The organism is Mesorhizobium sp. M0030, from assembly GCF_040323695.1.
Lineage (GTDB): Bacteria > Pseudomonadota > Alphaproteobacteria > Rhizobiales > Rhizobiaceae > Mesorhizobium.
Genome location: NZ_JAMYVE010000008.1, coordinates 169483 through 227153, shown reverse-complemented (window position 1 = coordinate 227153; position 57671 = coordinate 169483). Strand labels below are relative to the sequence as shown.

The following is a 57671-nucleotide window of genomic DNA, read 5'->3' as shown; positions in this document are numbered from 1 at the left end:
ACCGGGGCCTGGGGGTGGATCGGCGCCAATAACCAAATGCCCTTGTTGCGGGACAAGCCCTGCGCATGCCAACCAACTCAAAGCCAGTGGAGAAATGTGCGAACAGACCACCGAAAACGAATATTACAACGACCGCATCGGAAAGGCTGACAACAAGATTCAGCAGATTGAAGAAGATTTTGCCGCCGGCACAATCCCAAAGGAAACGCACGCCGCGGCCTGGGGTCAGTACGCCAAAAGAAAAAAAGCGAGAAAGACCATAGCGGACGCAAGGGCCTCCGGCTCGAAATGCAAGAACCTTCACGATCCGCCTGATAAGGATTGCGGAGTACACTTCAAAGGTACACGAAGCTATTCAGAGATCTTAAAGGCCGAAGATCCCGCCGAATTGGCAGGCATCGAAGCAAAGGCAAACGCCAAATATACGGACCCGAAGGACATAAAAACGGCTATCCATAAGGACGTAAAGAAGCACGTTCGTGAGACAATTCTCGGATTCAAGGGCGCCAAGAAAAACGACATCAAAAGGCGAGATGGCCCGGGTCAGGTCAATCATAAGACCCCGCTGGACGCAGGCGGATGTCCAACCTCACCAGACAACTTGATTTCGGACGGTGCATTGGCGCCGGAGTGCAAAGAGATCGACACCGCGCAGACCACACTGCAAGACATATCGGATTGATGTTATGGTTTTTTCATCACTTGGAAGGCTCTTCCACTTTGCAGTAAGTGACTTTCGTGGCGCTCGCACAGAGAGTTGGCGTCTGTTGCTGGATATTTTTGAAGAATGCAAAGCGGGTGCTTTTTCTGATACCGCGATGTTCACCCGGATATTTGAAAGCTCTCCTTCCGTCGACACGGCGATTTCCGCATTCACCTTGATGCCCTACGTCACTCCGGGAAGCATCCTGATCGACATTGCGGACCCAATCCGTCAATCGCTCCGGCACGACGGTCAGATGCTCGAGTGGTTCTGTATAGCTTTGACAAGAAGTGGACTTCTGAGGCCGATGGAGTTGGCCGCCGCAATTTACCAGCAAGGCCCCTCGGATTTTGCCGAATCTGATCTTCCGTATCAACTTTCCATCGCCTTGGAGGCCAAGGTAAGCGATATCTTCTATGGACCACGGATGGTTCCGGGCACCATTGACGAATTCGACGCAGATCGCATTCAGTATGAGGTCGCGGAATATACGAAGTTAGTTATGTCACGGATCGACGAAGTCAGAAAAAGCCACCCCAACGATGCTAATGCTTCGTTTCTTTATGGTCGGCCGATCAACCTAGCCGAAACCGCGCATAAATCATTGAATGCCATTGCCAAAGCACACGACAATGAAGACGTCGTCGTCGCGCGTGACACCATTGAAGCATTTACGGGATTCGACCTCTCGGACTTTTATCGGAAAGGCCAACTGGACCGAGTAGGCGCCGCAGCGGCGCTGGAGCGCCTGTTCGACGAAGTTGACCTTTATCAGTTCAAACCGGGTGTGCGCTATTTCTTCGGCAGGCCGATCCCGGACTGATTGCAAGTCGGCATCGAGCTATTTGCCAGCGCTGGCGAGGTATTTCCTCACCTTGTCGAGATCGAGGTCGAAGATACGAAGCTCGGCTTTGCTCGACAGCATGCGCAAGACAAAGAGTTCCCCCGCCTCGGGGAATTCGTCATGACGCTCCTGCGCAATCTCCTGACCCGCCTTTCCGGCAACCCGCAATCCATCAAGATAGGCTTCCAGCCGCTCCACCAGCCTGGCCATCCGCTCTTCGTCCATCTCGGGATTCTTGCCGGGGTTCAACAGATTGTAGTTGTAGACCGTCCACAGAAAGGCGGCCATTTCGGCATGCTGGCGAACGATTTCCCGCAGGATAGGCGCAGACATCAGTTCAGGTTCACGGAACCGCCCCGGATGCGGTTCGCGGCACTTGCATGACTCGTCACATAGGTGCCGCGGATCGTGATCCGGCCGTCCTTTTCCATGATGATCACGGCCTTGCCACAGCGCAGTTCGATGCGTTCCTCGCCTGTGATTCTCACCTGCTCGCCATCGCGGACAACATGAGGATTGGTCGACTTTCCTTTCGGGTCAACGATTCGTCCAACAATGAGCGGCTGGCGCAGATCCCCGCCCTGAAACAACAGGGCAACCTCAGAGCCAATCATATCGGAGCTCAACTCTGCAAGGCTACGTGCCGGAAGGGCCGTGTCCTGCGGATTGCCCGGAAAAACAACGAGCGGTTCATCCTCGCCAAAGCCGAGAAAAATCCCGATTACCACGCCTTCGATTCGTTCGACGATCTTTGCCATCTGACCGTTTCCTCAGTTCTGTTTGATTTCCGAGCCCTTCATGACGATGTCGCCCGACGCGTTGGCGAATATCTTGCCACTGGCGGTTACCGTTATATCCTTGCCCTTGATGCCAATCGTCCCATCCTTCTTCATGATGATGGAGGCATCTCCGCATTTGATGGTGATCTCGTCACCGGCATCAATGACAAGCTTCTTTCCAACGCCAATCGAACCGTCGTCGGCAATGGTGATCCCGCTGCCTTTGCCTATTTTGAGCGCATGGGCGCCGCCGATATCAGTGATGTCGTCGGCCGCTATCTTGGCTGTTCGAGCCTTGCCTATCTCTGTCGCCTGCCCGCCGCCAATGTTGACGCTCTGGTTGCTTGCTATTTCGACGCCCTGATTGGCCCCAATGCTCCAACTGTCCGTGGCGCCAATCGTGTGGCTTTGACCCGCGCCCACCGTCACAGAGCGCGAGGCCCCGATCGTGTTGTTCTGTATGGCACCCACAGTCCTCGTCTCGGAGGCGCCGACGCTGTCGATGCGCGCCGCACCCACTGTGATGGTCTGCACGATCGCCACGGTCTGGGTGTGGTTGGCGCCGATCGTCTCGGTGGAGTTCGAACCGATGCCGATCGTCTCGTCGATGCCCACCGTCAGCGAGCGGTTCTTGCCGACCGTCTCGGTGTCGTTCGACCCGATATTCGTCGTCTGGTCGACGCCGACCTTGACCGTCTTGTTGTTGCCGACGTCCTCGTCGAGGTTGTGGCCGACGGAGTGCTTGGCGTCGTGGTCGATGCGGTCGGACTGGTCGTGCTGGACCAGCTTCTGGCGATCATTCTTGATCAGAAGGTGGTGGTCCTTCTGCGCCTGGAAGTTGACCAGCTCCGAGCCGGCCTTGTCCTCGAACATCAGCTCGTTGTAGCCGCCACCGCCCTTCGACGAGTTGGACTTCCAGCCCGACTGCGTGGCGTTGCCGGGCAGTCCGTAGGGCGGCATCTGCGAGGCGTTGTAGACCCTGCCGGTGATGATCGGCAGGTCGGGATTGCCTTCGATGAAATCGACGATGACTTCCTGCCCGATGCGCGGGATCTGGATGAAGCCCCAGCCGCTGCCGGCCCAGGTCTGCGACACCCGCACGAAGCAGGAGCTCTTCTGGTCCTTCTTGCCGAGGCGGTCCCAGTGGAACTGCACCTTCACCCTGGCATATTTGTCGGTGAAGATCTCCTCGCCGGACGGACCGACCACGGTCGCCGTCTGCGGGCCGCGCATGATCGGCCTTGGCGTGATGCGCGGCGGCCGATAAGCAACTGAGGTCGGCGCCACACCGAGCACCACCTTGAAATTCTCGCCATCGGTGTCGACGCCGGCGCGATAGCCCGGATCGAACAGCCGGTACTCGGCGCTGATCACCAGATACTCCTTGTTCTGGTCGTCGCGCGGAAAGCCGTCGAGCTTGAAGGTGCAGCCGGAGAACAGGCCGCGCACCGTGCCGACGGCGGCAATGCGCAGGTGTGGCGCCTGGATTTCTTCGCGCCTGATCGCCGCCAGGCTGTCGCCGCGCCCGACTTCCAGATGCGCGCCGGGGTGGCGATAGTTCTCGCCCGCGGCCTGCTTGTGGCCGAAGGGCTGCGCCGACTTCGCCATCAAATCGGCGGCGGGTTTTTCGAAGTCATAATCGGTGTGGGCATAGGCGCCGGGGCGCACCGCGCTGCCTGGAATCCAGTCGGTGATGTATTCGACGTCGCGGCGCGAGCCCTGCCCTTCGAACTGATATAGCACCGTCTCATAGCCCGGCGCCGGCTTGAGCTTGCTCATGGCGTCGGCCAGGATCAGTGTGTGCTCACCCTCGGCATGCTCGAAGAAGTACATTATGCCTTCATGCTCGAGCAACCGCTGCACGAAATCGAGGTCGCTCTCGTCGTACTGCACGCAATATTCGCGCGGCGGATAGGAGCCTTGCAAGCGCTTCTCGAACTTGGCGATGCCGCCATATTTGGAGAAAATCTCCTCCACGATCTCGACGGCGGTCTTGTCCTGGAAAATGCGGCAGTCGGTGGTATTGCCGAGGAACCACAGCCACGGCCTGACGACCGCCTCATAGTGAGCCAGCCGATCTTCGATGCGGGTAAGGCGAAACTCGGCGATGAGGCCGCTGAACCAGCGCTTGGGGTCGGCCTCGCCTTCGATCGAAACGGCGCCGCCCAGCATCTTCAGCGGGTCGATATCGGCATTGGTCGAAACAAATCCAACGGTGTAGGCAAGGCAGCGGCTGATCTCGTCGCGGCCGACGAGATGCGTGAAAGTCAACAGTTCGGCGCCGACCGGCGTCTGCACAAGCGCGGCGCGTTGTTCACTCGGCATGGGTCGTGCCCCTCCTGAGCGCTAGTGTGGCAGGTTCGAAGCCCTTCTTGTGTTAACGACCTCACGTTCAGGGATATTTCGCAACTTGCCACCCAAGCCATGTTGAGCCTACCACATGTTCTATGGCAGACCAAAGAGGACAAGCGGCAGGCCGTTGCTGTTTGCGCCGCTTTCGCCAGTGTGAAACGCCGCTCTCCCGCTGTGCCCGCAAGCTGCTAGACTGTGGCACATCGGATCAATGGAAACGGCAGCGGTCGACGGTCCATAGCGCATGTTCATCAGTCTGCAGATCAGCAATGTCGATGTCCTGCCTGCCGGGCTGCCGCCCGGCTACGCATCGCGCGACCGCGGCTTCGAGATCGGGCGGGAGAACTGCGCCTGGACCTTGCCCGATCCGGACAAGTTCATCTCCGGCCGACATTGCGAAATCCGCTACGAAGGCGGCGCCTTTTTTCTCCACGACGTCTCGCGCAACGGCACATTCGTCAACGGGTCGAGCCAGCGCCTGACCGGCCCGCATCGGTTGGCGCAAGGTGACCGGCTCCGGATCGGCCGCTATATCGTCTCGGTGTCGATCGATGACGGGAACCCAGCCTTCGGTGGCCATGGTTCGACGCAACGGCAGATGCCCGTTGCCGGATCCTTTCCAGACCATGTCGCATCGCCACGGTCACCGACCGCGCCACCCGCTTCGGTCTCCAGCCGGCCGCAGCAAGCCGACGAGATCCTGCGCGCGATTGCCGCCGGCGCCGGCATTCCGCCAGAGGTGCTTTTGCTGCGCCAACCGCAGGAGGTAGCCGGCGAGATCGGCGCGGTGCTGCGCATCCTCGTCGACGAGCTGGTGTTGCTGTTGAAGGCGCGCGCCGCTGCAAAAGTCCTGGCCAAGACCAGCGACCGGACCATGATCAATTCCGCCGACAACAATCCGCTAAAGTTCGTGCCCGGGACAGACGAAATCCTCGACATCATGTTCGCGCGGCGCAGGGCCGGCTATCTCGATGCCAGGCACAGCATCGAAGACGCTTTCCACGACCTCAAAACACATGAATTCGCCACCTTCGCCGCCATGCAGGCAGCGCTGTCGCGGTTGCTTGACGATCTGTCGCCCGAGGCGATTGCGAAAAAACTGCCGCCATCCTCCTTTGCCTCGAAGAAAACGCGCGCCTGGGACGCGCTGGTCGCGACCTGGCGGGCCAAGGAGGAAGCGCACGAGAACGGCATGCTGGACATATTCCTCACCTATTTCAGTGAAGCCTATGCCAAGGCCGCCAAACAGAAGACCGGCAAGGGCTAAGCCCGCGCACCGCTGAAGACACCGTGAAGGCGACCCGAGCACGGGCCGGCCACCAAAATTGCGCCGGGTTTCCATCGCAACCTTCTGAGACTACGATCACATACGACGATTGAGCACGCGGGTACGGTTGGTCGACCTCGGGGGTCTGCGGCACATGTCATGTCACGGCGAGATAGCGTCCTGCGGTCCGCGTTTGCGCGGACATGGCGCTGTGCGTCGCGGCGCGCGGGCGTAGAGGCAGGGATCGGCGATGAGCTCGAAGGATGATCCTTTCGATCCGACCGGCAAAACCGTCATCCGCCCCAGCCGCCCCAATCCCGGCCGCAAGCAAAAGACGGTTCTCGCCCGCGATGCGCCGGCCCCCGGCAGTACGGTGATCGCCCCTGCCAGCGTCCCGGAACCCACGGTTTTCGACCCCAACGCCGGCCGCCAGCCGCCACCCGACGTCACGGGGACGGTGATCTATCAGGGTACGCCCTTCACTGAGGCGCCGGCCGATCCGCCCGTTCACGGCTCAGCCGGGACGGCGGGGAAAACGCCATGGGATGCGCTGCTCGGCGCCAGCGACGGCGTCGACTATGGCGCGGCCAACCCGATCGTCGCTGCCGCGGCGCCCTTGCTGATGCTGCTTGGGCATCTGCGGCTGATGGCTGTCGAAAGACCGGCCGAGAAGCTGGCGCAGCATGTCGCCGGCCTGATCGAGGATTTCGACCGCAAGATCGCCAGGACCGATACCTCGGAAGAGGATGCGCGCATCGCCAGCTATGTGCTTTGCGAAACCGCCGACGATATCGTCGCCAATCTGCCCGGTTCCAGCCGGGATGCTTGGGCGCAGCAGGCCATGCTGCAGCGCTTCTTCCAGGTCAAACCCACCGGCGCCGGTTTTTTCCAGGCGCTGAACACGGTGCTGGCGACGCCGGAACCTCATCGCAATCTCATCGAGCTGATGCATGTCTGCCTGTCGCTTGGCTTCGAAGGCCAGTATCGCGGCCAGCCGCGCGAGAGCCTCGAACGGGTCCGCCGCGACGTCTACGAGACATCAGCCTATTTCCGCGTCCCCGGTGACGACGACATCTCGCCGCGCTGGCAAGGCTTGTCGGTCACATCGGCGCAAGGCTCCAGGCGGGTTCCGCTCTGGGCCATAGCCGCTGCAACCGCGGCAGTTTTGACCGCAGCCTTTTTCACGCTGCGCGTGCTCATCACCAATGATGGCGAGGCTGTTGCCGGCGAGTTGCTGGCGCTCAATCCGGCGACGCCGGTCACCATCGAGCGCACCGGTTTCGTGCCGCTGACCGAGGAGGTGAAAGTCGTCGCAGCGCCAACGACGATTGCGCAGGTCGATCGCATCCGCACTGCCTTGGCCAAGGAGATCGAAGGCGGCGGCGTCAGCGTCGGCACTAAGGGTGATTTCATCATCGTGGAAATCAGCAACGCCCTGCTGTTCCAGTCGGGACGAGCCGAGGTCAAGCCGGAGTTCGAGCCGGTGGCCGCCAGCATCGCGGCGGCTCTCGACGCGGAGCGCGGGCCGATCCGGATCGTCGGCCACACCGACAACGTCAAACCGAAGAAGACCAGCGCCTTCAAATCGAATTTCGACCTCTCCGTCGCACGTGCCCGGTCGGTGGAAAAGATGATCGCAGCGCATTTCAGCGATCCGTCGCGGACAAAGGTCGAGGGCAAGGGCGAGGACGAGCCCATCGCCGACAATGCAACGCCGGACGGCCGCGCCAAAAACCGCCGTGTCGATGTAATGATCCCGCGGGAGGAGATGCTGTGACCGGCTGGCTGCTGCGCATCTTCAGCGCGCTCGCGCTCGCCGGCTTTGCCGCCGCGGTCTGGTACGCCGGCCCGTTAATCCGCTTTGCCGGCGCCCGGCCGTTGGACCCCATCTGGCTGCGGGCAGCGATCATCGGCATCGTCGTCGGAACGGTGGCGATCATCTATGCAATCCGGTTCTGGCGCAGGCGCAAGGCGCAGAAGGCGCTGGAGGCCGCCATGGCCAGCGCCGAGGATGACGGCAGCGATGCAAAGGTGCTGGAAGCTCGCATGAACGAAGCAGTCGCGACGCTCAGGCAGTCGAGCGGCAAGCGCAACTTCCTCTACGACGTCCCCTGGTACATCGTCATCGGCCCGCCGGGCGCCGGCAAGACCACCGCGCTGGTCAATTCCGGCCTGAACTTTCCGCTTGCCGGGTCGGGCCAGGCGCAGCCGGTGGCGGGTGTCGGCGGTACGCGCAATTGCGACTGGTGGTTCACCGACGAGGCGGTGCTGATCGACACGGCCGGGCGCTACACGAGGCAGGATTCCCATGCATGGACCGACAGCAAAAGCTGGCTGGCGTTCCTGTCGCTGCTCAAGCGGCACCGGACGCGTCAGCCGATCAATGGCGTCATCCTGGCGATCAGCCTTGCCGATCTGATGGCGGACGGAGAGCAGGCGGCCCGTGTCGCCGAGATCCGCAGCCGCCTGCAGGAAATCCACGAGGTCCTGAAGGTCCGCTTTCCCGTCTACGTGCTGTTCACCAAGGCCGACCTGGTCTCCGGATTCATGGAATATTTCGGCGGTTTCGACGAAGCACGCCGGCGCAAGGTGTGGGGCGCGACCTTCCAGACCGCCGAGCGCGGCCTGAACATGGTCGCGGAAGCGCCAGCCGAATTCGACGCGCTGGTGAAGCGCCTGACCGAAGAGATGAGCGAGCGGCTGCAGGCGGAGACCGATCCGGTCGCGCGCATCGCCATTTTCGGCTTCGCCGCGCAGCTCGGTGCGCTGAAAGGCCGGATCGTGAATTTCCTCGAGGGCGTTTTCGAGCCGACGCGCAAGCAGCTGAACGCCCCCCTGCGCGGCCTGTATTTTTCTTCCGGCACGCAGGAAGGCACGCCGATCGACCAGTTGCTGGGCAGCATAGGCCGCAGTTTCGGCAGGAATGCCCAGGCGCATCTTTCCGGCACCGGCAAAAGCTTCTTCCTGCACGATCTGTTGAGCCGCGTCATTTTCGCCGAGTCCGGCTGGGTGTCCTATGACAGGGCGGCCGACAGGCGCGTTGCGATCGCCCGCTACGCCGGCCTGACAGCGATCGCGGCCATAGCGATCGCCGCGCTTGGCGTTCTCGGCCTGAGCTTTACGACCAACAAATCGCTGGTCGCCGCGACCGGCCAGGCGGCAGGCCAATACCGCGCGACAGCCGCGCCGCTGCTGGCCAGCACGACGGTGTTGGATGCCGACCTCGAAACCGTCATCGGCGCGCTCGATGCGCTGCGCGGCCTGCCGGCCGGCTACGATACGAGAGACCAGCCCACCCCGGCCACGGCGACGTTCGGCCTCAGCCAGCGTGAGCGTATCCTTTCGGCCTCCGAGACCGCCTACCGGCAGGGGCTGGAGCGGATGTTCCGCTCGCGCCTGCTGTTCCAGCTCGAACGCACGATCGAGGCCAGGATGGCCGATCCGATGGCGCTGTACGAGCCGTTGAAGATTTACCTGATGCTGGGCGGCAAGGCGCCGAAAGTGGATGACGAGCTGGTCGTCACCTGGCTGAAGCGGGACTGGGAACAGAACCGCTATCCCGGCGCCCACAATCGCGACGGCCGCGCGCAACTGGAGAAGCATTTGCGCGCCATGCTGGCCCTCGACGATGACCAGGATCCCTCGTTCGAACTCAACCGCGCGCTGGTCGAATCCGCCCAGCGCTCGCTCGGCCGCATGAGCCTTGCCGATCGCGCCACCGCGCTCATCCAGTCGGCCACCTATGCGGCGGCGCTGGACGATTTTTCGGTGTCATCGCAAGCCGGCGCGGAGGCGCCGATGCTGTTCGAGCGCAATGACGGAAACGATCTCGCCGGCCTTCGCGTCCCCGGTCTCTACACCCATGCCGGCTTCGACTTCTATCTGGCGCAACTTGCCAGGAGCGCGCAGGCGCTGGTCGACGATCAATGGGTGATCGGCTCGAGCGGCGAGCAAGGCGGCTTCGACCAGGAATTGCTCAAGCTCGGCTCGGAACTTCTCGACCGCTATGGCAAGAGTTTTGCGGCGGCGTGGAACGAGGTGCTCGACAGGTTGAAGTTCAAGGCAATGGCCGCCGACAAACCGCAATATCTGGCGCTGTCCGCAGCGGGATCACCGAGTTCGCCGCTGATGCAGCTGTTCGAGGCGATCGCGCGCGAAACAGCTTTGACTCAAGAGCGCAATCCGGCTGCGCCGTCTCAAGACAGCGACCAGGAAATCGCCGCGCGCGCCAAGGGCCTCGCCCGCATCGGCATCGAGATTGCGGCGCGCAAATCGCAGAGCAGGGCCGGGACCGCCTTTGTCAGTACGCAGAACCAGGATCCCGGCGCCAACATCGAAGCCCAGTTCCGGTCTTTCCAGGCTTTGGTGGCCGGGGCGCCGGGGCAGCGGCCGCTCGACGCCCTGACCCAGAATTTCCGCGAAATCTATCAGAGCGTGCGGCTGGCCGCCGATGTCCCCGCCCAGACGGACCAGGCCAACGCCAATCTGCAGCTGCAGATATCGACTCTACGCGCCAACGCCTCGCGGCTGCCGAAGGCGCTGGCCAGGATGGTGAGCGCGGCGGCGGACGATTTCGAGGGCACCGTCGCCGAAACATCGACCACGCATCTCAACGAGATGCTGGAGGAGACCGTCGGCCGTCCGTGCGAAGAGATGATTGCCGGGCGCTTTCCATTCGCCCCCGCCGGTACCGACGATGTCGCCATGGCGGATTTTGCCAGATTGTTTTCTCCAGGCGGGGTTCTCGACCGGTTCTTCGCGCAGAACCTGGCGTCGCTGGTCGACATGAGCGGCCAGGACTGGGACTGGAAGCAGGACACCAGGTTCGGCCGCAATCTGGCGAAATCGACGCTGAAGAACTTTCAGCTCGCGGCACAAATCCGCGCGGCTTTCTTTCCGCTCGGCGGGCCGGTGCCGTCGATCAACATCACCTTCACGCCGCTGTCGCTGCATGGCGATGCCGACATGGCGCTGCTCAATATCGACGGCCAGGTGCTGCAGGCCACCCAGGCCGGCAACACGCCGGGACTGATTCCGTGGCCGGGCAAGACCGGTTCGGCCAGTCTCAGCCTGACGCCGGAGCTGCCCGGCCGTGAGTCCGCAATCAAGTTCGACGGTCCCTGGGCGTTGAAACGATTGCTGGACAAGGGACAGGTCACCGCCAATGGCGACAGTCTCGAAGCGCATTTCGTCATCGGCGGACGGGATGTCGCCTACACGATCAAGACCGGGGAGGACGGCAACCCATTCACGCTGCCGGCGCTTTCCGCGTTCAGCTGTCCGAAGGCTTTCTGATGGGGAATTGCATGGCAGGACCAGCGATTGCAGGACGCAGAGACAGCGGCGGCACCACACGGTCCGTCATCAGCGGCTTAGATTTCGATACTCTAATGAATGGGGCTGTGGCAGACTGGCCAGGCACGTCAGCCAAGGCGTTGCGGAGCGTAGGCAAGTGAACGATGCCGCCTTTGAGAGCTACGGCGTGAGCCACAAGGGCTGCGTGCGCAACCACAATGAGGACAGCTTCCTGGTCGAGCCGCAGATCGGCCTCTGGGTGGTGGCCGACGGCATGGGCGGGCACGAGGCGGGAGAAGTCGCTTCGGCAAGCATTGTCGAGCATCTGGCGACGATCGGCATCGCCAGTTCGGCGCCGGATCTGCGCGCCCGCTTTGAGGATCGGCTGAACCGGGCGCATGCCGAGATCCGCCGGATTTCGCGCTCACGCGGCGTGACCATCGGCTCCACCGTTGCCGCACTGCTGGCCATGGACGGCAGGTTCGCCTGCCTGTGGTCGGGCGACAGCCGCGTCTATCTCGTGCGCAACGCCGCGATCTCGCAGATTTCGCGCGACCACACCGAGGTCCAGGAACTGCTCGACAGCGGCGCAATCAGCGCGGCCGAAGCGGAGAACTGGCCGCGCCGCAACGTCATCACCCGCGCCATCGGCGTCAACGACGAAATCGCCATCGACTTCCAGCAGGGAGAGACCCTTGCCGGCGACATTTTCATCCTCAGCACGGACGGGCTGACGGCGCATGTCAGCGACGCGGAAATTGCGGCAGCAGTGCTCTCGGCAGCGCCGCAGGCTGCCTGCGAAAAGCTGCTTACCATGGTGCTCGAGCGCGGCGGCACCGACAACGTCACCATCGTGCTGGTCAAGATCAGAGACAAAGGCAATGGCCTGTCCCGTGCAGGAGGCCAAGACCGATGAGCTCCGACGACAAGACCCGGCTATTGCCCAACATGGCGGATACCAGCGTCGGCACGCAGCTCAGCGGCATCTACGAGCTCGACGAACGCATCGCGTCGGGCGGCATGGGCGAAGTCTATCGCGGCCACAACATCCAGACCGGCGATCATGTCGCGATCAAGATCGTGCTGCCGGAATTCGCCCGCGATCAGACGATCCTGTCGCTGTTTCGCAAGGAAGCCTCGATCCTCAACCATCTGTCGCATGACGCGGTCGTGCGCTACCACGTCTTCACCATAGATCCCGGCATCGGGCGGCCCTATCTGGCGATGGAATTCGTCGACGGCCAGTCGCTGTACGACGTCATGCGCGGCGGGGCGATGGCGACTCCGGATGTGCGCAAACTGTGCCACCGGCTGGCCTCGGGCCTGAGCGCCGTGCACCAGGCCGGCGCCATCCACCGCGATCTGTCGCCCGACAACATCATCCTGCCGGGCGGCCGGGTCGAGCGGGCAAAGATCATCGATTTCGGCATTGCGCGATCGGCCGCGGTCGGTGGCGAGACGCTGATCGGCGGCAAGTTTGCCGGAAAATACAATTACGTCTCCCCCGAGCAGCTCGGGCTCTATGGCGGCGAGGTCAGCGAACAGTCCGACATCTACAGCCTGGGGCTGGTGCTGGCGGCGGCGCTGCGCGGCAAGCCGATCGACATGGGCGGCTCGCAATACGAGATCGTCGAAAAACGGCGGACCGTGCCTGATCTCTCCGGCATCGATGCCGATTTCAGGGACATTGTCGAAGCGATGCTGCAGCCTGACCCGGATGATCGACCGGCCAGCATGGCCGAAATCGCCCGGTTGACGCGCGACGACAGCGACGCGACCTTGCCGCCGGCCTCGCTTGCGCCCCGGCCCGGCCTGCCGCGAACCGGGCAAACCGCCGGGCCTGTTTCGAAGATCGGGGACTCGCCGGCCCAAGGCTTCGGTTCGGCCCCGCCAAGCGGCACGGCGGAGCCGTCTTTCGTGCCGCACGTGCGCCCAGCGCACCTGTCGCAGCCGAAACCGGCTGCTGAAACTCCCAGACGAGAAAGCACACCGCCGAAGCGTGCTACTACAGGCAGAAATCTGACGATCGCGGTGCTGTCGGCGGTGGCCGTGGTATCGCTTGGAGGGCTCTATGCATCGGGTATCGTGGGATTCGGAGACCGGCCTCGCGTCACCGACACCGGCAAGCCGCTCCAACCCGAACTGACAAAGCCGATCGTCGCTGACAAGCCCGTTCCGGACACTGCGCCGGTCGAGAAGACGGTGCCAAAGACGCAACCAGCGGAGACTGCGGCTGAAGATCAGGCCAAAGCGCCGGTCGAGCCGCAGCCGACGCCACCAGTCGCGTCGAGCGCTACGGCCCCGCTGCCGGCCGCACCAACCGACAAGACCGTCGCGCTGCAACCGCCATCCGGCCCGTCACAGTCCGATGCCGCGAAGAACCCCGAGCCTGTCAGTCCGCCGGTAGAGCCCAAGGCGACAGCGCCAGCCACGCAAACACCTGAACCGACGGCCGAGGCCCCCAAACCCACAGCACCGACGCCGGAACCCACCGCTCAAGCGCCCGAGCCCAAGGCGCAGGCGCCTGAACCGACCGCGCAGGCGCCCAAGCCGGACACGCAGGCGCCTGAACCGACCGCGGAGCCTAAGCCGAGCCAGCCCGATATCGCCAGCGGTGAGCAGGCCGACAAGCCGGCAGAGCCCGACATTGCCATGAACGTGCCCAAGCCGGAGGTGCCGCCACCGGCCGATGCGGCCGCGGAGCGGGTCACCTGGGTACGCGCCTTCAATGGTGGTGATTGTTTTTTTGCGACGGTGACGTCGGCCGCCGACAAGGGTGTCGCGATCGAGGGCTTCGGCACGTCGGTGCCACCCTTCGAACAGTTGCTTGGGGAATTCCAGGCGAAGTTCCATGTCGAGCCGGATATCAGCGTCCGCCTTATCCAGCCCCCGCAATGCGGGATCACCGGCTTCCTGCGTTTCATGGGCGCGAGCACGGCCGACAGGCCGCAGCTTGTCCTCGACCAGACATCGGTGCCGGACGGCTCGCCGATCGACGGCACGCTGGTGACGCATGGCGGGCTGGTGTCGAGCGTGTTCCTGATCGACCACAGGGGCATCGCCTTCAACCTCGACGACCATGTTGTCGTACAAGCCGACAAGGCGACCTTCTCGATCCCGATCGGGCTCGGCGCCGCCGACAAGGCGGCAGGCAAGGCGTTGCCGCAGATCATCATGGTGATCACCGGGCCGCAGGACATTAAGGTGGCGGACTTCACAACGCCGACGCCGGCCTCGGTGCTGTTGCCCAGGATACTCGACGAGATCGGCGCCAGGAGTTCGGCATTTTCGGCGACCGCCAAATATTTCCGCCTCGGCGGCTAGCACCGACGCCGATGCAACGCCGTCGCCGAGATCCCGTCCTGCTTGCCCGGAACCTGCGCGTGAAGCTCGCCGCGAGCGCGGTCGCGACGCTGTTGCTGGCGCTTCTTTCCACCGGGCAGGCGCGCGCCGAATTCACCGTCTGCAACCAGACGCTCGACGTCGTCAATCTTGCCGTCGGTCAGAAGGTCGACGATGCCGACCAGACCGATGGCTGGTGGACCATCGGCGCCAATCAATGCGTCAACGTCATCCGCGAGGAGCTGACCAACCGCTACATCTACATCTACGCGACGGATGTCTTCGGCCACGCCATTCTGGCAGGCTCCACCGACATGTGCATCGAGCGGCGGCGGTTTTCGATCCGCGGCATCGATGAATGCTGGCAGCGCGGCCATATCGCCGCGAAGTTTCTCGAAGTCGACACGCAGGAACAGGTGCGCTGGACCTTCTTCCTGACCGGAAGCGCACCGTGACGCACAGCATCGACACCAGCTTCAAGGCAAAGAAGCAGGCGCGCGCCGCGCTGCGCAGGCGCAGGATCTGGATCGGGCTGGCGGCTGGCCTGGCGACAATCGTCCTCGCCGCGATTGCCACCGGCTTTTATCTTACCGCCGACTACTGGTCGTTCGGCGACGAAGACGAGGAACTGCACGCCGTCGAAGGCTCGGACGACGTGCCGGCCGACGCATCGGTCTACGTGCCGGCCATCATCGACCTTGCCGGCGACCCGATGTGGATCACACTGGCGCCGGAGGCGGGCGCCGCCAAGAGCCGCGGGATGCCGCGCCCGACGGAGCTCGACCAGGCCGGCATCTCCCCTCAGATCATGGTTCTCTCCGACGTGATGCTGAGCGCCAGCGAAAAATTCATGACGACGATCCCCTCGACGCAGGAGGATTTCGCCTTCTTCCAGGCGCAGCGGAAGACCGCGGTCGCGCCACCCGCCGAAACCGGCGATCCGCAGAATGACCTGCAGAACGATCTGAAGCCATCGCCCGGCGCGGACGGGGCTCCGGCGGCCTCCGGCCCAGCTCCTGACCCGCAGACCTCTCCGGGTGCATCGACGGCGGCCGATGACCCCGAGGCCGGCTGGGGCGAGACCATCGATGAGGGCGAAGCAGCACTCCCCGCCTTTCAGAAGACAGCGGTCGAAAACAACACCAGCGTTGCCACCGTCAGCTCGGAATACCAGCGCTTCGAGGCGACCCAGGACATTTTCGTGAAAATCCTCAACGACCGCAGCCTGGACAGCGTGGCGCTCGATGCGCATTTTTCCGCCGACGACGCAAAGCTTGCCGGCGAGGCGCTGAAGGCGCTGTTCGACAAGAACGGCCTGCAGCCTGGCTATGTCGTGGCGATGCGCGGCTTTAGGCCGACGCGCGAGACCACGACGATGTCGCTGATGCAGGTCTCGATCTACGCCAGGAACGTCTTTGTCGGCACGCTGACACGCAACGCGGCCGGTGCCTTCGTGTCGGGCGTCGACCCGTGGGTGCGCGAGGACCTGTTCAATTATTCGGGCGCCGAGACCGAAGGCACGCAGAAACGGCAATACCGCCTGCTCGACGCGATCTATTCGACGGCGGCCCGCAACAATGTGCCGAGCGGCATCATCGGCGAAGCCATTATGTATCTGTCGCGCGGACAGGATCTGGATGCTTTCGCCAGCGAGGACCAGCGCCTTGTGCTGATCTATTCGCAGACGCCGCGCGGCAAGAACGAGACCGACGGACGGGTGCTCTATGTCGGTATACAAGGCACGCAAAAGAGCTTGGATTGTTTCGTTTTCCAGCAGGGCGACGGCCAGTTTTCCTGCGTCTCGGGCGATGACCAGGTGCGCTCGCTGACGGTGGCCAACGGCATGGTGACGCCGGTCAACGGTGTCATGACGTCGACCTTCGGGCCGCGCAAGCATCCGATCCTGGGCGTTGTTCGCATCCACAAAGGCGTCGACTGGGCAGCACCCGTGGGGACCCCGATCGCCGCAGCCTTCGACGGCGAGATCATCTTCCAGGGCGACGGCGGCGGCTACGGCAATGTGGTCAAGATCGCCCATGGCGGCGGCCGCGAGACGCGCTACGCGCATATGTCGAAATTCGCCATTGCCAGCGGTGTCGGCACCAAGGTGAAGGCCGGCGACATCATCGGCTATATCGGCACCACCGGCCTGTCGACCGGGCCACATTTGCATTTCGAACTCTATCAAAGCGGTCAGGCGATCGATCCGCTCGGAACAGTGACCGCTGCAATCGCCGTCACTTCCAGCGATCCCGCCGTCGAAACGCTGACCGACCGTATCGTCCACGTCGAATCGGGCGGTAGCGCGCGGGCCAAGAACCCGCTGTCTTCGGCGACAGGCGCCGGCCAGTTCATATCCAAGACCTGGATCCGGATGATGAACACCTATCGTCCCGAACTCGCGCGATCGCTGTCGACCGCAGACCTGCTCGCTTTGCGCTACGACGCCACCATCTCGCGTGAGATGGTGCGCAATCTGGCGCGCGAGGGCGAAGCCTATCTCAAGGCGCGCGGCCATCAGATTACCGCCGGCCGGCTCTATCTCTGCCATTTCCTCGGCATGGAAGGCGCACATCAGGTGCTGGCGTCGCCGGGATCGGCGCAGTTGAGCGCCGTGCTCGGATCGTCCGTTATCCAGGCCAACCCATTTCTTACCGGCAAGACCGCCAGCTACGTCGTCGACTGGGCGGAACGGAAGATGGGCCGCAAATTGCCGACGCCCGCCACCACCGATGCGGGCCAGCCGACGACGACGGAAGTCCGCCAGACATCGCCGGAGTTCGAAAAATACAAGCAGGCGATAACGGCACTGGTCGGCTCGATCCAAAATGCGCTCGAGCCGGGCTAGAGCTGGCAGTTCGCCCCGGCTTTCGCCAAGCCGATTGGTTCTGAGGCCGGCGAATGGTATGTTTGCGGATATTTGGGAAGGTTTTTGGGTCCTTGTGAACCAAAACTGTGGCTGGGATCACATACGCCCAAGAGCCATTTTGGCAGAAGCGATACAGTCGCTGGTGAAATCTAGCATGCGCAGCCATCAATAGCGCGCCCCATTGGGGCGGAGGGCCGATCCCATGAAAGCGTTTGCCGTCCTTTTGAGCGGATTTTTTCTGTTAATGCTGACCGCGCTTGGCACCGTCCAGGCGGCGGCGCCGGATGCCGGTGGCGTCAAACGCGTCGCGCTGGTCATCGGCAACAGCAAATACGTCCATGCCGTCGAATTGCCCAATCCGGCCAATGACGCGCATCTCATCGCATCGACGCTGCGCAATGCGGGCTTCGAGGTGATCGAGGGCGTCGACCAGGACAATGCCGGCATGCACAGCCTGATCAGCAAATTCACCGAGCAGTCCTACGATGCCGACCTCGCCGTCATCTTCTATGCCGGCCACGGCATGCAAGTCGACGGCAAGAACTTTTTGATCCCGGTCGACGCCGAACTGACGTCACCTGCCTATCTCAAGACCCGCACCGTCCAGATCGACGACTTCATGGCCGCACTGCCGCCCGACCCGGCGGTCGGCGTCATCATCCTCGATGCCTGCCGCGACAATCCGCTGGCACGGACGCTGGCGGCCGCGATGCCGAAGACCCGCTCCACCGCGCTGGGCACCGGCCTGGCGCCGATCGACCCTAAATCAGAGGGCGTCGGCACCGGCGGCATCCTGATTGCCTATGCCACCGACCCGGGCGCCATCGCCTTTGACGGCAACGGCGTCGACAGCCCCTACTCGACCGCGCTCGCCAGGCACCTGACCGAACCCGGCGTCGAGATCCAGAGCGCGCTGACGCGGGTGCGCGGCGAAGTGGCCGAGACCACGCAAGGCCGCCAGCGGCCATGGCACAACGCATCGCTGGGCCGCGAGGTTTTCCTTGGCAAACCGGCCGCCGAAGCCGTGCCGGTGGCAAAACCGGCCGCCGATGACGCGAACGCCGCGACAGCGCCCGCCCCTGCCCCCGTCACCAGCGAACCGCCTTCGTGGGAAGTCGAGCAGCGGCTTTGGGACGAGGCCTCGAAGCGCAACACCGCGCCATTCTACGAAGCCTATCTCGAACAGTTCCCGAATGGCCGCTTCGCCACGGTGGCGCGGCTCAACATCGATGCGCTGAACGATCCGAAAGCCCAGGAACGGGAAGTCGCCGCGCTTGCTGCCGAAGAAGCGAACTCGGGTTCTGCCGTGCGCACCTCGGTAGGCATTTCGGACGACATGAAGAAGGTGCTGGGCACCGAGGCGACGGAGAACGCGATCGGTCTCGATCGCCAGGGCCGCATCGACCTGCAATTGCGCGTCGAGGCGCTGGGCAACGAGCTTGGCCGCGTCGACGGCAATATCGGCGCCAAGACCCGGCAAGCGATCGGCGACTGGCAAGAGGGGAACGGGCTGCCTCCGACCACTTTCCTGACGCGCGAGCAACTGGCGTTCCTGGTTATCCAGACGGATCCGATGATGGAGGCCGTGCGTGCCAAGCATGAGGCCGACCAGGCCGGCGTGGACAAGCCGAAAAAACAGGTGGTGCAGAAGGCCCGCACGCTGAAGCCGGTGGCGGAAAAGCCACGCAAGAAGCAGTACGCCCAGAAGCCGCGCCGACAACAGCAGTTCGTGCAGAAAAGGCGCAACCGGGAGGTCGTGCGCGAGGATGAGCCGCCGCCGCGGGACAACAATGATTTCCTGACCAAGGCGCTGATCTTCGGCACCGGCGTAGCGGTCGGCGGCGTGCTCAAGAACTGATCGATCATGTCAAACAATAAAAACGCCGCGTGTCCGTTGGACGCGCGGCGTTGTGTTTGACGACGGCCGGAAGACGCAGCCGGCGAAGCTACTGCGCCTTGATCCGCATCTCGACCCGCCGGTTGACGGGATCGTAGGGATCGGGATTGCGTGGATTGGCCTCGCCGAGACCGACCGCCTTGATGCGGGTGGATTCGATGCCGTTGGATTCGAGGAAGGCGGTGACCGATTGCGCCCTGCGCTGCGACAGCCCCTCATTGTAGGTCGCCGAGCCGGATGCGTCGGTATAGCCTTCGACGACGAAGGACAGCTTGCTCAGCCGATCGTCCTTCAGCGCCTTGGCGAATTCGTCGAGTTCGCTGCGCGCCTTGGCGTCGAGCTCGGACGAATCCAGGCTGAAATTGATCAGCATATCGAGGCCGGTCTTCTCCGGAGGCTTTTCTTTCTGGCCGGTCTTGCTCTTGCACTCGTCCTCGGTGCCGACACAAATCCCGCGTGCCGCGCCGTGATCGATCGTGCCGGCAAAGAACTTCACAATGTCTTCCGATTTCTGAAGTGGGTCGGCATAGACGTGAGTCGAGAAAAGCACGGTCGCCAATGCCAAGACTGAAATGTGCCGCTGCATAACGGTTACTCCCGTTTCGAGCATCCGATTTTCACTCAGGCCCGATCCATGGATCCGGGCCAACTCTTCCTGTTCGACAATGATCTGTCGAGATCACGGTCGGCTGTGGAATATACCAAACCGTGAGGCGTTTGTCTGTGAACAACGTCATGGACATGTGGTGGTCGACAGACTTGACCCGCGCCTCGCAGGCGGGTTGAGTGAGGGCTGGGGGAGGATAACAGCAGCGATGGTCAACGGGCTTCGATTCCAGACCGCACGCGATCTCTTCGCCGCGAACACGGCTGTTGCCCGGGACATGACGGCTGTTCCGACCGACCAACCCTCGCTCGAGTTCTGCCGGCGGCTGTTGGCCGGGCGCATCCCCGAGGAAGCGATTACCTTTTGCGCCTATCTGCTGCCTGACCGGGCCGCAATCTGGTGGGGCCATGAGTGCCTGGGGCATCTGACCGAACTGCTCGAAGAGCAGGACCTCGAAACGCTGGCACTGATCCAGGACTGGGTCGGCGAACCCAACAATGCAAGCCGCCGGGAGGCTGTCGCCGGGGCGGCGATGACGCAGCAGCACACGCCTGCCGGCTGGATCGCGCTCGCGGCGCAACGGCATATCAATGGCCTGGCGGCGCAGGCCAACGGGTCGAGGCTGCGGCCGCTGCCGGCTGCGCATGCCGTCAATGCCGGCATACTGGCCGGACTGGCGCGGGTTGCGGTGGCGGACCGTTTCTCCGTGCTCACCGCCTTTGTCGAGATGGGCATCCATCTGGCCGAAACCGAGGCGCTGCGCCGAGCCTGATTGCTCTGGATCGTGATGAGATTTCATTGAAATCTGATCCAACCCATTGTTGGCGGTCTCATTTGCAGCCGTTTTGCGCCCATTTGCCGAGTGCCACCTTGAAGCGCGTGCCCAGCGGGTGTTGCAGGCGCAACACCGAGACATCATTGGTGACGTAGGTCTTGGCCTGGTCGCACAGCCGCTCCTCGGTCCATTGATGACAGTTGCTGCACTGGTTGTCCCAGACGGACTTTTCCAGGCCCTCGACCGGACTGAAGTGCGGCTTGCCCTGGATGAGTTGGGCGATGCTCTTGCCGTCGATCGCCGGGTCGCCGAAATTGACCGGAACGTCGAAAAGGACTGGCGCGTCCGAGCCCAGCTTCGGAATTTCCTCACGCAGCTGTTCCAGCGCCTGCTCGCCGGCGTCCGTACCCGGCGGATTGGCGGCCGCGCCGGTGCGCGCCTGCGTATCGCCTTCGGGCGCAGCCGCGCCGGAATCGCCGACGATCAGCGGCGCCTTGAGATCGACCTTGTGAAGCACGACATCGGTGGTCAGCGAAACGTTGACCCAGGGCTGCTGGCGTCCGGCTGTGGCCTTGAACACATCCGACGTAACCCGGTTCATCGCTTCGGTGATCGAGACGTTGACCTCGCCGATATGGGCAAGCAGCGCCGCCGAAAATGGCGAGTGCTCGCCCGGTCCGTCATAGGCGAGCTGGTTGGGACTGGCAGCGAAGGCGACCAGCGTGCCGGCGCCGCCATTCTCGATCGGTATTTCGGCAAGGCCGCTGCTTGCCGTGCTGTCGCCGCCAGTCTCCTTGGCAAGCACATCGGCGAGCGGGTTGTCGCGGCAGGCGTCGAGGAACACCAGCCTGATGCTGGTCTCGCGCGACATCTGCCGCAGGATGAAGTCCACCTGCACGGCTTCGAAGTCGAGCGAGGTCTCGTCTTCCAGCGCCGCATCGACAGGCAGCAGGTAATTCGTGCCCGAGACCTGCAGGCCATGACCGGCATAGAAGAACAGCGCGATATCGGCGCCACGCACCTCCCGCGCGAATTGCGCGATCTTTTCCTGCGTCTGCGCCTTGGTGAGATCGAGGCCGGAGACGATTTCGAAGCCCAGCCCCTTCAGGCGATCGGACATTGCCTGCGCATCGTTCACCGGATTGGGCAGCACCGGCGCGTTCCGGTAATGGGAATTGCCGAGCACCAGGGCGATGCGGCGTTCGGCACTGGCCGCGGTCATGGTAATGGTCATGGTCAACGCAAGCGCCAGCACGGCGAGGCCGATGCCGCGCATGAAGTTGCCGCAACTTGCAATCATGTCCAAACGCACCGGATTCCTTTTCGGTTGACGGGCCTTCTCAGTTAAGGACCGGCTCAGTTGGAGAGCGGCGTGGCGGAGAACTCGATCCGCCGGTTCAGCGCCTTGTTCTTCGGCGTATCGTTCGGCGCCACCGGCTTTTCCTCGCCATAGCCGGAAGCCGTGATCTGCGCCGATGGAATGCCCGCAGCGATGATCGCGTCGGCGACCGCTTTGGCGCGTCGTTCCGACAGGTTCTTGTTGGCCGTCGGCGAGCCGTCGGAATCGGTATGGCCCGAAACCTCGACCTTCAGTTTCGGACATTTGCCGACGACGCCGACCACCTCGGCCAGCAGCGGGCGGCTCTTTTCATCGAGCCGAGCGCTGGCTGGGCGAAAATAGACGGCGCCGGTGCGCGACAGCACCTCGAACCTGTTCAGGCATTCATCGTCGCTGAAGGACGTCTTGCCTGCATCTGTGGCGACCGGCCCGGCATCGGCTGGGGCTGCGGCCGCGACGGCAGGCGTGGCCGCAGGCTTGGCGCCGTCAGCGGTGAAGACGAAGTCGAACGACACCGAAGCCGTCGGGACGATGCTGCTGACATTGGCCGCCTGCTGGAGCTTTTCGATGTTGGGCAACAGGCCGAAATCCTCGGCATGCACGGCGACCGGCGCCTCCGAGGCGATCGACACCATGCTGTCGGTGATCATGGTGACCACGACATTGGCCTCAAGGTCCTTGTCGACGCCGTGCAGGCTCAGGCGAAACGGGATATGCGCGCTCATGCGCCGTTTGGTGGCGAGATCGGCAAAAGCGGCGGGATCGACTTTCGCCGTCACTTCCGCCGTCGGGAATTTAAAGGTTTCGAAGAACAGGAAGCGCATGCGGACATTGCGAAGGTCGATGCCGGTGTCGACCGAGTTGAGGTCGAACGTGACCTTGGCGGCGCCATCCGATGTCAGCGTGCCCGAGAGGTTCCTGATCTTGTTGGTTTCGACAATGGTGTTCTTCTTCACCGATTGATAGGTGAGTGTCGAATTCGCCGGATCGAGCGTCCAGTTCGGCTGCGCATTCGCCACTTCCGGTGCGAGCAGCAACAGCCCGAATACAGCGGCGACGAGAGCAAGGGCGCCGACAATGCGCCGGCCCTTTGAGAACGGCATTCGTTGCCGAAAAAATCCGCCGACCTCGAACATTGATGCCCCGCCTCACGACAACAGACCTCAGTTCCGATCACGGCTGTCGAACGCAGTGATGCCAGCGAGCATAGAACATATGATTTGACTTTGCGAGTAGCTCCGCCTGTCTGCCCAAGGGGAGAAGACAGCTCAAAAATCCGTCATCACTGGCAGCTTAACAGGCGTCAAATCCAGAGGCGCCTTGCGCGATCACGAGCGCTTCGGCGGGCCTGTCGAACGCAGAAAAAATGCCATTCATAGCCTTGAATATACTACAATATTAGCAACTCCTTGACAATCGACCGAAGCTCTGGTTTCTTGACATATTAAACAAAGTTCGTTGCGTTTTTTACGGACGTGTTCCCATGTCGAGCTTGGTAGTCGCGGACCCGCGGGGGGTGTATCTCGCCGGTCTGGAGTGGGTTTTGCGGAAGGCGGGACACAGCGTTGTCGCAGAATGCCACCACACGATTGAGGTTCTCCCCTTGGTGGAGCGCCACCGGCCCGATCTTGTCATCATAGGGTTGGATGGTGTGGACCGGCAGACGGCCGGCCTTTCCGCAAGGCTGAGAGCCACCTGCAGCCCTTTGGGCATCATCTACATCCTGCAGCCAAACGGCGGATTCGACTTCAACGAAATCCCCAAGCTCGATGCCGACGGCCTGCTGATGGACGGCATCAGCCACAGCTACCTTGTCGAATGCGCCAATGCAGTGGCAGGCGGCCGAAAGTGGGTCGACGACCATATCCTCCAGCATCTGCTGACGCCGAGATCGCTGCCTCAGCGCGCGCCAAAGCTTACTGGACGCGAGACGGAAGTCGCCGGCCTTGTTTCACGCGGCCTGCGCAACAAGATCATTGCGCAGCGACTGCATGTATCCGAAGGCACGGTGAAGATGCACCTGCATCACGTCTACGAGAAGCTCCGCCTCGGCAGCAGGGCGGAACTCGCCTGGGCGACTTTTGGCGAAGCTTCCGACCATCTGGGACCAAGTCACAAAAGCGGGCTTTGATCCTACCTTCGGCGAGCTGGCAAGGCAGGCTGCGTCGACAAGATGCCGACAAAAGGCCGGAAACCCACGGCATATCGATCGATCCATACCAACGCGGTTGCCCGCGAGCGCCTGTCGCGGCTCGATCTTTCGAAGGATGTATATCGTTCGATCAGGTAGGGGCATTCACCATAACACTATCGAACCGCGAATGGACGCGTCCTCTGCGTCGGCGGCACAATGGAGGATAAACGGCCGCAATTCTGTGCGCCGGCGGATGCCCTGGGGTAGGTGCATCCGACATCGGGTGGGGGTGAACCCCTTTTCTTGATGTTGTTCAAAAAGGGGAGAATCTCCATGGCAATCGACATCACAGCTCATGACATCATCATCGATGAGAGCGCTGGCCTCACGGACAATGATATTGACCCATCCGATCCGCTGTACAGCACCAACACCACGCTGCAATATCTGCTGAATCTTGGCACCGCGCTGGAGGTCGCCTTCAAGGAGGACTTCGTGGTGGCCTCTGCGGACCCAGGGGAGACCATCACCTCGGTCGTTCTCGCCCAGGACTCTTCGGGAACTGCGTTTTCACCCACCGACGGCGCGGTCACCGGCATCCGGACGGTCGATGGCAATTATGTCTGGCTGTTCCAGGACCCGAACAATGCAGACGTCGTGATCGGCGTCATTGGGACCTCTGACCCGACCTCAGTTGGCGAGCCCGATCCATTACTCGATCCCCTCGCCTTCTCGTTTGCGCTGGACGGCGACGCGGACCTGTACCTGGTCCAGTACGTGGCATTGATGAATCCGGACCCTGACAACGCGGACGTCGATCTAATCGATCTGGATCAGCTAGTCTACGCCTCGGTCACCGGGACCAGCATCCTGAATTTTAGCTCGCTTGGTGACGCCCCTCCCGGACACAACAAGTGGTATATCCTCGACGCTGACACGGCGAGCACGCAGAAGATCCTGGTCACGGCTCATGACAATGGCGTACAGGCTGAAGTCAATGTCAGCACGCAAGGCCTGGGCGTCTCATCACAAGACGTGCGCTTTGGCCGTGAGCTTCAGATCGACCTGATCAACGGCGGCACTCAGAGCGCCGGCAAGAACTTTACCAATACGCCGACCGCGCCGAACTACACAGATCACATCGAGACCGTCTCCACCGCGGGTTTCTCGATTTCGCAGTCTACTCCGACCCATACCGTGGCTGACATAGAGGTCCACGCCTACAACAATGATGACAACGCGAAAGGCGCCACGTTACCGGGTGATGACAACGATGCGGAAGTCAACATCGCCTCAGTGACTTTCAAGCTGAACGGCGTGGTAACGGATGCCGCCACCCTGGGCATCACGGTTGATTACACCAACCTGGGAGTAATCCTTCACAATGTCGGCGAGGGTGTGACGGTCGATTTCACCGCAGACGCAACCTTTGACCGCTTCACTATCAAGAACATTGACGAGCAAAAAGACTATTTCGATGTCAAGGAAGTGCATTTCGGCACAGATCAGACCAACGTCGCCAGCGCAGAGGTCGGCTCCTTGATCAACTTCGACGATGACGGCCCATCGATCGTGCCGTCCGGCAATGACGTACCGACCCTGGTGGTCGGCGATTCGGACTTCGTTACCGACGACTCGACCAGCTTCGCGGCGCTGTTCACGCCGAACTTTGGCGTCGATGGACCAGCGGCCACCGACGATGTGACCTACACGCTGGATGTACTCGGCGGCGGCAGTAACGTCGCCAGCGGCGTGTTCGATACGCTCAGCGGCCTTGAGGTGCTTCTCAATGTTGTCGGCGGCGACATCGTCGGCACTGCCGGCACGGATGAGGTGTTCCGCATCTCGGTCGATGCCGACGGCAACGTGACCCTCGACCAGTCGCGTGCGGTTGTCCATGGCGATCCAACCGATCCCGTAGAGGCGGACACTCCGGTCATCCTTGCCGCCAACCTGGTGAGCCTGACCGCAACCGCAACCGACGGCGACGGCGACAGCGCGCACACCTCGGTCGACATAGGCGGTGCCTTCACCTTCGAAGACACCGGGCCGGCAATTGCTGTGGAGAACGCAACCGGTGACTACGACAGTGGCGCCCATGGCACCTGGACGCACGACCCAGGCGCCGACGGGTTCAACCTGCTGGGCGTAACGCTGGACGATTATACAATCGACTCCAACCCGACGGTAACGTCGGGCCTATCCCTGACACCGGACGCGGCAGACCCTTACACCTTCACAGGCTCGATCCACGATGACTTCAACGGCGACGGCACGGCTGAAGACGTGGACTTCACACTGACCTTCGATCCGGTCAACGGCACTTACGACCTTGACGTCGACACCCCTCCCGGAACGATCACGACCTTCGACACCACACAGGGTTCGCTGAAGGCGGGCGGTCCGGACGCGGTGCAGACGCTGCAATTCCCGCCGACCGGTCACGACGGTGACGTCATCTTCTTCAGCAATCTGGTGACCGCTCCCCTGGAGAATGGGGCGGGCAGTTTCCCGAACGACATCGAAGACCTGGTCAACAATGACCCTACCGAGGCAACGCTGGAGGGGTATGGTGCCACCAGCCTGATCAACAGCTCATCGAAGATGAACGTGTCGACTTCGGGCATCGGCGTCAACAACAACAACCTCGACGGCAAGAGCGGGGGTACCCCGCTGTTCGCCGGCACCTCAATCACCTCGGGCGACGAGAGCTTCGTGGTCAATCCCCAGCAAGACGTGGATAAGGTCACGGTCTATATCGACAACTCCGTCGGCGGCTACAACCCGGCTACGGAAGACCTCTATTACATCGTCTACTATACGGACGGTACCGTCAGCGGTCCTACCGACGTGACGGCGGGCATGCTCAGCAATGCCCCGCGCCACGACCCGCTCATTCCTGACGTCGCGGAGGGCGGGAAGTACTTCGAGATCGACGGCGGCGCGAAGCAGATCGAGGCGGTCCAGCTCATCATGGGCGTGGGCACCGTCAAGATCCCCGTGATTCAGTTCTCGCTCGAGCAGGAGTCCAACCCGGCGCCGCTCGACCTGGATTTCACGGCCAATCTCGTCGACGGCGACAATGACAGCTTTACCGACACGTTCTCGGTCCATGTCGACGCCCCGGACGGCATCATCTGACCCGACACCGGGCGGGCGCCTTTCCTGGCGCCCGGCCGGCACAATCCAAAGCATCACAATGGGGGGCGAGCCGTGCCGCAGCCAAGACCGCAGTTCGAAGAGGTAATGCATCTGGCCCGGCGCCAGGCGCCCGCCCTGCTCATCTTCAGCCTGCTTGCAAACGTCCTGATGCTCGCCAGCACCGTCTACATGCTGCAGATCTACGACAGGGTGCTGTCGAGCGGGTCGATCGACACGCTGGTGTGGCTCACCCTGGCGGTGATCGGCGCGATCGCCGTCTATGGCCTTTTGGAACAAGCCCGCCGCATGATCCTCGGCCATATCAGCCAATGGCTCGACGACCAGTTGAACGTCCCGGTGATCGAACGAGCCATGGAGGCTCGCCTCGCGGGTAGCAACGTCGAGGCCGGCCTGAAGGACGTAGCGGACCTGCGCGGTTTCGTCGGTGGCGACAGCATGCTGACCTTTCTCGACGCGCCGTGGACGCCCGTCTTCCTGGCGTTCATGTGGCTTCTGCACCCAGCACTGGGCGTGCTCGGACTCATCGGGGCGATCCTTTTGTTCTGCGGCGCGCTCGCCAATGATTTCTTTACCCGCCGCAGGAGCCAGGAAACGTCGGCAGAGCTGCGTCGCAACCAGGTCGCGGCCGGCCAATACATCGATGGCGCTGAGACGTTGCGCTCGCTCGGCATGTCGGGCTCGGCGCTGCAGCGCTGGGAAGAAAAGCAGCAGTCGTTGATGACCATCCAGGCGCAACTTCTCGGTCGCACGACCAGCATCGGGAGCCTGTCGCGCTCGCTGCGCATGGCCCTGCAAGTGGCCGTGCTGGGACTTGGCGCCTACTTTGTCTTGCGCGGCGAACTGACGGCCGGATCGATGATCGCGGCATCGGTACTGCTGAGCCGCGCGCTTGCGCCGATAGAACGCTCGATCGGAGCCTGGCGCAGCCTGGTTACCGCTCGCACCGCGCGTCGCAACCTCATGCGCCTGTTCGCGGACACCAATTCTAGGCAGGGCGGTGAAGTGACCTTACCCCGCCCGCAAGGCCGGCTAAGGCTCGAGAACGCACACTACCATGCGCCGGGTACACAGCAGGCCCTGATGAACAAAGTATCCTTCAACGTCGAGGCCGGCGAGACCTGCGGCGTGATTGGTCCGTCGGGTTCCGGCAAGACCACACTTTGCCGCCTCATGGTGGGAACGTTGCGGCCTTCGCTCGGTCATGTAAGGCTGGACGGCGCAGAGCTCGCGAGTTGGCCTTCGGACCAGCTTGGAATGCACATCGGCTACCTGCCGCAGCAGGTCGAGCTGTTTCCGGGAACGATCGCCGACAACATTGCGCGCTTGCGCGATGTCGATAGTGCCGCAGTGATCGCCGCGGCGCAGGCCGCAGGTATCCACGAGACGATATTGCGGATGCCAAATGGCTATCAAACGGAGGTGGGGCCGCATGGGGCGCGAATCTCGCGTGGCCAACGTCAGCGCATCGCTCTCGCCCGGGCGCTATTCGGCAATCCCGCGCTCGTCGTGCTCGACGAACCGAACACTGGCCTCGACGGCGATGGTGAAATGGCTCTGTTCAATGTTCTTCACCATTTGAAGGAACGGGGCTGCACCGTCATTCTCGTCAGCCACCAGACGAACCTGCTGCGTACGGCGGATCATGTCGTTTTCATGCACGACGGCACCGTTAAGATGTTCGGCACGCGCGACGAGGTGCTGGGCGCGCTGGGCGGTCACCGCAAACCGACTGCCGTGCCGTCGTCCGGGCAAGACAAGACCAGCGTCGTCGTTCCGGCAAAATTGAAGGCGGCGGAGTGAGCCATGAGCGACCGATTTAGCGACCTGTCGAAGATGATGGACATGCTGATGGCCAGCCTGCGTGACGTGCTGGACAGGTTAGTTGTCGCTGCTGGAGATCTAGCTGCGGCGGCTTCGAACCGTTTCGACAGCCTGGACGTGCCGGCGCGCGCCGCGCTGGCTGCAACCGCCACCGCGCTGTTCGTGCTCGTGCTTGTCGGGCTTGTCCGGCGGCGTTCGTCTGCATATCGCGATAGCAAGCGCGACCTGAATCGCCGGACGCGTCCAGCGCGTATACTCGGCTATTTCTCCGCGCTGTTCTTTGTCGGCGGCATCGCCCTCTGGTCAGACGTGGCCCTCCTGGCCAGCGCCATCGTGGCCCCCGGCATCGTCAGCCCGGACGGCTACCGGAAGACCGTTCAGCATCTGGAGGGCGGCATCATCGGGATGATCCACGTGCGGGATGGCGACAAGGTCACAGCGGGCCAGGTTCTGATAAGCATGAAGACGACCGATGCACAGGGCCGCTACGACGAGCTGCATGAGCGCTACATTCGCTTGCTGGCCGTCGAAGCGCGCTTGGGTGCGGAGCTTGCCGGAGAAGATCAGATCATTTTTCCCAAGGAACTGACATCGGCTGACAACCAGGCCGGGCAGAAAGTGGCCGCTGAAGAGCAGGAACTGCTTCGCAGCCGCCTTGCCACTCGCGAGGGGCGCGAGCAGATCCTCAACAAGCGGATACGGCAGATAGAGGAGCAAATCACCGGGTCCAGGGAAGTGATCGCAGCCGAGGAGGAGCAACTGGGGCTGATCGACCGCGAGATCGCTTCGGCACAGGAAATGTACAAAAAGGGATTGGAGCGCCTGCCGCGGATCCTTGCGCTGCAGCGTGCCCAGGCCGACATCCGAGCGAGCCAGGCGTCGAACCGGTCGCAGGTCGCGCGCAACGAACAGCAGATCGGCGAGACCGAGCTGCAGCTTCTCAATTTGCGGCAACAGGATGGTGAGAAAGCGAACGAGGATCTTGGCAAGGTGCGCGGCGATCTGGCCGAATTGCGGAGCCTGTTACCCTCGCGTCAGGATGTGCTGGCCAGGACTGACATTGTCGCGCCGATCGCGGGAACAGTGATGAACGTGCGTGTCACAACTGAATCTGGCGTGATTTCCAGCGGCCAGCCCCTCCTCGATATCGTTCCGAATGAGTCCAACCTGGTCATCGATTCACGGATCAAGCCGCGGGACATCGACATGGTGCATCCGGACATGCCGGCACGCGTTGTGCTGTCAGCCTATCCAACACGGCATCTTCCGCAAATCCACGGGTTGCTCACCTCGGTATCGGCCGACCGGCTGACGGACGAGAGGACCGGAGAACCCTATTTTCTCGCCAAGATCAAAGTCGATATGGCTGACCTCGCAAACCTCCATGACGTAAAATTGTCGCCCGGCATGCCTGCCGAAGTGATGATCCTGACTGGCGAGCACACACTGCTCGACTATATGCTGGCGCCGGTTCGCGACTCGCTCAATCGAGGATTCAGAGAGAATTAGAGTCTTCTACTTTCCCGTATCCCGACGCCATCCAGTCCTCCGAAAAGCCGCCCGTCGAACGATACGGCTCGAGTGTCATGGCATTGGCGATTCCTTCGCCAGCGCGCCCCCAGCAGTGTCGGGAGCGCCGCTTCGCGGAACTGGACGATCGCTATAAGCAATCCGTCCCACTGCGCTCAGCTTGACGCCAAGCCCGGGATCAGGCCGATCGGCTGGCCCACAGCACCCCACGCTCGAGAATGGTGCGCATTTGCGGCACGGAAAACTCATCCGCGGTGTGGCCGAGCGCGCTGAAGAAGACGCGGCCCTTGCCATAGCGGCGCTTCCAGACCACGGGCATGACGACGCCGTCGATGAAGTCGAGATGCTCACCGCTGAACGTCGTCGTCGCCAGCACCTCGTTGCTCGGGTCGACATGCATGTAATACTGCTCGGAATGGTAGGCGAAACCCTCGATACCCCTGACGATCGGATCGTCGCTGATGATGTCGACACGGTAGTCGATGATGTCGCCGGGGTGCGCGACCCATTGGCCGCCGGTCATGAACTGATAGGCCGGTTCGTTGCGAAAACTGTCGCCCATGGTGCCATGGAAGCCGGCAAGGCCGGTCCCGCCGCTGACGGCGGCGGTGAGGTTTTGCAGCTCCGGTTTATCGATCGTCGACATGGTGATCACCGGCACGATCAGATCGATGGCCGGGAGCTGCGGATCGGCGAGCGCCGATGTGCCCTCTTCTATCCGCACTTCGAAGCCATGCCCCGTCAATATCTCGCTGACGACAGCGGCGCTGCGAGCCGGCGTGTGGCCTTCCCATCCGCCCCAGAAAATCAGTGCCGTCTTGCTCATGCTCGTCTCTCCTTTGGTCGGCAATATTGATAGGCAAGCGGAACGCTTTTGTCTTCCTTCCATGATGGGCATTCTGGGACGGGCATTTCTGGTCGGAAATCACGAACCGGCGATGAATTCCGTGGATGAGGACCGATTGGCCGCGCTGGCGTCTTGTTTCAATACCGGGCTGCACTCAAATCAGCTGTCTTCGCGTTGCGCAGACATCGGTCCGATGCGCCCGCAACCAGCCGGAGCCTTCCGGGGAGACCGCTTTATGAGTTTCGACCAGACGACTGTCGCCGCCTATCTGGAAGTCATCACCATCAACCTTGTGCTGTCTGGCGACAATGTCGTGGTGATCGGCATGGCGGCCGCAGGCCTCGCCAAGGCGTTGCGGCAGAAGGCGATCATCGCCGGCATTGCCGCGGCGGCGGTGATCCGCATCGTCTTTGCCGTGATCGCGGTGCAGCTGCTGGAAATTCCTGGGATCATGCTGGTCGGCGGCATGCTTTTGTTCTGGGTGTGCTGGAACATGTTCCAGGAGTTGCGCTCGGCCGGCGACGGCGAGGACGTCGACACTGAAGCCGTAGCACTTGCGACGGCGCGGCCGGCCAAGGCGCTGCGCACCGCGATCCTGCAGATCGTCGTCGCCGATGTCTCGATGTCGCTGGACAATGTGCTGGCCGTGGCGGGCGCCGCCGCCCACGACATGAATGCGCTGGTGTTCGGTCTCATCCTGTCGGTGGTTCTGATGGCGGTCGCCTCGACGCTGGTGGCGGCGCTGCTTGCCAGGTATCGCTGGATCGGCTGGCTCGGTCTGGCAATCATCGTCTATGTCGCGGGAAATATGACTCTGGACGGCGTCGAGCAGATGAGAACGGTCGACTTACACGCGCTGCTCTCGCCAGTTGCAAGCTAGATTCTCCTGGCGATCAAATGATATCGAAAATCCGCCCTGGGTTGAGAATGTTGTGCGGATCGAACGCCACCTTCAGCCGGCGCATGGCTGATATTTCGGCGTCGCTGCGCACGAGGTTCAGCCATTTCTTCTTGTCGAGGCCGATGCCGTGCTCGGCCGAGACGGCGCCACCGCATGCCGCCACGCCGCGATAGATGATCTCATAGGCGGCCGCCGGTTCCGTGGTGTCGACCTGATAGTGCAGATTGCCGTCGCCGAGATGGCCGAAGACGTAGATCTCGGCGCGGCTGTCGACGGCGTGGATCGCGGCTTCGGCGTTGCGCAGGAAACCCGCCATCGTCGCCAACGGGATGCTGATGTCGACGCCGATCATGCCCTCGATCGCAAACAGGAAGCGGTTGGCCTCTTCGCGCACATCCCATAGCGCACGGAATTCGCGCGGCGACTGCGAGACGACCACGTCGGCGACGATGCCGTCCTCGACCGCCTGCATCAGCACCGAAGCGAAACGCTCGCCGTCCAGCTCGGCCTGGTTGCCCTGGATCTCGGCCAAAACATAAACCGGCGCGCCGGCAGGCAGCGGCGCCGGCGCGGCCATGCCGGCAATCATGGCGCCGTAGAGCGGCGAGAAGTTTACCTCATAGGCCGAAAGCAAGGGCCCGAGCCGCTGCTTGAGCAACCCCAGCAACGCAATCGCCGCCTCCAGCGAGCCAAGTGCGCAAAAGGCGGCAACCTCGGTGGCGGGCTTGGGATGCAGCCGCAGGCAGGCGCGAGTAACCACGCCCAGCGTGCCTTCGCTGCCAATGAAAAGCTGGTTGAGATCGTATCCCGAATTGTCCTTGGCCAGGCCACGCAACGAAGTCAGGATCGAGCCGTCGGCAAGCACGGCCTCCAGCCCCAGCACCTGGGCGCGGTACATGCCGTAGCGCAGCACGCGAATGCCGCCAGCATTGGTGGCGATGTTGCCGCCGACCGTCGCCGTGCCGCGCGCGCCGATATCGACGCCGAACATCAGGCCGGACGCATCGGCCGCTTCCTGCACCATTTGCAGCGGCGCGCCGGCTTCCGCGATGATGGTTGCCGCGGCGCCGTCGGGCGCTTCGACCGCGGTCATGCGCTCCAGCGACAGCACCGCTTCGCCCGGTTGCACGCGCGCGCCGCCGGCCAGCCCGGTGCGGCCGCCATGGACGACCAGCTTCTGGCCGATACCACTGCATAGGCGCAGGATTTCGGCGACGTCGGCGGCGTTGCGCGGACGCAAGACCAGTTCGGGCTGGCCGCCGCCCTTGCCGGAGAGGTCGTCGCCATAGCGCGGATCGATAGCATCGCAGATCACAATCGCGGCGGCATCGAGCCGACGATATAGCTGGGAAAGAAGCCGATCGATCTGTTGTGTCATGGTGCCTGGACTTTTCAGCGCTCTTTGTGACCGAGACTTTGATGCGCGACAATTTTCGCGTCAATTGAACAAATTTACGCACGGTATAATCTGTCATTGCGCGTTGAACCCACTGACGTTTCCTGTAAATTTCGTCTGCCGTTGCGTGGCGGACGCGCCGGCTGCAGGACCGTGGGCAGCGTCAAGGGATGACCGAGGTTCTGGCGCGTGCCAGACGAGGATTGAATGCCAATGACGCACAAGACGATGGAGGATTTCGCCCGCTCCTGCGGCGTCTCCAGGCCGACGCTGTCGAAATATTTCGACGATCCGACCAGCGTCAAGCCGGCAACGCGCAAGCGCATCGAAGAGGCGTTGCGGTCGTCCGACTACCAGCCCAATCTGTTTGCCCGCAACCTCAACCGCAAGCGCACCCGCGCCATCGGCATTGTCGTACCGACGGTCACCGATCCCTTCTATTCCGAAATGGTCAGCCGCATCGAGCTCAGGCTGCGCGACGAGGGCTACTGGCCGATCGTCATCTCCTCGCATGGCTCAACCGAGCTCGAAATGGAGGCGACACGTACCATCCTGTCGCTGAAAGTTTCGGGCGCGCTGATCGCGCCGCTCGGCTTGCGCTCGGACCGGCGCACGCTGGAGAAGCTGACCCAGACAATGCCGGTCGTCTATTTCGACACCTATCTTGAAGGCGGCACGCCCTTTGTCGGCAACAACAATGCCCAGAGCGTCTCGACCATCGTCGACTATCTCTGCCGCTCCGGCGACGCCCCGGTCTATTTCGACATCCCGCATGTCAATCACAATTCGCCGGAGCGCCTGAACAGTTACGTCGCCGCGATGCGTCAACTTGGCCAGGAGCCGGTGGTTATCGGCAACACCCGAGACTACACATGGGATTTCGAGCGCATCGGCTACAAGCAGATGGAACAGATGCTCGGGGCCAGCGGCCTGCCGGGCAAGACCGGGGGTCTGCCCGGCAAGACCGGAGGTCTGCCCGGCAAGACCATACTGTGTGCGAATGACCGCCTGGCTTTCGGCGTGATGGCGGCAGCCTTCGCGAAAGGGCTGAAGATCGGCCGCAAGGCCGATTGCGACCTGCGTATCGCCGCCCATGACGACCATCCGCTGAGCCGCTACACCTGCCCCGCACTGACCACCATCGCGCAGGATTTTGCCGCCATGGCGGGGCGCAGCGTCGAGACACTGCTCGCTTTGCTCAACGAGGATACGGCAAACGTCGCGCCGAAGGTCAGCCTCGACGCCGCCCTGGTGATGCGTCAGTCCGCTTGAGCCTTTCCAAAGGCAGGATCGAAGCTTCGCCACGCGGCAATGGCGGCGGCAACCGCCTGTCTCGCTGCCGGGCCGTGACGGCCCATCGAGACGAAGCCGTGGATCTGACCGGGCCAGTGTTCCAGCACGACCGGCACGCCAGCCTGCTGCAGACGCCTGGCATAGGCCTCGCCTTCGTCGGCGAGGATGTCGTGACCGGCGATGGCGATGAAGGTGGGCGGCGCACCGGCGAGGCTTTCCGCCTTCAGCGGTGAGGTACGCCAGTCGCCGATGTCGGCGGCATTGCGGACATAATGGTCGCGGAACCAGGCCATGGTCGAGGCGGTCAGGCCAAAGCCTATGGCGAAGCGGCGATAGCTGTCCGTCGTCTGCCCGGCATCGGTGTTGGGATAAAACAGCAGCTGCGCTGCCGGCGGATTTTTGTCCCCCCGCGTGAGCAGGCCGAGCACCGTAGCGAGATTGCCGCCGGCGCTGTCGCCGGCAACCGCAATGCTGGCAGCCTCGATGCCGAGTTCGTCCGCCGCGCTTTGCATGAAGTTGAGCGTTGCGCGGCAATCCTCTATTGCCGCCGGGAATTTGTGTTCCGGCGCCAGCCGGTAGTCGACGGAAACGACGACAGCGACTGCCTCGTTGGCGAACCAGCGGCAGATCTCGTCATGCGAGTCGAGATTGCCGATTACCCAGCCGCCGCCATGGAGATAGAGCAGCGCCGGAGCGCCTGCCGAAGGCGCGCCCTGCCCGCGATAGATCCTGAGCCTCAGCGGACCGCCGGGTCCTGCAATGATGCGATCGCTGATCGACGCGACCAGCTCGCGCTCGCCTTGCAGGGTCGGGAAGCCTTCATTGTAGGCGCGGCGCGCCTGCTCAGGCGTTCCCGTTTCGAACGGCGGCGCGCCGGCCTGGCTGCCGAGCTCGAGCACATGCCGGGCCTCCGGATCTAGGGGCGACGGGGACGGTGGCGATGGCGTCACGGGCGAACCTCCGTCAGGCAAGCAGGGTTGCCGCTTCGTCTTCGCCAAGCAGCGGCGGCTGGTCGACCGTGCCGTTGACGGCAACCGAGCCACGGCTTTCGCCCGAAGCCAGGATCGCCTCCATGATCTCAAGCACATGCAGCGCCAGCTCACCGGAGGCGCGCGGCTTTCTGCCCGCGGCCAGCGCGCGCGCCAGATCGGCGACGCCGAGCATGCGGTGATTGGCGCGGTCGGGCGCGGAATAGGGCCAGTTGCGGTCGCCATAGAGTTCGCTCTCGCTGGCGAAATCGGCCCAGTCGGCGCCACGCGCCGACAGCGAAACGGTGCCGCCAAACGTGTCGGGATCGGGCAGTCTCATTGAGCCTTCGGTGCCGTGCAGTTCGATCGGATGGTTGGAGTGTTTGAACACGTCCCAGGAGGCGCCGAAGGTGACGGTGGCGCCCGAGCGGAATTCGAGCAGCGACATTATGTTGGTCGGCGTGCCGACCTTGAATGTTGTGTTCTTGAACGGCCCGTCGGCCGTGATCAGCCTCTCCTCCTGGCCGCGTGTAGCCATCGCCATGACGCGCTCGACCGGGCCGAGCAGATTGACCAGCATGGTCAGGTAATAGGGACCCATATCGAAGACCGGGCCGCCACCGGGCTGATAGTAGAATTGCGGATTGGGATGCCAGTGCTCCATGCCGCGTCCCATCATGAAGGCGGTACCGGTCACCGGCTTGCCGATGGCGCCGTCATCCATCAGCCGGCGAGCGCGGCGGCCGGCGGCGCCCAGGAATGTGTCCGGCGCCGAGCCGATCAGCAGGCCGCGCCTGGCCGCCTCGGCGACAAGCCGGCGGCCGTCGGCGGCGGAGGTTGCCAACGGCTTTTCGGTGAAGACGTGCTTGCCCGCCGAAAGCGCCGAGAACGAAATATCGAAATGCGCCGCGGGGATTGTCAGGTTCAGCACGAGGTCGATATTGGGGTCGGCCAGCAGCGCGTCAACGCCGAGGGCGCGGATGCCGTATTCCCTGGCGCGCAGCTCGGCCATGTCAGCGGAAATGTCGGCGCAGGCGCGTAGCTCGACACCACCAAAGAGCGCTGCATTGCGCAGATAGGTCATCGAGATGTTGCCGCAGCCGATGACACCGATGCCGAGCTTTGTCTCTGATTTTCCGTGCATTTCCAGCTTTCCTCCGAAGCCAAGGGCATGCTGCGCAACCGTTGCAGTTCCACGACCCCCCGCAATCCGCTATACAGGACTTTAAATATTGACGCGCGTAAAGTTTTTATAGAGTTATGAGAATTCTGGCGTGCACTGGGAGGCCGCCAGCGTGAGGAGGAGAACATGACCGGCATGAAAAACGGCCGACGGCCGCTGCGAAGCCCGTGGATCATGCGCGCTTTCCGTCGCGCATCAGAGACCGGGATGGGTTCAGGCATAGATCACCTTGGCCCCGATCCTATCAAGCTCGCTGCGTATTGGACCGGGCAGGCCATCGTCGGTGATCACCACATCGACGGCCGACAGCGAAAATGCCTTGGACGTCCCGCTGACGCCCCATTTGCTCGAATCGGCGAGCAGGACAACGCGCCGGGCCATGCGAACGAGGTTTCGCTTCGTTCGCGCCATGTCTTCGTTCACGTCGACCACATCCAGTGACGAGTCTATCGCATGCGCTCCAACAAAGACCTGATGCGCTACCAGGCCGCCGAGAGCCGTATCGGCATCGGTGATCAGCGTGCTCACCGTGTCGGGATAGACCCGGCCGCCGATCATATGAACGTCGAGCCCGGGACGATGCATAAGATGCTGCACGATATTCATGGCCGTGGCCGCGACCACGACATTGCTGAGCGGCGGTAACTGCATGGCAAGCTGCATCAAGGTCGAGCCACCGTCGAAGATGATCGACTGGTTGTCCTCGAAAAGGTCGAGCGCCGCCCGGGCGATGCGCTTCTTTGCGTCGAGGTTCGTTTGCATCCGCCGCGCGAACGCGGCCGTCGTCGAATCGGTGGTCCGGGTCACCGCTCCTCCACGGGTCTTGGTCAGCAGTCCCTTGCGGTCCAGTATTTCGAGGTCGGAGCGCACCGTGACCTCCGACACGCCAAACCCGTCCGACAGGTCCTTGATGCGAACCTGTCCGCTGCGTTGCACCTCGCCCAGGATCGATTGGCGTCTCTGCTCCGACAACATTGCCCTGCCCTTGCCTGCCTGCGCCGAGCAATCGCGCCGGCCTCGGCTCACCTTACCGGAAATATGCAGATTCGAAAGCTTTCGAAAGATTGTTTTTCTTTTTGCTTTCGGAAACACTGGATCGAGCATTTTTAAATCAACCGATCAGGGAATTTTGGACTCATGAGCCTAGGAACCAAGGTGCGCCTCGCGCGCCTCTTCTCGCATCCATCGGGGAACCTTTTTGGCGGCGCGGTCGACCACTTCGTCGGCTATGGCGACGTGCGCAAAGGCGGCCTTGCCGACCTGCCGGGTGCGCTCGCACGCGTCATGGCGGGCAAACCCGACTACGTCAGCATCCAGCCTGGCACCGCGCGCCATCTGTGGCCGCAATATGCGGGCAAAGCTTCCCTGGTGATTCAGGCGGGCTGCTTCACTGCGGACGATCGCATCAGCGAGTTGATCGCAACGCCCGAGGACGCGGTGCGCGCGGGGGCCGATGCGTTGGCCGTGGCCATTCCGGTGCGCGGCGCGACGGAGGGCAAATACATACGCTGGCTGACCGATTCGGTGAATGCGGCGGCCCGCTACGGCATGCCTGTGGTGGCGCATATCTACCCTCGCGATTTCACCGACGGAGCAAAGATCGTCTTCACCCCCGACGAGATCGCCTATGCGGCGCGCATCGGTTACGAGTCCGGCGTCGACGTGATCAAGATCGGCTACACCGGCGATTTCGAGTCGTTCCGGGAGACCGTCCGGACCTGCCCGGTGCCGGTTGTCATCGCGGGCGGTCCAAAGACCGATACGCTGCTCGGCGCGCTTCAGCAGACGGCGGACGCCATCCGTGCCGGCGCGCACGGCGCCGTGGTCGGCCGCAATCTCTGGGGGCACGGCGATCCGGAGAAGGCAGCGCTTGCCTTTCGCGGCGTCATCCATGACGGCCTTTCGGCGCAAGACGCCCTGGCGAAGGCGGGCGCCTGAACGATGCCCACCATCCCCTCAATCCTCGGCTTCGGCGCTATTGCGATCGACGACATAGTCTACGTCGATCAGCCATTGTCGGCGGGCAAGGGTAAGGTTCTGCAAAGTACCCGCGCCTTCGGGGGAAATGTCGCGACGGCGCTGGCCGCCGTCGCGCGGCTCGGCGGAACCGCCGGGTTCGTCGGATGGCTGGCCAGTGCCGCGGACGACGCGGTGCAGCTCGATCTCGTGGCGAGCGGTATTGAAACCGCATTCGCGCCGCGCCATCCCGACGCGCGCCCGGTGCACTCGCGGATCACCGTCGGCTCGGACGGGGAAAGGTTCATCGCGTATGACGACGATGCGATGCTGGGCACCGCTCCGGACTTTCCGGACGATATCCTCAGCCGCGCAACCGTCCTGATCGTCGATAGCTATGCGACCGGGTCGCTGGATGTCGTGGCTCGGGCTCGCGATCTCGGCCTTGCGATCCTCGGCGATATCGAATGGAGCAGCGGCCCCGCCACGGAGCGGCTGATCGCGCTCTGCGACCATCTCATTTTGCCACTTAGCTTTGCGCAGACTGCCACGGGGCGCCGATCGCCCACCGAGATGCTCGATGCCTTGTGGTTGCCGTCGCGGTCCGCGGTGGTTCTGACCGATGGCGGCAGGGGTGTGTACTATCGCGGCCGTGAAGAGACAGGTCTCTGGCACCTGCCCCCGCACCGGGTTGCGGTCGTCGACTCCACAGGCGCGGGTGACTGCTTTCATGGCGCCTATGCCTATGCGTTGACGCGCGGAGCCGACACCGCGGGCCGGGTGGCATTCGCGGCCGCGGCGGCGGCCGTTTCGATAACGGGGCGTGGCGGGCGCGAGGCGCTTCCGACCGGGGACCAGGTCACGCAACTCCTGGCATCGGCGAACGCGCCGTCAGCAGTCGACCTGAAAAATGCGCATGTGGATGCTGGAGCATGACCTGAAACGATCCGACGAAACATTTCGCAGGCGAACACAAGCCCAGGAGAATCATAAAAAATCAGGGCTTATACTTGTGGAGGGAGGAATATGGCAGAAGTCATTCTTGAGAAGATCTGCAAAACCTACGGGAACAGTTTTCGCGCAATCGACCAGTTGAACCTGTCGGTCAAGGACGGCGAGTTCTTGATCCTCGTCGGGCCTTCCGGCTGCGGCAAATCCACGGCGTTGCGAATGATCGCGGGGTTGGAAGACATCACCAGCGGCAGCCTTCGGATCGGCGGGGTCGACGTCGTCGACATGCCGCCCAAGGACCGCGACATCGCGATGGTGTTCCAGAGCTACGCGCTCTACCCGCATATGACGGTATCCGAAAACATCGCCTTTTCGATGCGGCTGGCAGGCAAGCCGAAGGCCGAGCGCAAGAAGCGCGTGGACGAGATCGCCAAAACTCTTCAGCTGACGTCTTTGCTGGACAGCAAACCCGCGAACCTGTCAGGCGGGCAGCGTCAACGGGTTGCCATGGGCCGCGCCATGGTGCGCGAGCCGGCCGCCTTTCTCATGGACGAGCCGCTTTCCAATCTGGATGCGAAACTGCGTGTGCAAATGCGCGCCGAAATCACCAGCCTGCAAAAGCAGCTCGGCGTCACGACCATTTACGTGACCCACGATCAGATCGAAGCGATGACGATGGGCGACAGAGTCGCGGTGTTGAAAGGCGGTGTGCTGCAGCAGGTCGACACACCCAAGAGGCTCTATGAATCGCCGGTTAACGCCTTCGTTGCCGGCTTCATCGGCTCTCCTTCGATGAACCTTTTCGAGGCGACCCTGAAGGGCGGCGAGCTCGCTTTTCGCGACTTCGCCGTCCGGCTGCAGGATGCAGCCTTCGTGCGCAGGCCGGCCTTGAGGTCGTATGCGGGGCGCAAGGTCGTGTTCGGGATCAGACCGGAGGATCTTTATGACAGCAGCCTTGAATCCGGTCGCAAGTATCAGACGATACCGGCCAGGGTGACCTCGATCGAGGAACTCGGCTCCGAACAGATCGTCCACATGAACATCGACGCGGTCCGGGTGGACTCCGGCGATCCGGATGCGGTGGACGATTTCGGCCTGGCGTCGAACGCGGTGGCGAGGTTCGAGCCGATCAGCGCCGTCCGCTCCGGCTCGGAAATCCGGTTGGCCGTGGATGATGCCAAGTTCCATTTCTTCGATCCCGAAACGCATCTGGCGATCTGAAGATCTGCGGAAGACCGCGGGCGGGAGCGAGGTGCCTGCGGAAGATACAAGAAGGCTTCTGAATGAACAGACGATCGTCCGCATTGTGCGGCCGATCTTGAAGAAGGAGGAGAAAATGATGTTTCGGATACGACCCGCGATGCTGAAAATAGCCGCGGTCGCATGGTTGCTTGGTGCAACCGGCGCCATGGCGGACACGACGCTGGAATTCACCCAATGGTGGGAGCCCGAATTGCCGGCGGGATCGCTCAGGGCAATCATGAACGACTTCGAGGCTGCAAACCCCGGCATCAAGGTGACGCTGGTCAGCGGTCCCTATGCGACCACGCGAGACCAGATCTCGGTCGGCGCCGCAACCGGAACGCTCAGCGACGTCGTCGGTCTCGACGGCGCCTGGGTGAACAATCTGAACGCGCAGGGTGCGCTGGCCGACATGAACCCGATGATGGATGCGAGCGGGTTCGACAAGACCCAGGTCGCGGATATCATCAAGGTGGACGGCAAGGCGGTGATGTTTCCCGTGGCTTCGTTCGTCTATCCGGTCTTCGTCAATCTGGACCTCGCCGCCCAGGCAGGCGTGACCAAGCTGCCGTCGACCCGCGCGGAGTTTCTCGAAGCCGCCAAGAAGATGACCCATGCCGACAAGAACCAGTATGGTTGGGTGCTGCCGCTGTCGCTGCAAACGCCGTCCGGTGTCCAGAACGACCTGATGTCGTGGGTCTGGGCCTCGGGTCAATCGATGATGGTTGAAGGCAAGCCGGCTCTCGAGGGCAAGCCGGTCGTCGATATGCTCACTTTCGTCAAATCGCTGAACGACGCCGGCGTCATCTCGCCCGGCATTGCCACCAAGACCGAGCAGGAAAAGGTCGAGGAATTCGTCAACGATCGGGTCGGAATGATGATCGACTCGCTCGCGCATGTGAATCTCATCCGCAAACGCAATCCCAAGCTGAACTTCGACCTCATCCCGGTCCCAGTCGTGGCGGACTACAGCGGCAAGCGCGGCCTTCCCTATGCCTCCTGGGGCATCGGCATCTCTGCCGCCTCGAAACATCAGGATGAAGCCTGGAAGCTCGTCCAATATCTGATGAGTGAAAAGGTGAATGCCAAGCTCGTGTCGCTTGCAAACGCCTTCCCGGGGAACGTCAACGCCAAGCCCGATTTCGTGACCTCGGACAAGGCTTTCGCCAAGGCTTTCGAAATCTTCAAGACCGGCTATCTCGCCAACGAGTTCACGGGCCTGCCGGTGGCTGAAGACCTGATGACCCAGTTCGACGTGGAGGCTCAGAAGATGCTTGCCGGCGAGCAGTCTCCGGAACAAGCCGCAACCAACGCTCAAAAGGGCTGGATGGCGAAATTCTGAGCGGCCCATTGCCCGTTTGCTATCTTCCACCGGGTGGCCCGGCCTCGGCCAGGCCACCCGTCAACAACGGATCGGCAATTTGAGATGGACCTGTTTTTGAAGCGCACCTTCCTCCTGAAGGCACATCCCAGAGGTCGCACATGACCGGGCAGAAGCGCTCCCACCATCGACTGAAACGAGCGGTCGCACCCTATCTCTATCTGTCACCATCGCTCCTCATAATCGGCCTTCTGATGCTGCTGCCGATGGTGACGGTGATTGGCTATTCGTTCCAGAACAGCGCGGTGCTGCGTCGCGACCCGTCCTTTGCCGGACTGAAACACTACCAGGCGATCTTTGCCGATCCGGTGTTCTGGGCCTCGCTGTGGCACACGCTCTACTTCACCTGCATGAGTGTCGTCTTCCATATGACCATCGGCATGCTCTTCGCACTCATGCTGAACAGCGACCGCATCAATCCGACGCTGCGCAACATCCTGCGCGTGCTGTACATACTGCCCTGGCTGTTCACCGCGGTGATTATCGCGGTGATCTGGCGCCTTCTGCTTGAGCCGAATGGTGTCGTGAACAGTGTTCTCATGCAGATGGGCATCATCGGTTCCAAGGTCGAGTGGTTTTCCTCGCCCGCGACCGCGCTGCACGCCGTCACCTTCGCCAATATCTGGGCGGGCTACCCGCTTTTCATGGTCAGCCTGCTCGCAGGCTTGCAGGGCATTCCCAAGGATTTCTACGAGGCCGCCGATATCGACGGCGCGAAGGCCTACCAGAAGCTGATCTTCATCACCATTCCGCAGCTGATGCCGATCATCATCAGCATCTCGCTGCTCGACTTCATCTGGACCATGCAGGTCTTTCCATTGATCTGGATAACGACGGGTGGCGGTCCGATCTACTCGACCGAGGTCCTGAGCACCTACACGTACAAGCTGGCGTTTTCGAGCTACAACCTGTCGCAGGCCTCGGCGAGCGCCGTGGTCATCCTGCTGATCTCTCTCGGCCTGACGCTGTTCTACATCCGCTATCAAAAGGCTCGGTAGTCACATGAGGAAAATGCACACGCCCAAAGACAGGCTGATCACCGCCGCGCTCCATGTCGCGCTTGCCGCAGGGCTCTTTTTCGCGGCCTTCCCGATCTACTGGATGCTGAGCAGCTCGTTCAAGTCGAATACCGAAATCTTCGCCCTGCCACCAACCGTCCTGCCGAAGGCCTTCACGCTGGAAGCGTATGCGGCCATCCTGGGCGACCCGGTAAAGCTGCGCTTCTTCTTCAACAGCTACTTCGTGGCCGGAGCGGTGACCGTGCTGACGGTGCTGATCGCCTTGCTGGCGGCCTATGGGTTCAGCCGTTTCAATTTCCGCGGCAAGGGCAGCCTCAACACTCTCATCATCAGCACGCAGACGATCCCGCCGATCACGCTTTTGATCCCCTTCTTCGGGCTTGTCGTCTCGTATGGCATCTTCGACACCTATGTCGCGCTGATCCTGACCTATCTGGTGTTTACGCTGCCCTATGCGATCCTGCTGATGACGGGATATCTGAACACCTTGCCCCGCGACCTCGATGAAGCGGTGGCTGTCGACGGCGGCACCAGTTGGACCGCACTGTGGCGGGTGATCGTGCCGATTTCACTGCCTGGTATCGTGGCGACGTCGGTCTACACCTTCCTGTTGTGCTGGAACGAATTTCTCTTTGCGCTGACACTGACGAAGTCGACGTCCATGCGCACCGTCCCGATCGGCATCCAGTTGTTGATGGGGCAACACGCATTCGAATGGAACCAGATGATGGCGATGAGCGTGCTCGGCTCGCTGCCGCTCCTGGTCATCTACCTGGTTGCCCAGAGGTTCTTCCTCGCCGGCATGACCGCAGGGTCGGTCAAGTAGGATGTCCCTCCAACGGAGGTGGAATCAAGGAATGAAAGGATGACCGTGAAAGACCTGGAAGTCGGTTGCCAGACCTTTACCTGGGAAATGCTCGGCGACCGTTTTGCCGGCGGCCCGGACGATCTGCTCAAGGCGATCGCCGATGGCGGCTATGCCGGCATCGAGATCACCGACACGATGATCGGCCGCTATGCCGCCAAGCCAGCGGAGTTCGCCGCCGCGCTGAAGTCATCCGGGCTGACGCTCGTCTCCTTCGCCTTCGGCTCCAAGAGCGGTTTCACGCTCAGGGATGAGATCGGCGCCGACCTGGAGACCGCCAAACGCTGGATCGACTTCGCCGCCGCCTTTCCCGGCGCGCTGGTGTCGATGGGCTCGGCCACGATCGTTTCCGACGGGCCGCGCGACGACAAGTTTGCCATCGCCGCCGAGGTCTACAACAAAGCCGGCGAGCTCGGGCGCGAGGCCGGCGTCCAGGTCGCGGTGCATCCAAGCTCGCATCACAACACGCTGCTGTTCGACCGCGCCGACTACGACCGCATCTTCGGGCTGCTCGACGCCTCGCTGGTGGGCTGGGTGCCCGACACCGGCCACATCTTGCGCGGTGGCCAGGACATGGCGGATACGCTCACCACTTATCGCGACCGCATCCGCTATGTGCATCTGAAGGATGTCGACGCGAATGGAACCTGGGCGATGCTCGGCAAGGGCGTCTGTGACACGGCGAAGGTGATCGAGATCGCTGGTGCTGCACCCAATTTCAACGGCTGGCTGGTGCTGGAGGAAGAGTCCGAAACGGCCGCCGCCGACCCTGCCGGCGCCGTCAAAACCAACCGCCAGACAATGCGCGGCTACGGAGCCTGAGACGATGACGACGAACAAGCCCCTGTCCGGCCCCGCCGCAATTGCCGCTCTGCCGCGCAACCGGCTTATCGGCGAGTTTTCGCTGTGGTCGGCCGACCTCGCCAATATGGAGCGCGATTTGAAGCGCATCGAGACCCATGCCGATGTCCATCATATCGACGTCGCCGATGCCCGCTTCACCCCTGGCTTCCTGTTCTTCCCGGATCTGGTGGCGCACATCGCCAAGCTCACCGCAAAGCCTATCCATGTCCATTTGATGGTCGAAGCCGAGATCGTCGAGGAACAGACGCGCCAGTTCATCGAGGCCGGCGCCGACCTGATCAGTGTGCACGCCGAAAACGGCGAGACCGGTCTGCGTGCCGTGAAACTGGCGCGTGAACTCGGGGCCGAGGCCGGCGTGGTGCTGCGGCTGGAAACACCGGTCGCGGCCGTCACGCCGTTCCTGCCGGAAGTGGCGTTCGTGACGCTGCTCGGCACTTCCATCGGCGTCAAGGGCCAGAGCCTGTCCGATCAAGCGTGTCCGCGCCTGATCGAGGCGCGCGCGCTGATGCGCAAAGCCGGCCGCGAGGCCGACATCATGCTCGCCGCCGATGGCGGCATCCGCCACGAGACCGTGCCGCTGCTGCGCGCCGCAGGTGCGGAAACCGTGGTGCTGGGCTCGCTGGCCTTCGGCGATCCCGACCTTCCCCGGCGCATGGCCTGGCTGCACGGGCTGGAGGTCGCCGCCTGATGACCAAGCTTGCGCTCGCCTTCGATCTCGGTGGCACGGCGCTGCGCGGTGCGCTGGTCGAAAGCGATGGCCGTATCGTCGCTCATGCTTCAGCGTCGACGCTTGCCGGTGCGGGATCGGAGGCGGTGATCAGCCAGATCGTCGCTTTGGCAGGCACGCTCCTCAAGGAACACCCGCAGGCAAAGGTCGCCGGCATCGGCGTCGGAGCACCGGGACCGCTCGACCCCAAGGCGGGGATCGTGATTGCGCCGCCGACGCTGGCCGGCTGGCACGACGTGCCGCTGATCGACATTCTGGGGCAGCATTTCGGCTTGCCGGTGCGGCTGGAGAATGACGCCAATGCGGCGGCGCTCGGCGAATGGCGTTTTGGCGCCGGACGTGGCAGCGGATCGCTGGTGTTCGTGACCGTATCGACCGGCATTGGCGGCGGCGTCGTCGCCGATGGCCACATCTATCACGGCAGGCGCGGACTGGCGGCCGAGATCGGCCACATGACCATCACCGGTGAAGGCGACCGCTGCTTTTGCGGCGCCATCGGCTGCTTCGAGGCCGTTGCCTCCGGAACCGCGCTCGGCCGCCGCGCCACGCGACTGGCCGCGCCGGGCGACGGCTCGCTCTTACGACGGCTGTCAAATGACGGCGACGTCTCGGCCAGGCATGTCGTAGAGGCTGCCAAGGCCGGCGACGCCAACGCTCTCGACCTGATCGAGGCGGAAGCACAATGGCTGGGCATCGGCTTCACCAACCTGCTTCATCTCTATTCGCCCGATCTGATTGTCATGGGAGGCGGCCTTTCCAACGGGTTCGACCTTCTGGCACCGTCGATCAGAGCGGTCATCCAGCAGCGGGCGATGCCGGCCTATCGCGACGTGCCGATCGTGCAGGCTGAACTCGGCGACCGGGCCGGGCTGATCGGCGCCGCCAGCCTGATCCTGTGGGAAGGCGAACCGGGTGCGCCGCTGGCGATGGCGCAGGACGACAAGGACAGAGGCGCGACAGCCGATGCCACGGAGGCACGCCATGGCTGAACTCGAGCTGCGCGGCGCGCGCGAAGATGGTGAATGGTCCAGTTTGAATGCAGCGCCAAGGTCCCCGAAGAGGACCCCTACCCTTCGCGATTCCAGCTGGCGTATTTTCGGATCGTTTGCCGCTTGTCTTCCGACAAGCCAACAAGGAGATTCTCCTCGAGATAGCCTTGCCGGATGAGATTGGCGAAGACCTGTATTAGCTGTGAATAGCGATAGTCGAACATCTGGTCGATCTTCCGTCGCTGCTGCCGCAGAAAGTCTTCGACATCCCATATTTCGGAAGGCGTTGCCGCAACGTGGGCCCTGCTCTTGAGTTCAGCCAACGTCTTGTCGAGCGCCACCTTCAGCGCTGCGTCATAGGCAGTGCGGGCGACTTTCTTTTCGGACGGAGACCATTTCTCACCAGCGGTCATCGACTGTCTCTATCGTGTTCGCGGCGGCCGTCATCCGGTAACCCTGGGACGCAGGACCCCGCCTTTGGGACAATCTACTTTCCGCAATGGTGATCGTTGACCTTGTTCAGCGCATTCGCGTCCGGCCCGACCCGGTCGTAAGAGCACGGGCCGGCCGCCGTGGTGATCAGCATTTTGTCATAGTAGCGCGGGCCGCCGAACAGGGCGTAGATGAGGTCGCGATGGGCGGGGACGTAGCGTTCGGGTTCTGGCTGACGATGGCGATGCTTGTCTTTGGCGACAGCCGCTGTGGACAGGCTGCAGCCGACAGCGAGAGCGAGCATGCAGGTCGCAAAGATCTTGGTGGTCATCGGCAGTACCCCTTCTGACGGTTCGGAATCGCAGCATATCCAAAAGCGCCTGCCGAACAAAGGTTCCCTCGCCGGCATTGCCGGCCGGTGCCGAGATCAGCCCGCACTGCGCGCGCGCCGCCGTTCGGCTGCAACCAGGAGGTCGACGAAAGCGCGCACCTTGGCCGGCCTGAAGCGCGCCGGCGGGAAGACGGCATGGATGCCACCGGACGGCAAGGTCCAGTCCGCGAACACCCGCACCAGCCGGCCGCGCGCAATGTCGTCGGCGACACTGTAATCCGGAAAGATGCCGAGGCCGATGCCGGCCAGCACGCAGGACAGCACGCCTGGTGTCTTGTCGCAGCTGACGACGGGGTTGAGTTCGGCCAGCACCGTTTCCGTGCCCCTCGAGAACAGCCATTGGCCGACCCCGCGCAACTGGGCGTTGCCGACCCAGGGCAGCGACTTCGCCTGCCTGGGGCTGGCTTCCCCAGGCAGCCTGGCGGCCAGTTCCGGGCTGGCGACGACGAATTGCTGCAGGCTGCCCAGCCGCCGTGCCAGATTGCTGGAATCGGCAAGCCAGCCGACGCGGATGCCGAGATCGATCTGCTCGTCGACCAGGTTGCTGACCGCATCGTCGAAGATCGTCTCGACCCGCATTTTCGGATATTTTCTGAGATAGGCGGCGATGGTCGGCGCCACGACCTTCTCGCCATAGTCGAGCGGCGCCGTCAGCCGCAGCGTCCCCGTCGGCTGCGCCGCGCGCTGCGAAATGTCGCCATAGGCTGCCTCCGCCTCGCGCAGGATGATCGCGGTCCGGTCATAGAACAGACGACCCTCTTCGGTCGCCGTCACGCGCCGGGTCGTGCGCCGCAACAGCGTAGCGCCAAGCTCTTCTTCGAGCTTGCCGACCTGATGGCTGACCACAGCCTTGGCAACATCGAGACGGTCGGCAGCGGCCGTGAACGAGCCGGTCTCCACCACGGTGGCGAAGTAAACGAGCCGGTTGAGATTGAGGAGTTCGGTCACAGGCCGCTCATTGTCTGATTTTATCAGACAGTTTGTATGATTGATCGCTATTTTTCGCAAGCGGTCCAGCTGTCATCTATCGGGCAACAGAATGAGGCCGCCATGACCAATGCAACCCTAACCTATCTTTTCGACCCGCTCTGCGGCTGGTGCTATGGCGCCACGCCGATGCTGGATCGACTGGCCGCCGGCGGGACCGCGCTCCAACTGCTGCCGGTGGGGCTTTTCTCCGGTGCCGGCGCGCGGCCGCTGGATGCAGGTTTTGCCGCCCACGCCTGGGACAATGACCAGCGCATCGCGCGGCTGAGCGGACAGCGCTTCAGCCAGGCCTATCTCGACAATGTGCTCAATGTCAGCGGCACCTTGCTCGATTCTTCCGCTGCCACCATGGGCATCAACGCCGCCGGGCTGGACGACTGGCGCCAGGAACTTGCGGCACTGAAGGCGATCCAGCATGCCCGCTATGTCGACGGTCGCGATATTGTGACGGTTGACGGCGTCGCCTCGGTACTGACCGACGCCGGCATGAGCGACGCGGCAAAGCTTTTGAAAGCGCCGACGCAGCCGTTTCTGGCGAAGCATGACGACCTGGTCAGCCGCGGGCGGATGTTGTTCCAGCGGCTGCATGTCAATGGCGTTCCCGCGCTCGCGGTGATCGGCCAAACGGCGCCGCGCCTGATCGGCGCCAACGCGCTGTTCGGCAGCTACGACAATCTCGTCGCTCACATCGAGGCGGCGTAGGCCCAGAAATTCTCCCCAGACGAAATTCTCCCCAGACGAAAGGAAAATCCCCATGAAAATCGCACTTATCGGCGCGTCCGGCCAGGTCGGCTCGCGCCTGCTTAAGGAACTCTCCGATCGCGGTCACAGCGTCACCGCCATTGCCCGGCATCCAGACAAGATCGCGGCACTTCCGGGCGTGACTGCCAAGAAGGGCGACGTCTTCGACAAGGATGGCCTTGCCGCCCTGATCAAGGGGCATGACGCGGTGATCTCCTCGGTTCATTTCCTCGACAGCGATCCCGATACGCTTATCGCAGCCGTGCGTGCTTCCGGCGTCAAACGCTACCTCGTCGTCGGCGGCGCCGGCAGCCTTGAGGTTGCGCCCGGCAAGCGCCTGGTCGACACGCCGACCTTCCCTGATATCTACAAGGCCGAGGCGCAGAAGGGCGCCGACTTCCTCGACACGCTACGGACGGTCGACGATCTCGACTGGACCTTGCTGTCGCCTTCGGCGCTGTTCGTCGCCGGCGAGCGGACCGGCAAATACCGCATCGGCAAGGACACGCTGCTGACGTCCGACAAGGGCAGCAGCATTTCCTTCGAGGACTACGCCATCGTCATGGCCGACGAGATCGAAAAGCCGGCGCATATCAAGCAGCGCTTTACGGTCGGCTATTGAGCGCACTTCTATTGACAGGTGGGCCACTCGACGGAGTGGCCCGCGTCGGTTCCTATCGACGATAGTGCCATCGGAGTCTCCGATGGCACTATCGCTTTCTTCCGTTTCCACTCCTGCCGCCGGTCTGCGACTCTCGCCGGAGCGGTTCAGGACAGGAACGGAAACATGGCAGACATCGCAAAATCGAAAATCGCTATCATTGGCGGCAGCTCCGGAATGGGGCTGGCGTTGGCAAGGCGGTGCCTGGACTCAGGCGCCGAAGTCATCATAGTCAGCCGCAGTGAAGCCAGGCTCAAGCGTGCCGGCGAGGCGCTGCAGAACCCTTCCGCTTTGAGCGCCGTCGCGGCCGATATCGCCAGGGAGGATCAGGTCGCTGACCTGTTCAAGCGAATTGGCCGGCTCGACCATATCGTCAGCACCGCCGCCGATATCGAAGGCGCCTATGAGCTATTGCCTTCAGTCGACCTGAAGGCGGCGCAGCGGGTCGTCGAAAGCAAATTCTACGGGCCGCTGCTGCTCGCCAAGCATGGCGCGCCGCAGCTTTCGGCCAACGGCTCCATCACCTTCACCTCAGGCATCGCCGCCTACCGGCCGGCGGCGCGCGGCTCGGTCGTTGCCGCTGTCAACGCTGCGCTGGAAGGGTTGGTGCGGGCGCTGGCGGTCGAGCTGGCGCCGGTCCGTGTCAACGCCGTCTCGCCGGGCTGGGTCGACACGCCGATCTGGAGTTTTGTGGCCGGCGACAAGAAGGACGAGACGCTCGATGCAATGGCCAGGCGCCTGCCGGTCGGCCGCGTCGGACAGCCGGACGACATTGCCGATGCCATCGCCTTTCTGATGGGCAACGGTTTTACGACAGGGACGGTTCTGCATGTCGAGGGCGGTCATCGGCTGATCTGAGCGCAGCGAAATTCCTGGCCGCGGCCGCCAGCAGCAGTTTCAGCGCCGGCGGCTGAACCCGCCGGCGGCGCCAGACCATGACCAGCGACGCCGTGCGGGCCGACCCCGGCCACGGCAATTCGACGATCTCGCCGCGATCGAGCGCGTCGGCAACGGCCAGCCGCGGCACCAGGCCCATGCCGACACCAGTCGCCACCAGGCCCGCAATGGCGCCGATGCTGCCGACTTCGGCGGCAAGTTCTGGCGCTGCAATCTCGGCAAAGGCAGTGTCGAACAGATGCCGGTAGACGCATCCGGTTTCCGTCACCACGAAACGCATCGCGGCGAGCGCGGCTAGGTCGTTCTGTCGCGATGCGGCCGCATGCTCAGCTGATGCGACAAGGACCAGCGGCTCGGCCGATATCGTGCGCCTGGCCAGGCGTTCATCCAGACCGCCCTTGTCGAAACAGAAGGCGACGTCGATCTCGCCTTCTTCGAGCTGCCGCAGCAGGGCATCGCTGCCGGCGATTTTGAGCCGCAGACCGATCTCCGGGTGGTCGCCTTGAAAGGCCGCCAGCCATTGCGGAAGTTTGACAGTGGCAATCGTCTCCAGCGCGCCGACCGTAACCGTTCCGGCGGTCATTCCCGTCGTTGCCTCGACCGCAATACGCGCCTCCTCCGCCAGTTGCAGAATCTCTTCCGCATAAGGTTTCAGCGCGTCGCCGGCCGTCGTCAGGTCGAGGCCGTGGCGCGAGCGGATGAAGAGGACGACGCCAAGTTCGCTTTCCAGCGACTGGATCTGGTCGCTGACGCTCGACTGCGCCAGATGAACCTCCCGCGCTGCACGGGTGATATTACGGTGCCGCGCCACGGCGAGGAAGGTCTTGAGCAATCGTGGGTGCATGCCGTTTCCGGATCTGTCTCTGTTCGACATTTCGGGCTTGGCTGGTCCACTTGCAACCCTGGTCCATTTGCAACCCCGGTCCATTTGCAACCCATTGACGCCGGCGTCATCAGGTTGCGGCAGACCGAAGGGCCAGAATTTCGCGGCAATGACCCGCAAGTTTTCCCACGGCCGGCGCGGTGGCCCAAGAGATCGCCTCTGGCAGATCGCATCGTACGTATGCTCTATGCCAAGCTGATTTCCAGCACCGATGGAAGGACCGACATGACCCGCCCGCAAGGAACCATCGCCCCGATCCTGACACCGTTCGAAAATGACGGCCGGATTGCTCGTGACTTGTGGATCTCACACGCCAAATGGGTGCTGGGCCAGGGCGCGCATTTCCTGTCGCCGTTCGGCACCACGGGCGAGGCACTGTCGCTCTCGCTCAATGAGCGCATGCAGGCGCTGGAATGGCTGATCGAGGCCGGCATTTCGCCGGCGCGCATGATGCCCGGCACCGGCGTCACCGCACTCCCCGAAACCGTCGAACTTTCGAAGCACGCGGTCGGCCTCGGCTGCGCCGGCGTGATGGTGCTGCCATCATTCTTCTACACGGCCGCCGGGGATGAAGGCCAGGCGCGCTACTACAGCGAGCTGATCGAACGGGTGGCCAACCCGGCGCTGAAGATGATTCTCTACCACATCCCGCAGAACTCCGGCGTGCCGGTAAGCCCTGCCCTGACCGCCCGGTTGAGCGCGGCGTTTCCAGAGACGGTCGTCGCCTACAAGGATAGCGCCGGCGACTGGAACAACACGGCGGCGGTGATTGCCGCCGCACCCGACGTCGCGGTGTTCCCCAGCTCGGAGGCGCAACTGACCAAGGGGCTCGCCAGTGGTGCTGCGGGCTGTATCTCCGCGACCGTCAATCTCAACGCTGCGGCCATCCGCGCCCTCTACGACGCGACGATCGCTGGCCAAGACGTCACGGAAGCGGACGCCGCGATCAGGGCGTTCCGCAAGGTGATCCAGGATGCAGGCCTGATCCCGGCAATGAAGGCCGTGCTGGCGGTGCGCTCCGGCGACAAACGCTGGCTCAACCTGCGCGCGCCGCATGAGAATGCGACGCTGGAAAGCGGCAAGGCGCTGCTCACTGCGCTCGGTCCCGCAGCCGATCACATTGGCCGAGGTCACGCATGATGGCGGTTGGCGCAACCCACATGCTCGCATCTTTTCAATCGGCCTAAAGTGACGAGCCTGCCGCCTCTAACGCCGACACGGGCTTAAGCGGTCGCGGACGATCAGCCCCTTTCAGGCACAGTGCGATACCGCCATTGGCCCTTGAACGGTCAAAATCGAGGCGTACCATCGCGGTATCTGAAACTGAGTCTGTTTTCATTCGTCTGGGCTAATGTCCGGACCGGATTGGATATTTCCTTGGCAAGGGACGCAACCAGCGGCGCGGCGAAGCGCGGCAAATCGTTTGCCCATGTGGCGGAGGCGTCCTGGGGCAAGGGCCTCAGCACGCTGCTGCGCATCGTGCGCATGACGCTGCGCCATCCTTGGCAAGTTGCGATCACCATCGCCTCGACTTTCATCGCCGCGACGCTGCAGCTGTTCATCCCGCGCCTGCTGGGCCACGCCATCGACCAGGCGCAAGGCGTGATGGCTGGAGGCGGCGGCGCGGCGGCTGAGCAGGCGCTGTGGACGACGGCGATCACCTTGCTCGTCGTCAGCATCCTGCGCGGCCTCTTCACGATGGCGCAGAATTATTACGGCGAGGCCGTCGGCCACCGCACCGGCTATGAGCTGCGCCTGGCTTTCTACGAAAAGATCCAGCGGCTGAGCTTTTCCTTCCATGACCGGGTGCATACCGGCGACCTGATCACGCTTGGCCTGCTCGACCTCGACGGCGTGCGCATGTTCTTTTCCACCGGCATATTGCGCGTGGTGCTGCTCGGCGTGCTGATCGGCGTCGGCTCCTATCTCCTGATCAGCACCGATCTCGAGCTCGGGCTGCTCAGTCTGAGTTTCGTGCCGTTCGTCGCCTGGCGCTCCTCGGTCACACAGCTCAGGCTGCGCAGCACCTGGCTGACGCTGCAGGAGCGGCTGTCGGTGCTGAGCCGGGTGATGGACGAGAACCTCGGCGGAATCCGCGTCGTGCGCGCCTTTGCGGCGCAGCGGCATGAGCTGGAAAAATTCGACCGCGCCAAGAAGTCGGCGCTGGAGCTTGCCGACCAGCGCGTCGACATCCGCGTCTCCAACACCAGCGCCATGAATTTTTCCTTCCTGGCGGCCATGGGCCTGGTGCTGTGGTTCGGTGGCCAGAAGGTGATCGCGGGCCAGATCAGCGTCGGCACGCTGGCGCAGTTCCTCACCTTCATGACCATCCTGCAGATGCCGGTGCGCCAGCTCGGGCTGATGGTCAACTCGTTCGCCCGCGCCTCGACCTGCGGCACAAGGCTGTTCGAGCTGCTCGACGCCGAACTTGACATCGAGGATGCGCCCGATGCCAAGGATCTCGTGGTCAGCGAAGGCGTGCTGCGCTTCGACAATGTCGGCTTCCGCTACGCGGGCGCCGGCGGCCGGCCGGCGCTGTCGGGCATTTCCTTCGAGGCCAGGTCCGGCGAGACCGTCGGCATTGTCGGCCCGCCGGGCAGCGGCAAGTCGACCATCGCGCATCTGATCCCGCGCTTCTACGATGTGAGGTCAGGCGCGATCACCATCGACGGGCAGGATATACGCGAGGTCACGCTGCAATCGCTGCGCAAGGCGGTCGGCGTCGTGCAGCAGGACGCCTTCCTGTTCACCACCTCGATCGAAAACAACATCGCCTATGGCAATCCGTGGGCGCGCGAGACCCGCATCGGGCAGGCGGCTGAATACGCCCAGCTGCACAATTACATCATCGGGCTTCCGGCCGGCTACACCACGGTCGTGGGCGAGCGCGGGTCATCGCTTTCCGGCGGCCAGCGGCAGCGCCTGACCATCGCCCGCACCCTGATGCTGCGGCCTTCGGTGCTGGTCTTCGACGATTCCACCGCGGCTGTCGACGCCGGCACCGAGCAGCGAATCCGCACCGCGATGAAGCGTTTCGCCAAGGACCGCGTGACGCTGATCATCTCGCACCGGCTGAGCTCGCTGATGCATGCCGACCAGATCCTGTTCGTCGAGAATGGCCGCATCGCCGAGCGCGGCACGCACCAGGAATTGCTGGCGCTCGGCGGACGCTACCGCGCGCTTTACGACCTGCAGCTGCGGTCGGACGACGATTTGCCGGTGGCGGTGGGAGCCGCATGATGTCGACACAGAACGACGACCAGAAGGAAGACACCAGCCGGCGGCCCACCAGGGCCGTTGTCGGTTCGCACCGCGACGAGGAAGAGGTCTTCGGCAAGGTCTACGATCCGCGTATCGTGCGCCGCATCTGGAGCTTCGTGAAACCGTATCAGGGCCGGATCTTCATCTCGGTTGCCGCCGTGCTGGTGTTCACGCTGACGCAATTGGCGATCCCGCTGGTCATCCGTTACGCCATCGACCACGGCATGGCCGCGGGCAAGGCCGACCGCTCGGTGATGAACTGGGCGATCGGCGCCTTCGCTCTGATCATCCTGATCAACTATGGCGCCAGCTATGTCCAGGAAAGTGTCGTCGGCAAGGTGGCCGAGAATGTGCTGTCGGATTTGCGCCGCGCCATGTTCAGCCATCTGCAGCGTGTGTCGCTGAGCTTCATGGACAAGACCGAAGTGGGACGGTTGATGTCGCGCCTGCAGGGCGACGTCAATTCCATGCAGGAATTCCTCGAGACCTCGGTGATGTCGGTGGGCGACATCGTGCTGCTGTTCGGCATCGTCAGCGTGCTTTTGTGGCTCGATTTCCGGCTCGGTCTGCTGACGCTGTCGACCATGCCGGCGTTGTTCATCGTGCGCCTGTTCTGGCTGCCGCGCGCCAAGGTCGCCTTCATGGCCGCGCATGAGACCAACTCGATCGCCAATGGCGCGCTGGCCGAAGGCATCCATGGCGTTCGCACGGTGCAGAGCCTGGAGCGCCAGCACGTCAATTTCGACCTTTATGACGAGAAGGTGCTGGCCAATCTCAGGGCTCACCTGACCTCGGCCAAATATGCGCAGGTGATGGTGCCGATCGTCGACACGCTGACCGGCATTGCGATGGCAACCGTGATCGTCGTCGGCGGCTCGATGGTGCTGTCGCACAGCCTCGACATCGGCGTCATGGTGGCGTTCCTGTTCTATATCCAGCGCTTCTTCGACCCGATCCGCTCGCTCACCATGCAGTACTCGGTCATGCAGCGCGCCATGGCGTCGGGCCAACGCATCTCCGAAGTGCTGGACGTACCGGTCGATGTCAGCGACAGACAGGGCGCGGTGACGCTGACGCGCGACATGGACGGTTCGGTCGAGTTCAGGAACGTCACCTTCGGCTACCGGCAGGACCAGCCGGTGCTGAAAAACATCTCCTTCCGCGTCAATCCGGGCGAGACGGTTGCGCTTGTCGGCCCCACCGGTTCGGGCAAGTCGAGCTGCATGGCGCTGGTGCACCGCTTCTATGATGTCTGGTCGGGCGAGGTGCGGGTCGGCGGCCACGATGTGCGCGACGTGACGCAGGATTCGCTCGGCGATCAGGTGGCGATGGTGCTGCAGGAGCCGTTCCTGTTTTCCGGCACGGTGCTGGAGAACATCCGCTACCACAAGACATCGGCTACCCGCGAAGAGGTTGTGCGCGCCGCGCAAGCCGTTGGCGCGCACGACTTCATCGAGCATTTGCCTGACGGCTACGACACCGAGCTCGAACAGCGCGGCGGCAATCTGTCCCTCGGCCAGCGCCAGCTGATCAGCTTTGCACGCGCCCTGGTGGCGGATGCCAAGATCCTGGTGCTCGACGAAGCCACGGCCAGCATCGACTCCTACACCGAGATGCTGATCCAGAAGGCGCTGGTCACGCTGCTGGAGGGGCGCACCGGCCTGGTCATCGCCCATCGGCTGGCGACCATACGCGGCGCCGACCGCATCATCGTGCTGCAGAACGGCGAGATCGTCGAAAGCGGCAACCACGAGCAGCTGATGGCGGCCAAGGGCCTCTATGCCAGGCTCTACAACATGAACTACGCATCGTTCGACGATATTGCCGAGGAAGACATAGGCGCGCTGGCCGGCAAGGCGACGTGAGCTGCTGCCGGTTCGGCTCGACTGGAAATGGTGAGGGGCCAAAACTCGTCGTCGACCAATTCGGCTTTCAGATGTCGACACGTTTCAGCTCGCCTTCCAGCGTAAGCCCGGCCTCACGCCTGCCGCGCGTTCAGGTGGACGAGCCGCCGGCCGCCTTAAGGGCGATCCCGCGTAAATTCTGAATTCTACGCGCCGCCCAGCGCGCGCGATGGCACGCTCAGCTTGCGCCTGAACCTCAGCAAACGCCGTGATGAT

The 57671-nt window shown here is 62.9% G+C and carries 47 protein-coding genes (1 of these 47 running past the window's edge); 32 read left to right on the top strand and 15 right to left on the bottom strand.

Annotation, left to right across the window (positions count from 1 at the left end; translation table 11 throughout):
* Both NKJ80_RS18095 and NKJ80_RS18090 read left to right on the top strand, forming a co-directional pair.
* Nucleotides 1-682, top strand: the 3' portion of a protein-coding gene (locus tag NKJ80_RS18095; RefSeq protein ID WP_352498064.1) for a DUF4150 domain-containing protein. 428 nt of this gene lie to the left of the window's left edge; the window shows 682 of its 1110 coding nt (coding positions 429-1110); its start codon lies beyond the left edge, outside the window; it ends in the stop codon at nucleotides 680-682.
* Nucleotides 683-686: 4 nt separating this feature from the next.
* Nucleotides 687-1526 (top strand): hypothetical protein, encoded by an 840-nt coding sequence (locus NKJ80_RS18090; RefSeq protein WP_352498063.1) that lies wholly within the window; start codon nucleotides 687-689, stop codon nucleotides 1524-1526.
* An 18-nt stretch (nucleotides 1527-1544) separates the two neighbouring features.
* Here the strand turns inward: NKJ80_RS18090 and NKJ80_RS18085 are convergent, their stop codons facing one another.
* Genes NKJ80_RS18085 through NKJ80_RS18075 form a run of 3 tightly spaced genes read right to left on the bottom strand, consistent with a single transcriptional unit; the run spans nucleotide 1545 to nucleotide 4651 of the window.
* Nucleotides 1545-1883 (bottom strand): hypothetical protein, encoded by a 339-nt coding sequence (locus tag NKJ80_RS18085; RefSeq protein WP_352498092.1) that lies wholly within the window; start codon nucleotides 1881-1883, stop codon nucleotides 1545-1547.
* A complete protein-coding gene (locus tag NKJ80_RS18080; protein WP_352498062.1) occupies nucleotides 1880-2305 on the bottom strand; it encodes a DUF6484 domain-containing protein in 426 nt (141 codons plus the stop codon). The genes NKJ80_RS18085 and NKJ80_RS18080 overlap by 4 nt, the downstream gene beginning before the upstream one ends.
* Nucleotides 2306-2317: 12 nt before the next feature.
* Nucleotides 2318-4651, bottom strand: a complete 2334-nt coding sequence (locus NKJ80_RS18075; protein ID WP_352498061.1) for a type VI secretion system Vgr family protein — start codon at nucleotides 4649-4651, stop codon at nucleotides 2318-2320.
* A gap of 271 nt (nucleotides 4652-4922) precedes the next feature.
* On the opposite strand from NKJ80_RS18075, the gene tagH reads away from it, so the two are divergent.
* From tagH to NKJ80_RS18035, 8 genes are all read left to right on the top strand, one after another.
* The gene (gene tagH, locus NKJ80_RS18070; RefSeq protein WP_023695279.1) at nucleotides 4923-5945 is read left to right on the top strand and encodes a type VI secretion system-associated FHA domain protein TagH; all 1023 of its coding nucleotides are present in this window, start codon (nucleotides 4923-4925) and stop codon (nucleotides 5943-5945) included.
* Nucleotides 5946-6195: 250 nt separating this feature from the next.
* Entirely contained in the window at nucleotides 6196-7722 is a 1527-nt protein-coding gene (tssL, locus tag NKJ80_RS18065) for a type VI secretion system protein TssL, long form (RefSeq protein WP_352498060.1), read from the top strand.
* Nucleotides 7719-11240: a type VI secretion system membrane subunit TssM gene (gene tssM, locus NKJ80_RS18060; protein ID WP_352498059.1), complete on the top strand. Its 3522-nt coding sequence runs from the start codon at nucleotides 7719-7721 to the stop codon at nucleotides 11238-11240. Before tssL ends, tssM begins: the two co-directional genes overlap by 4 nt.
* A 157-nt stretch (nucleotides 11241-11397) precedes the next feature.
* The gene (locus tag NKJ80_RS18055) at nucleotides 11398-12156 is read left to right on the top strand and encodes a PP2C family protein-serine/threonine phosphatase (RefSeq protein WP_023695276.1); all 759 of its coding nucleotides are present in this window, start codon (nucleotides 11398-11400) and stop codon (nucleotides 12154-12156) included.
* Entirely contained in the window at nucleotides 12153-14564 is a 2412-nt protein-coding gene (locus NKJ80_RS18050) for a serine/threonine-protein kinase (protein ID WP_352498058.1), read from the top strand. Before NKJ80_RS18055 ends, NKJ80_RS18050 begins: the two co-directional genes overlap by 4 nt.
* 11 nt (nucleotides 14565-14575) lie before the next feature.
* The gene (locus tag NKJ80_RS18045) at nucleotides 14576-15037 is read left to right on the top strand and encodes a DUF1036 domain-containing protein (RefSeq protein ID WP_352498057.1); all 462 of its coding nucleotides are present in this window, start codon (nucleotides 14576-14578) and stop codon (nucleotides 15035-15037) included.
* Nucleotides 15034-17430, top strand: coding sequence for a M23 family metallopeptidase (locus NKJ80_RS18040; protein ID WP_352498056.1), 2397 nt, complete (start codon nucleotides 15034-15036; stop codon nucleotides 17428-17430). Before NKJ80_RS18045 ends, NKJ80_RS18040 begins: the two co-directional genes overlap by 4 nt.
* Before the next feature lie 265 nt (nucleotides 17431-17695).
* A complete protein-coding gene (locus tag NKJ80_RS18035; protein ID WP_352498055.1) occupies nucleotides 17696-19309 on the top strand; it encodes a caspase family protein in 1614 nt (537 codons plus the stop codon).
* An 88-nt stretch (nucleotides 19310-19397) separates the two neighbouring features.
* Here the strand turns inward: NKJ80_RS18035 and NKJ80_RS18030 are convergent, their stop codons facing one another.
* Complete coding sequence (locus NKJ80_RS18030) at nucleotides 19398-19934, bottom strand: OmpA family protein (protein ID WP_023732205.1); 537 nt, start codon at nucleotides 19932-19934, stop codon at nucleotides 19398-19400.
* Between the two features lie 229 nt (nucleotides 19935-20163).
* Between NKJ80_RS18030 and NKJ80_RS18025 the strand changes: the two genes are divergently transcribed.
* The gene (locus NKJ80_RS18025) at nucleotides 20164-20727 is read left to right on the top strand and encodes a DUF6931 family protein (RefSeq protein ID WP_023738399.1); all 564 of its coding nucleotides are present in this window, start codon (nucleotides 20164-20166) and stop codon (nucleotides 20725-20727) included.
* A gap of 58 nt (nucleotides 20728-20785) precedes the next feature.
* On the opposite strand, the gene NKJ80_RS18020 is transcribed toward NKJ80_RS18025, so the two are convergent.
* Nucleotides 20786-22030 (bottom strand): caspase family protein, encoded by a 1245-nt coding sequence (locus NKJ80_RS18020; protein WP_352498054.1) that lies wholly within the window; start codon nucleotides 22028-22030, stop codon nucleotides 20786-20788.
* Nucleotides 22031-22086: 56 nt separating this feature from the next.
* Nucleotides 22087-23172, bottom strand: a complete 1086-nt coding sequence (locus NKJ80_RS18015) for an OmpA family protein (RefSeq protein WP_352498053.1) — start codon at nucleotides 23170-23172, stop codon at nucleotides 22087-22089.
* Nucleotides 23173-23552: 380 nt separating this feature from the next.
* On the opposite strand from NKJ80_RS18015, the gene NKJ80_RS18010 reads away from it, so the two are divergent.
* From NKJ80_RS18010 to NKJ80_RS17995, 4 genes are all read left to right on the top strand, one after another.
* The gene (locus NKJ80_RS18010; RefSeq protein ID WP_352498052.1) at nucleotides 23553-24200 is read left to right on the top strand and encodes a LuxR C-terminal-related transcriptional regulator; all 648 of its coding nucleotides are present in this window, start codon (nucleotides 23553-23555) and stop codon (nucleotides 24198-24200) included.
* Between the two features lie 336 nt (nucleotides 24201-24536).
* Entirely contained in the window at nucleotides 24537-27344 is a 2808-nt protein-coding gene (locus NKJ80_RS18005) for a DUF5801 repeats-in-toxin domain-containing protein (protein ID WP_352498051.1), read from the top strand.
* Between the two features lie 105 nt (nucleotides 27345-27449).
* The gene (locus NKJ80_RS18000; RefSeq protein ID WP_023726319.1) at nucleotides 27450-29165 is read left to right on the top strand and encodes a type I secretion system permease/ATPase; all 1716 of its coding nucleotides are present in this window, start codon (nucleotides 27450-27452) and stop codon (nucleotides 29163-29165) included.
* Nucleotides 29166-29168: 3 nt separating this feature from the next.
* The gene (locus NKJ80_RS17995; protein WP_023732210.1) at nucleotides 29169-30695 is read left to right on the top strand and encodes an HlyD family type I secretion periplasmic adaptor subunit; all 1527 of its coding nucleotides are present in this window, start codon (nucleotides 29169-29171) and stop codon (nucleotides 30693-30695) included.
* Nucleotides 30696-30894: 199 nt separating this feature from the next.
* Here NKJ80_RS17995 and NKJ80_RS17990 read toward each other — a convergent pair whose 3' ends face one another.
* On the bottom strand, nucleotides 30895-31542 hold the full coding sequence (locus tag NKJ80_RS17990) for a ThuA domain-containing protein (RefSeq protein ID WP_023726317.1): 648 nt from the start codon (nucleotides 31540-31542) through the stop codon (nucleotides 30895-30897).
* Nucleotides 31543-31798: 256 nt separating this feature from the next.
* Between NKJ80_RS17990 and NKJ80_RS17985 the strand changes: the two genes are divergently transcribed.
* A complete protein-coding gene (locus NKJ80_RS17985) occupies nucleotides 31799-32443 on the top strand; it encodes a YjbE family putative metal transport protein (RefSeq protein ID WP_023704794.1) in 645 nt (214 codons plus the stop codon).
* A gap of 13 nt (nucleotides 32444-32456) precedes the next feature.
* Here NKJ80_RS17985 and NKJ80_RS17980 read toward each other — a convergent pair whose 3' ends face one another.
* Complete coding sequence (locus tag NKJ80_RS17980) at nucleotides 32457-33842, bottom strand: FAD-binding oxidoreductase (RefSeq protein ID WP_023667911.1); 1386 nt, start codon at nucleotides 33840-33842, stop codon at nucleotides 32457-32459.
* A 225-nt stretch (nucleotides 33843-34067) separates the two neighbouring features.
* On the opposite strand from NKJ80_RS17980, the gene NKJ80_RS17975 reads away from it, so the two are divergent.
* Nucleotides 34068-35132, top strand: a complete 1065-nt coding sequence (locus NKJ80_RS17975) for a LacI family DNA-binding transcriptional regulator (RefSeq protein ID WP_031197970.1) — start codon at nucleotides 34068-34070, stop codon at nucleotides 35130-35132.
* On the opposite strand, the gene NKJ80_RS17970 is transcribed toward NKJ80_RS17975, so the two are convergent.
* The 3 genes from NKJ80_RS17970 to NKJ80_RS17960 form a co-directional block, all read right to left on the bottom strand.
* Nucleotides 35120-36052: an alpha/beta hydrolase gene (locus NKJ80_RS17970; protein ID WP_352498049.1), complete on the bottom strand. Its 933-nt coding sequence runs from the start codon at nucleotides 36050-36052 to the stop codon at nucleotides 35120-35122. The two genes, NKJ80_RS17975 and NKJ80_RS17970, sit on opposite strands and share 13 nt — an antisense overlap.
* A 64-nt stretch (nucleotides 36053-36116) precedes the next feature.
* Nucleotides 36117-37265: a Gfo/Idh/MocA family protein gene (locus tag NKJ80_RS17965; protein WP_352498048.1), complete on the bottom strand. Its 1149-nt coding sequence runs from the start codon at nucleotides 37263-37265 to the stop codon at nucleotides 36117-36119.
* Between the two features lie 252 nt (nucleotides 37266-37517).
* Nucleotides 37518-38279 (bottom strand): DeoR/GlpR family DNA-binding transcription regulator, encoded by a 762-nt coding sequence (locus NKJ80_RS17960; RefSeq protein WP_023686999.1) that lies wholly within the window; start codon nucleotides 38277-38279, stop codon nucleotides 37518-37520.
* 162 nt (nucleotides 38280-38441) lie between these two features.
* On the opposite strand from NKJ80_RS17960, the gene NKJ80_RS17955 reads away from it, so the two are divergent.
* From NKJ80_RS17955 to NKJ80_RS17915, 9 genes are all read left to right on the top strand, one after another.
* On the top strand, nucleotides 38442-39242 hold the full coding sequence (locus tag NKJ80_RS17955; protein ID WP_023682642.1) for a beta/alpha barrel domain-containing protein: 801 nt from the start codon (nucleotides 38442-38444) through the stop codon (nucleotides 39240-39242).
* Between the two features lie 3 nt (nucleotides 39243-39245).
* Nucleotides 39246-40196 carry a PfkB family carbohydrate kinase gene (locus NKJ80_RS17950; RefSeq protein WP_352498047.1) on the top strand — a complete coding sequence of 317 codons (951 nt, stop codon included), beginning with the start codon at nucleotides 39246-39248 and terminating at the stop codon, nucleotides 40194-40196.
* A 90-nt stretch (nucleotides 40197-40286) separates the two neighbouring features.
* On the top strand, nucleotides 40287-41432 hold the full coding sequence (locus NKJ80_RS17945) for an ABC transporter ATP-binding protein (protein WP_023686996.1): 1146 nt from the start codon (nucleotides 40287-40289) through the stop codon (nucleotides 41430-41432).
* Between the two features lie 115 nt (nucleotides 41433-41547).
* A complete protein-coding gene (locus NKJ80_RS17940; RefSeq protein ID WP_023830370.1) occupies nucleotides 41548-42795 on the top strand; it encodes an ABC transporter substrate-binding protein in 1248 nt (415 codons plus the stop codon).
* A gap of 140 nt (nucleotides 42796-42935) precedes the next feature.
* Nucleotides 42936-43832 carry a carbohydrate ABC transporter permease gene (locus NKJ80_RS17935; RefSeq protein WP_023682645.1) on the top strand — a complete coding sequence of 299 codons (897 nt, stop codon included), beginning with the start codon at nucleotides 42936-42938 and terminating at the stop codon, nucleotides 43830-43832.
* 4 nt (nucleotides 43833-43836) lie between these two features.
* Nucleotides 43837-44679 (top strand): carbohydrate ABC transporter permease, encoded by an 843-nt coding sequence (locus NKJ80_RS17930; RefSeq protein ID WP_023686993.1) that lies wholly within the window; start codon nucleotides 43837-43839, stop codon nucleotides 44677-44679.
* Nucleotides 44680-44718: 39 nt separating this feature from the next.
* On the top strand, nucleotides 44719-45540 hold the full coding sequence (locus NKJ80_RS17925; RefSeq protein ID WP_023692215.1) for a sugar phosphate isomerase/epimerase family protein: 822 nt from the start codon (nucleotides 44719-44721) through the stop codon (nucleotides 45538-45540).
* Between the two features lie 4 nt (nucleotides 45541-45544).
* A complete protein-coding gene (locus tag NKJ80_RS17920; RefSeq protein WP_352498046.1) occupies nucleotides 45545-46270 on the top strand; it encodes a ribulose-phosphate 3-epimerase in 726 nt (241 codons plus the stop codon).
* Nucleotides 46270-47298 carry an ROK family protein gene (locus NKJ80_RS17915; protein WP_352498045.1) on the top strand — a complete coding sequence of 343 codons (1029 nt, stop codon included), beginning with the start codon at nucleotides 46270-46272 and terminating at the stop codon, nucleotides 47296-47298. The genes NKJ80_RS17920 and NKJ80_RS17915 overlap by 1 nt, the downstream gene beginning before the upstream one ends.
* A gap of 77 nt (nucleotides 47299-47375) precedes the next feature.
* Here the strand turns inward: NKJ80_RS17915 and frp are convergent, their stop codons facing one another.
* From frp to NKJ80_RS17900, 3 genes are all read right to left on the bottom strand, one after another.
* Complete coding sequence (gene frp, locus NKJ80_RS17910) at nucleotides 47376-47711, bottom strand: fluorescence recovery protein (protein WP_023704781.1); 336 nt, start codon at nucleotides 47709-47711, stop codon at nucleotides 47376-47378.
* Nucleotides 47712-47785: 74 nt separating this feature from the next.
* Nucleotides 47786-48061 (bottom strand): hypothetical protein, encoded by a 276-nt coding sequence (locus tag NKJ80_RS17905; RefSeq protein WP_023729215.1) that lies wholly within the window; start codon nucleotides 48059-48061, stop codon nucleotides 47786-47788.
* 96 nt (nucleotides 48062-48157) lie between these two features.
* Entirely contained in the window at nucleotides 48158-49069 is a 912-nt protein-coding gene (locus tag NKJ80_RS17900; RefSeq protein WP_023818559.1) for a LysR family transcriptional regulator, read from the bottom strand.
* A gap of 102 nt (nucleotides 49070-49171) precedes the next feature.
* Between NKJ80_RS17900 and NKJ80_RS17895 the strand changes: the two genes are divergently transcribed.
* From NKJ80_RS17895 to NKJ80_RS17885, 3 genes are all read left to right on the top strand, one after another.
* Nucleotides 49172-49810 (top strand): DsbA family protein, encoded by a 639-nt coding sequence (locus tag NKJ80_RS17895; RefSeq protein WP_352498044.1) that lies wholly within the window; start codon nucleotides 49172-49174, stop codon nucleotides 49808-49810.
* A 52-nt stretch (nucleotides 49811-49862) separates the two neighbouring features.
* Nucleotides 49863-50471 (top strand): NAD(P)-dependent oxidoreductase, encoded by a 609-nt coding sequence (locus NKJ80_RS17890; protein WP_023692222.1) that lies wholly within the window; start codon nucleotides 49863-49865, stop codon nucleotides 50469-50471.
* A 165-nt stretch (nucleotides 50472-50636) separates the two neighbouring features.
* Nucleotides 50637-51368, top strand: coding sequence for an SDR family oxidoreductase (locus NKJ80_RS17885; protein ID WP_023753996.1), 732 nt, complete (start codon nucleotides 50637-50639; stop codon nucleotides 51366-51368).
* Here the strand turns inward: NKJ80_RS17885 and NKJ80_RS17880 are convergent.
* Nucleotides 51319-52251 carry a LysR family transcriptional regulator gene (locus tag NKJ80_RS17880; protein WP_023751826.1) on the bottom strand — a complete coding sequence of 311 codons (933 nt, stop codon included), beginning with the start codon at nucleotides 52249-52251 and terminating at the stop codon, nucleotides 51319-51321. The genes NKJ80_RS17885 and NKJ80_RS17880 overlap by 50 nt on opposite strands.
* Before the next feature lie 264 nt (nucleotides 52252-52515).
* Here NKJ80_RS17880 and NKJ80_RS17875 point away from each other — a divergent pair, with 264 nt between their 5' ends.
* The 3 genes from NKJ80_RS17875 (at nucleotide 52516) to NKJ80_RS17865 (ending at nucleotide 57416) form a co-directional block, all read left to right on the top strand.
* Nucleotides 52516-53430 carry a dihydrodipicolinate synthase family protein gene (locus NKJ80_RS17875; protein ID WP_023804410.1) on the top strand — a complete coding sequence of 305 codons (915 nt, stop codon included), beginning with the start codon at nucleotides 52516-52518 and terminating at the stop codon, nucleotides 53428-53430.
* A 237-nt stretch (nucleotides 53431-53667) separates the two neighbouring features.
* Nucleotides 53668-55530, top strand: coding sequence for an ABC transporter ATP-binding protein (locus NKJ80_RS17870; protein ID WP_023804411.1), 1863 nt, complete (start codon nucleotides 53668-53670; stop codon nucleotides 55528-55530).
* On the top strand, nucleotides 55530-57416 hold the full coding sequence (locus NKJ80_RS17865) for an ABC transporter ATP-binding protein (protein WP_352498043.1): 1887 nt from the start codon (nucleotides 55530-55532) through the stop codon (nucleotides 57414-57416). The genes NKJ80_RS17870 and NKJ80_RS17865 overlap by 1 nt, the downstream gene beginning before the upstream one ends.
* Nucleotides 57417-57671: the final 255 nt, after the last annotated feature.

Excerpts from the sequence above, each read along its gene's own strand:
- NKJ80_RS18090 (WP_352498063.1), top strand. The coding sequence starts at position 687 with ATGGTTTTTTCATCACTTGGAAGGCTCTTCCACTTTGCAGTAAGTGAC.
- NKJ80_RS18080 (WP_352498062.1), bottom strand. The coding sequence starts at position 2,305 with ATGGCAAAGATCGTCGAACGAATCGAAGGCGTGGTAATCGGGATTTTT.
- NKJ80_RS18075 (WP_352498061.1), bottom strand. The coding sequence starts at position 4,651 with ATGCCGAGTGAACAACGCGCCGCGCTTGTGCAGACGCCGGTCGGCGCC.
- tagH (WP_023695279.1), top strand. The coding sequence starts at position 4,923 with ATGTTCATCAGTCTGCAGATCAGCAATGTCGATGTCCTGCCTGCCGGG.
- tssL (WP_352498060.1), top strand. The coding sequence starts at position 6,196 with ATGAGCTCGAAGGATGATCCTTTCGATCCGACCGGCAAAACCGTCATC.
- NKJ80_RS18050 (WP_352498058.1), top strand. The coding sequence starts at position 12,153 with ATGAGCTCCGACGACAAGACCCGGCTATTGCCCAACATGGCGGATACC.
- NKJ80_RS18045 (WP_352498057.1), top strand. The coding sequence starts at position 14,576 with ATGCAACGCCGTCGCCGAGATCCCGTCCTGCTTGCCCGGAACCTGCGC.
- NKJ80_RS18035 (WP_352498055.1), top strand. The coding sequence starts at position 17,696 with ATGCTGACCGCGCTTGGCACCGTCCAGGCGGCGGCGCCGGATGCCGGT.
- NKJ80_RS18030 (WP_023732205.1), bottom strand. The coding sequence starts at position 19,934 with ATGCAGCGGCACATTTCAGTCTTGGCATTGGCGACCGTGCTTTTCTCG.
- NKJ80_RS18025 (WP_023738399.1), top strand. The coding sequence starts at position 20,164 with ATGGTCAACGGGCTTCGATTCCAGACCGCACGCGATCTCTTCGCCGCG.
- NKJ80_RS18020 (WP_352498054.1), bottom strand. The coding sequence starts at position 22,030 with ATGATTGCAAGTTGCGGCAACTTCATGCGCGGCATCGGCCTCGCCGTG.
- NKJ80_RS18015 (WP_352498053.1), bottom strand. The coding sequence starts at position 23,172 with ATGCCGTTCTCAAAGGGCCGGCGCATTGTCGGCGCCCTTGCTCTCGTC.
- NKJ80_RS18010 (WP_352498052.1), top strand. The coding sequence starts at position 23,553 with ATGTCGAGCTTGGTAGTCGCGGACCCGCGGGGGGTGTATCTCGCCGGT.
- NKJ80_RS18005 (WP_352498051.1), top strand. The coding sequence starts at position 24,537 with ATGGCAATCGACATCACAGCTCATGACATCATCATCGATGAGAGCGCT.
- NKJ80_RS18000 (WP_023726319.1), top strand. The coding sequence starts at position 27,450 with ATGCATCTGGCCCGGCGCCAGGCGCCCGCCCTGCTCATCTTCAGCCTG.
- NKJ80_RS17995 (WP_023732210.1), top strand. The coding sequence starts at position 29,169 with ATGAGCGACCGATTTAGCGACCTGTCGAAGATGATGGACATGCTGATG.
- NKJ80_RS17990 (WP_023726317.1), bottom strand. The coding sequence starts at position 31,542 with ATGAGCAAGACGGCACTGATTTTCTGGGGCGGATGGGAAGGCCACACG.
- NKJ80_RS17985 (WP_023704794.1), top strand. The coding sequence starts at position 31,799 with ATGAGTTTCGACCAGACGACTGTCGCCGCCTATCTGGAAGTCATCACC.
- NKJ80_RS17980 (WP_023667911.1), bottom strand. The coding sequence starts at position 33,842 with ATGACACAACAGATCGATCGGCTTCTTTCCCAGCTATATCGTCGGCTC.
- NKJ80_RS17975 (WP_031197970.1), top strand. The coding sequence starts at position 34,068 with ATGCCAATGACGCACAAGACGATGGAGGATTTCGCCCGCTCCTGCGGC.
- NKJ80_RS17965 (WP_352498048.1), bottom strand. The coding sequence starts at position 37,265 with ATGCACGGAAAATCAGAGACAAAGCTCGGCATCGGTGTCATCGGCTGC.
- NKJ80_RS17960 (WP_023686999.1), bottom strand. The coding sequence starts at position 38,279 with ATGTTGTCGGAGCAGAGACGCCAATCGATCCTGGGCGAGGTGCAACGC.
- NKJ80_RS17955 (WP_023682642.1), top strand. The coding sequence starts at position 38,442 with ATGAGCCTAGGAACCAAGGTGCGCCTCGCGCGCCTCTTCTCGCATCCA.
- NKJ80_RS17950 (WP_352498047.1), top strand. The coding sequence starts at position 39,246 with ATGCCCACCATCCCCTCAATCCTCGGCTTCGGCGCTATTGCGATCGAC.
- NKJ80_RS17945 (WP_023686996.1), top strand. The coding sequence starts at position 40,287 with ATGGCAGAAGTCATTCTTGAGAAGATCTGCAAAACCTACGGGAACAGT.
- NKJ80_RS17940 (WP_023830370.1), top strand. The coding sequence starts at position 41,548 with ATGATGTTTCGGATACGACCCGCGATGCTGAAAATAGCCGCGGTCGCA.
- NKJ80_RS17935 (WP_023682645.1), top strand. The coding sequence starts at position 42,936 with ATGACCGGGCAGAAGCGCTCCCACCATCGACTGAAACGAGCGGTCGCA.
- NKJ80_RS17930 (WP_023686993.1), top strand. The coding sequence starts at position 43,837 with ATGAGGAAAATGCACACGCCCAAAGACAGGCTGATCACCGCCGCGCTC.
- NKJ80_RS17925 (WP_023692215.1), top strand. The coding sequence starts at position 44,719 with ATGACCGTGAAAGACCTGGAAGTCGGTTGCCAGACCTTTACCTGGGAA.
- NKJ80_RS17920 (WP_352498046.1), top strand. The coding sequence starts at position 45,545 with ATGACGACGAACAAGCCCCTGTCCGGCCCCGCCGCAATTGCCGCTCTG.
- NKJ80_RS17915 (WP_352498045.1), top strand. The coding sequence starts at position 46,270 with ATGACCAAGCTTGCGCTCGCCTTCGATCTCGGTGGCACGGCGCTGCGC.
- frp (WP_023704781.1), bottom strand. The coding sequence starts at position 47,711 with ATGACCGCTGGTGAGAAATGGTCTCCGTCCGAAAAGAAAGTCGCCCGC.
- NKJ80_RS17905 (WP_023729215.1), bottom strand. The coding sequence starts at position 48,061 with ATGACCACCAAGATCTTTGCGACCTGCATGCTCGCTCTCGCTGTCGGC.
- NKJ80_RS17895 (WP_352498044.1), top strand. The coding sequence starts at position 49,172 with ATGACCAATGCAACCCTAACCTATCTTTTCGACCCGCTCTGCGGCTGG.
- NKJ80_RS17890 (WP_023692222.1), top strand. The coding sequence starts at position 49,863 with ATGAAAATCGCACTTATCGGCGCGTCCGGCCAGGTCGGCTCGCGCCTG.
- NKJ80_RS17885 (WP_023753996.1), top strand. The coding sequence starts at position 50,637 with ATGGCAGACATCGCAAAATCGAAAATCGCTATCATTGGCGGCAGCTCC.
- NKJ80_RS17880 (WP_023751826.1), bottom strand. The coding sequence starts at position 52,251 with ATGCACCCACGATTGCTCAAGACCTTCCTCGCCGTGGCGCGGCACCGT.
- NKJ80_RS17875 (WP_023804410.1), top strand. The coding sequence starts at position 52,516 with ATGACCCGCCCGCAAGGAACCATCGCCCCGATCCTGACACCGTTCGAA.
- NKJ80_RS17865 (WP_352498043.1), top strand. The coding sequence starts at position 55,530 with ATGTCGACACAGAACGACGACCAGAAGGAAGACACCAGCCGGCGGCCC.